45 protein-coding genes and 2 pseudogenes (1 of these 47 cut by a window edge) are annotated in these 57358 nt (G+C 71.9%); 23 read left to right on the top strand and 24 right to left on the bottom strand.

All coding sequences use genetic code 11. The features are described 5' to 3' along the window. Positions 1 to 373, top strand: the 3' portion of a protein-coding gene (locus ACFXKZ_RS14010; RefSeq protein WP_379999908.1) for a GNAT family N-acetyltransferase. It extends 119 nt beyond the left edge of the window; 373 of the gene's 492 nt are visible here — the last part of the coding sequence; its start codon lies beyond the left edge, outside the window; the stop codon is at positions 371 to 373. Positions 374 to 479: 106 nt separating this feature from the next. Continuing rightward, positions 480 to 947: a DUF6299 family protein gene (locus tag ACFXKZ_RS14005; RefSeq protein ID WP_379999906.1), complete on the top strand. Its 468-nt coding sequence runs from the start codon at positions 480 to 482 to the stop codon at positions 945 to 947. Between the two features lie 62 nt (positions 948 to 1009). Here the strand turns inward: ACFXKZ_RS14005 and ACFXKZ_RS14000 are convergent, their stop codons facing one another. The 4 genes from ACFXKZ_RS14000 to ACFXKZ_RS13985 all read right to left on the bottom strand — a co-directional run bounded on the left by ACFXKZ_RS14000 (position 1010) and on the right by ACFXKZ_RS13985 (position 8818). Further along, positions 1010 to 3838 carry a hypothetical protein gene (locus tag ACFXKZ_RS14000; RefSeq protein ID WP_379999904.1) on the bottom strand — a complete coding sequence of 943 codons (2829 nt, stop codon included), beginning with the start codon at positions 3836 to 3838 and terminating at the stop codon, positions 1010 to 1012. 10 nt (positions 3839 to 3848) lie between these two features. After that, entirely contained in the window at positions 3849 to 5681 is a 1833-nt protein-coding gene (locus tag ACFXKZ_RS13995; protein WP_379999902.1) for an HSP90 family protein, read from the bottom strand. Positions 5682 to 5833: 152 nt separating this feature from the next. Beyond that, positions 5834 to 7213, bottom strand: coding sequence for an LCP family protein (locus ACFXKZ_RS13990; protein ID WP_379999900.1), 1380 nt, complete (start codon positions 7211 to 7213; stop codon positions 5834 to 5836). Positions 7214 to 7291: 78 nt separating this feature from the next. Beyond that, entirely contained in the window at positions 7292 to 8818 is a 1527-nt protein-coding gene (locus ACFXKZ_RS13985) for an LCP family protein (RefSeq protein WP_379999898.1), read from the bottom strand. Positions 8819 to 9108: 290 nt separating this feature from the next. Here ACFXKZ_RS13985 and ACFXKZ_RS13980 point away from each other — a divergent pair, with 290 nt between their 5' ends. The 6 genes from ACFXKZ_RS13980 (at position 9109) to ACFXKZ_RS13955 (ending at position 16799) form a co-directional block, all read left to right on the top strand. Beyond that, entirely contained in the window at positions 9109 to 10182 is a 1074-nt protein-coding gene (locus ACFXKZ_RS13980) for a glycosyltransferase family 2 protein (protein ID WP_379999896.1), read from the top strand. Between the two features lie 222 nt (positions 10183 to 10404). After that, the gene (locus ACFXKZ_RS13975) at positions 10405 to 11937 is read left to right on the top strand and encodes a glycosyltransferase (protein ID WP_379999894.1); all 1533 of its coding nucleotides are present in this window, start codon (positions 10405 to 10407) and stop codon (positions 11935 to 11937) included. A gap of 46 nt (positions 11938 to 11983) precedes the next feature. Continuing rightward, a complete protein-coding gene (locus tag ACFXKZ_RS13970; protein WP_379999892.1) occupies positions 11984 to 12601 on the top strand; it encodes an acyltransferase in 618 nt (205 codons plus the stop codon). Positions 12602 to 12742: 141 nt separating this feature from the next. Next, positions 12743 to 15880, top strand: coding sequence for an ATP-binding protein (locus ACFXKZ_RS13965; RefSeq protein ID WP_379999890.1), 3138 nt, complete (start codon positions 12743 to 12745; stop codon positions 15878 to 15880). 125 nt (positions 15881 to 16005) lie between these two features. Continuing rightward, a complete protein-coding gene (locus ACFXKZ_RS13960; RefSeq protein WP_379999888.1) occupies positions 16006 to 16410 on the top strand; it encodes a hypothetical protein in 405 nt (134 codons plus the stop codon). Then, on the top strand, positions 16407 to 16799 hold the full coding sequence (locus ACFXKZ_RS13955) for a hypothetical protein (RefSeq protein WP_379999886.1): 393 nt from the start codon (positions 16407 to 16409) through the stop codon (positions 16797 to 16799). The genes ACFXKZ_RS13960 and ACFXKZ_RS13955 overlap by 4 nt, the downstream gene beginning before the upstream one ends. A gap of 105 nt (positions 16800 to 16904) precedes the next feature. Here ACFXKZ_RS13955 and ACFXKZ_RS13950 read toward each other — a convergent pair whose 3' ends face one another. Beyond that, positions 16905 to 17783, bottom strand: a complete 879-nt coding sequence (locus ACFXKZ_RS13950; protein WP_379999884.1) for an alpha/beta fold hydrolase — start codon at positions 17781 to 17783, stop codon at positions 16905 to 16907. A 177-nt stretch (positions 17784 to 17960) separates the two neighbouring features. On the opposite strand from ACFXKZ_RS13950, the gene ACFXKZ_RS13945 reads away from it, so the two are divergent. After that, positions 17961 to 19925: a BTAD domain-containing putative transcriptional regulator gene (locus tag ACFXKZ_RS13945; protein ID WP_379999882.1), complete on the top strand. Its 1965-nt coding sequence runs from the start codon at positions 17961 to 17963 to the stop codon at positions 19923 to 19925. Positions 19926 to 19948: 23 nt separating this feature from the next. Here the strand turns inward: ACFXKZ_RS13945 and ACFXKZ_RS13940 are convergent, their stop codons facing one another. Beyond that, entirely contained in the window at positions 19949 to 20521 is a 573-nt protein-coding gene (locus ACFXKZ_RS13940) for a hypothetical protein (protein WP_379999880.1), read from the bottom strand. Continuing rightward, positions 20518 to 20856 (bottom strand): PadR family transcriptional regulator, encoded by a 339-nt coding sequence (locus tag ACFXKZ_RS13935; protein ID WP_379999878.1) that lies wholly within the window; start codon positions 20854 to 20856, stop codon positions 20518 to 20520. The genes ACFXKZ_RS13940 and ACFXKZ_RS13935 overlap by 4 nt, the downstream gene beginning before the upstream one ends. 156 nt (positions 20857 to 21012) lie before the next feature. On the opposite strand from ACFXKZ_RS13935, the gene ACFXKZ_RS13930 reads away from it, so the two are divergent. Then, the gene (locus tag ACFXKZ_RS13930; protein ID WP_379999876.1) at positions 21013 to 22206 is read left to right on the top strand and encodes a serine hydrolase domain-containing protein; all 1194 of its coding nucleotides are present in this window, start codon (positions 21013 to 21015) and stop codon (positions 22204 to 22206) included. A gap of 81 nt (positions 22207 to 22287) precedes the next feature. Here the strand turns inward: ACFXKZ_RS13930 and ACFXKZ_RS13925 are convergent. Both ACFXKZ_RS13925 and ACFXKZ_RS13920 read right to left on the bottom strand, forming a co-directional pair. Then, positions 22288 to 22740, bottom strand: a pseudogene (locus ACFXKZ_RS13925) (SRPBCC family protein); the annotation flags it as partial. A 48-nt stretch (positions 22741 to 22788) separates the two neighbouring features. Next, positions 22789 to 23325: pseudogene (locus ACFXKZ_RS13920) on the bottom strand (YbhB/YbcL family Raf kinase inhibitor-like protein); the annotation flags it as partial. 98 nt (positions 23326 to 23423) lie between these two features. On the opposite strand from ACFXKZ_RS13920, the gene ACFXKZ_RS13915 reads away from it, so the two are divergent. Next, a complete protein-coding gene (locus ACFXKZ_RS13915) occupies positions 23424 to 24065 on the top strand; it encodes a GntR family transcriptional regulator (protein WP_380000040.1) in 642 nt (213 codons plus the stop codon). Between the two features lie 66 nt (positions 24066 to 24131). Here the strand turns inward: ACFXKZ_RS13915 and ACFXKZ_RS13910 are convergent, their stop codons facing one another. From ACFXKZ_RS13910 to ACFXKZ_RS13900, 3 genes are all read right to left on the bottom strand, one after another. Further along, complete coding sequence (locus ACFXKZ_RS13910) at positions 24132 to 24842, bottom strand: hypothetical protein (protein ID WP_379999873.1); 711 nt, start codon at positions 24840 to 24842, stop codon at positions 24132 to 24134. A gap of 96 nt (positions 24843 to 24938) precedes the next feature. Continuing rightward, complete coding sequence (locus ACFXKZ_RS13905) at positions 24939 to 25112, bottom strand: DUF397 domain-containing protein (protein ID WP_380000038.1); 174 nt, start codon at positions 25110 to 25112, stop codon at positions 24939 to 24941. Between the two features lie 5 nt (positions 25113 to 25117). Continuing rightward, positions 25118 to 25957, bottom strand: coding sequence for a helix-turn-helix domain-containing protein (locus ACFXKZ_RS13900; protein ID WP_379999871.1), 840 nt, complete (start codon positions 25955 to 25957; stop codon positions 25118 to 25120). Between the two features lie 478 nt (positions 25958 to 26435). On the opposite strand from ACFXKZ_RS13900, the gene ACFXKZ_RS13895 reads away from it, so the two are divergent. The 4 genes from ACFXKZ_RS13895 to ACFXKZ_RS13880 all read left to right on the top strand — a co-directional run bounded on the left by ACFXKZ_RS13895 (position 26436) and on the right by ACFXKZ_RS13880 (position 31467). Continuing rightward, a complete protein-coding gene (locus tag ACFXKZ_RS13895) occupies positions 26436 to 26636 on the top strand; it encodes a hypothetical protein (RefSeq protein ID WP_379999869.1) in 201 nt (66 codons plus the stop codon). 74 nt (positions 26637 to 26710) lie between these two features. Continuing rightward, positions 26711 to 26935, top strand: coding sequence for a hypothetical protein (locus ACFXKZ_RS13890; RefSeq protein ID WP_379999867.1), 225 nt, complete (start codon positions 26711 to 26713; stop codon positions 26933 to 26935). Positions 26936 to 29446: 2511 nt separating this feature from the next. Further along, entirely contained in the window at positions 29447 to 30955 is a 1509-nt protein-coding gene (locus ACFXKZ_RS13885) for an MFS transporter (protein WP_379999865.1), read from the top strand. A 185-nt stretch (positions 30956 to 31140) separates the two neighbouring features. Then, positions 31141 to 31467, top strand: a complete 327-nt coding sequence (locus ACFXKZ_RS13880; RefSeq protein WP_379999863.1) for a hypothetical protein — start codon at positions 31141 to 31143, stop codon at positions 31465 to 31467. A gap of 83 nt (positions 31468 to 31550) precedes the next feature. On the opposite strand, the gene ACFXKZ_RS13875 is transcribed toward ACFXKZ_RS13880, so the two are convergent. Continuing rightward, positions 31551 to 32711, bottom strand: coding sequence for an acyl-CoA dehydrogenase family protein (locus ACFXKZ_RS13875; protein ID WP_379999861.1), 1161 nt, complete (start codon positions 32709 to 32711; stop codon positions 31551 to 31553). 245 nt (positions 32712 to 32956) lie between these two features. Here ACFXKZ_RS13875 and ACFXKZ_RS13870 point away from each other — a divergent pair, with 245 nt between their 5' ends. Next, a complete protein-coding gene (locus ACFXKZ_RS13870; protein WP_379999859.1) occupies positions 32957 to 34276 on the top strand; it encodes a UDP-glucose dehydrogenase family protein in 1320 nt (439 codons plus the stop codon). A gap of 105 nt (positions 34277 to 34381) precedes the next feature. Continuing rightward, entirely contained in the window at positions 34382 to 34819 is a 438-nt protein-coding gene (locus ACFXKZ_RS13865) for a CoA-binding protein (RefSeq protein ID WP_379999857.1), read from the top strand. Between the two features lie 144 nt (positions 34820 to 34963). On the opposite strand, the gene purE is transcribed toward ACFXKZ_RS13865, so the two are convergent. Next, complete coding sequence (gene purE, locus ACFXKZ_RS13860) at positions 34964 to 35467, bottom strand: 5-(carboxyamino)imidazole ribonucleotide mutase (protein WP_379999855.1); 504 nt, start codon at positions 35465 to 35467, stop codon at positions 34964 to 34966. Then, the gene (locus tag ACFXKZ_RS13855) at positions 35464 to 36603 is read right to left on the bottom strand and encodes a 5-(carboxyamino)imidazole ribonucleotide synthase (protein ID WP_379999852.1); all 1140 of its coding nucleotides are present in this window, start codon (positions 36601 to 36603) and stop codon (positions 35464 to 35466) included. The genes purE and ACFXKZ_RS13855 overlap by 4 nt, the downstream gene beginning before the upstream one ends. A 273-nt stretch (positions 36604 to 36876) precedes the next feature. On the opposite strand from ACFXKZ_RS13855, the gene ACFXKZ_RS13850 reads away from it, so the two are divergent. Both ACFXKZ_RS13850 and ACFXKZ_RS13845 read left to right on the top strand, forming a co-directional pair. Then, on the top strand, positions 36877 to 37374 hold the full coding sequence (locus ACFXKZ_RS13850) for a GtrA family protein (RefSeq protein WP_379999849.1): 498 nt from the start codon (positions 36877 to 36879) through the stop codon (positions 37372 to 37374). Then, positions 37371 to 37949: a GtrA family protein gene (locus tag ACFXKZ_RS13845; RefSeq protein WP_379999847.1), complete on the top strand. Its 579-nt coding sequence runs from the start codon at positions 37371 to 37373 to the stop codon at positions 37947 to 37949. Before ACFXKZ_RS13850 ends, ACFXKZ_RS13845 begins: the two co-directional genes overlap by 4 nt. A 130-nt stretch (positions 37950 to 38079) precedes the next feature. Here the strand turns inward: ACFXKZ_RS13845 and ACFXKZ_RS13840 are convergent, their stop codons facing one another. From ACFXKZ_RS13840 to ACFXKZ_RS13800, 9 genes are all read right to left on the bottom strand, one after another. Further along, positions 38080 to 39345 (bottom strand): ATP-binding protein, encoded by a 1266-nt coding sequence (locus ACFXKZ_RS13840; RefSeq protein ID WP_379999845.1) that lies wholly within the window; start codon positions 39343 to 39345, stop codon positions 38080 to 38082. Between the two features lie 56 nt (positions 39346 to 39401). Continuing rightward, positions 39402 to 40073 (bottom strand): response regulator transcription factor, encoded by a 672-nt coding sequence (locus tag ACFXKZ_RS13835; RefSeq protein WP_020556678.1) that lies wholly within the window; start codon positions 40071 to 40073, stop codon positions 39402 to 39404. A gap of 133 nt (positions 40074 to 40206) precedes the next feature. Next, complete coding sequence (locus tag ACFXKZ_RS13830; protein WP_379999842.1) at positions 40207 to 41037, bottom strand: hypothetical protein; 831 nt, start codon at positions 41035 to 41037, stop codon at positions 40207 to 40209. Between the two features lie 172 nt (positions 41038 to 41209). Beyond that, positions 41210 to 42610: a hypothetical protein gene (locus ACFXKZ_RS13825; protein WP_379999840.1), complete on the bottom strand. Its 1401-nt coding sequence runs from the start codon at positions 42608 to 42610 to the stop codon at positions 41210 to 41212. Positions 42611 to 42657: 47 nt separating this feature from the next. Beyond that, on the bottom strand, positions 42658 to 43452 hold the full coding sequence (locus ACFXKZ_RS13820; protein ID WP_379999838.1) for a hypothetical protein: 795 nt from the start codon (positions 43450 to 43452) through the stop codon (positions 42658 to 42660). Next, on the bottom strand, positions 43449 to 44636 hold the full coding sequence (locus tag ACFXKZ_RS13815; protein WP_379999836.1) for a hypothetical protein: 1188 nt from the start codon (positions 44634 to 44636) through the stop codon (positions 43449 to 43451). Before ACFXKZ_RS13815 ends, ACFXKZ_RS13820 begins: the two co-directional genes overlap by 4 nt. Positions 44637 to 44659: 23 nt before the next feature. After that, a complete protein-coding gene (locus ACFXKZ_RS13810) occupies positions 44660 to 46387 on the bottom strand; it encodes a WxL protein peptidoglycan domain-containing protein (protein WP_379999833.1) in 1728 nt (575 codons plus the stop codon). Between the two features lie 281 nt (positions 46388 to 46668). Further along, entirely contained in the window at positions 46669 to 48270 is a 1602-nt protein-coding gene (locus tag ACFXKZ_RS13805; RefSeq protein WP_379999831.1) for a hypothetical protein, read from the bottom strand. A 346-nt stretch (positions 48271 to 48616) separates the two neighbouring features. Then, complete coding sequence (locus tag ACFXKZ_RS13800; protein ID WP_379999829.1) at positions 48617 to 49456, bottom strand: hypothetical protein; 840 nt, start codon at positions 49454 to 49456, stop codon at positions 48617 to 48619. A gap of 735 nt (positions 49457 to 50191) precedes the next feature. Here ACFXKZ_RS13800 and ACFXKZ_RS13795 point away from each other — a divergent pair. The 4 genes from ACFXKZ_RS13795 (at position 50192) to ACFXKZ_RS13780 (ending at position 57357) form a co-directional block, all read left to right on the top strand. Then, complete coding sequence (locus ACFXKZ_RS13795; protein WP_379999827.1) at positions 50192 to 51460, top strand: hypothetical protein; 1269 nt, start codon at positions 50192 to 50194, stop codon at positions 51458 to 51460. A gap of 309 nt (positions 51461 to 51769) precedes the next feature. Continuing rightward, entirely contained in the window at positions 51770 to 53092 is a 1323-nt protein-coding gene (locus ACFXKZ_RS13790; protein WP_379999825.1) for a WxL domain-containing protein, read from the top strand. Between the two features lie 435 nt (positions 53093 to 53527). After that, on the top strand, positions 53528 to 55888 hold the full coding sequence (locus ACFXKZ_RS13785; RefSeq protein WP_379999823.1) for a hypothetical protein: 2361 nt from the start codon (positions 53528 to 53530) through the stop codon (positions 55886 to 55888). 341 nt (positions 55889 to 56229) lie between these two features. Further along, positions 56230 to 57357: a hypothetical protein gene (locus tag ACFXKZ_RS13780; RefSeq protein WP_379999821.1), complete on the top strand. Its 1128-nt coding sequence runs from the start codon at positions 56230 to 56232 to the stop codon at positions 57355 to 57357. Position 57358 lies beyond the last annotated feature (1 nt).

Raw genomic sequence — 57358 nt, 5'->3', positions numbered from 1 at the left:
CGGGTGGACCGCCGATCGGCGGGCCGCGTTCTTGGCCTTTCATCACGAGTGGGCCGCCACGCCCACCACCTACGCGATCCTGGTCGACGACGTGGTGGTCGGCGCCGCCCGCCTCCAGCCGACCCCGGACGGGGACCTGGAGACCGGCCTGTGGATCGGCCGCGAACACCGCGGCCGAGGTGTGGGCTGCGCCGTCGTCGCCCTCCTCCGCGCCGAAGCCCGAGCCCAGGGCGCGCCCCGCGTCGTCGCCACCACGACCGACGCCAACACCGCCGCCCGACGCCTCCTCACCGGCGCCGGCGCCCACCTGCACACGCGCGCCACCCCCACCCCCCACGGCGACACCATCGAAGCCATCCTCGACATCGACTGACCCGACCCCCTCCCCGCGCTTCGGCGGCCGGCGGTACGCCTCGGCCTCGTTCCCCCGTTCGTACGCGTGCACGGAACCTTCGGGGGTGCGGATCGTTGGCGTCGGCATGATGATCAGTTCCGGCCGTAAGGCCATGGCCCTGTCCGTAGGATTCGCCGGGCTCGCACTCGCGTTCGTCCCCGTCGTCGCACAGGCACAGGCGCAACCGCACGCACGGCGGCTCCCGGTCGCGGGCGACCAGGTTTCGCTCGACCCCACCGTGTGGGTGGCGGCCGACGGCACCGTCACGGTCTCCGGCACCTACAGCTGCGCGGCCGAGCACACCGGGAGCGTGTTGGTCGGCGGCACCGTCAGCCAGGCCGGCCGGAACTTCTCGGTCGGTGGCAGCGCCGCCACGTGCGATGGCCTGACGCACGACTGGCACAGTTCCGCGCGGCCTCCGCTCGACTTCGTGCCCGGTCCCGCACGCGCCGACGCAACGCTGCTCGAACTCCTGCCCGGCGAAGGTGTGGTCCCCGTGGTGCCGAACATCCTCGCGCAGAGCGCGCGCGACGTGACGATCACCCCCGCCTGATCCCAAGCCCGGCCTGATCCCAAGCCCGGCCGGACACCCCGCCCGGCCGGGCTCCTCCGGGCTCAGGCCCGGTCCAACTCCTCGCGCAGCTCCGTCAGTTCCTCCACTGCCGTGACCCCGCTCGTCGCGCACACCTTCAGCGCCACGTCCAACCGGGTCACCGCCGCCGGCCGCTCGTCCAGACCGAACGCCTCGATGCGCGCCGCCAGTTGCACCGCGTCCAGGTAGCCGTCGGCCTCCTCCGGCAGCACCGCCACATACGCCGTCGCCGCCTTGTCCGCCGCCGCCCGTGCGGGGTGCAGCCGGTCGGCACGGGCCAGCAGGTGGGCGAGTTGGTGGTGCGTACCCGCCCGCTCGACCGCGAGCATCGTCGCCTCGTCATCCGCCGCCTGCGCACCGGTCTCGGCGCCCGCCAGCTCCCGCAGCGCCTCGGCGAACAGCGCCACCGCCCGGTCCACCCCCGACGGGTCCTCCCGGTCGGTGCTGCTCGCGATGTTCCACGCCTTCGCCCGCAGCGCCCGGACCGTCTCGCGCACATCCCCCTCGGCGCGCAGCAGTTCGATCGCCCGCCCGAACGCCGCCTGGGCCTGCGGCGCCATCCCCGCGTCGTCGAGCGCGTGTGCCGCGGCCACCGCCAGCTCCGCCTGGGTCGCCCGGTCGGCCACCTTCACCGCGGTCTCCGCCGCCATCGCCAGGTGCCGGGCCGCCTCCCGGGTGTCGCCGAGTCGGCGCAGGCACAACCCGAGCGCCCAGCGTTCCTGCATCGCGTGTTCGGGGCCGTGGTGCTCCTCGACCTCCGGAAGCAACTCCTCCAGGATCGCCGCGGCCTCCGCGTCCCGACCCAGGCCGAACAACATACCCACCGCGCCCCGTCGGCAGGCCGCGGCCATCTCCGGGTCGCCCTCGTCGTCGAAGACGTGCGCGGCCTCCAGCGCGAACGGCAGCGCGTCCTCGGGCCGGTTCTGCGCCCCGATCGCGTTGGCCAGCATGGTCAGCGCGTGTCCCACCGGGAACTGCGGCTCGGTGTAGAACGCGGCCGTCTCCAGCGCCGCCCGCATGTCCGCCTCGGCCGCCGCCGGGTCGGCGAGCCGCATCCGCACCTGGCTGCGCAGGAACAGCGGCCGGCAGGCCAGCCACGGCCGCTCGGCCTCCCGGCACAGCGTGATGGCCGCGCTCAGGTCGGCCTCGGCGTCCGCCGTCCGGTCGTCCTGCAACGCCCGCTCGGCCCGGATGTGCAGGGCGGCCGACTGGCGGTGCCGCAGCCCGTGGTCGCGGCCCAGGTCGTGCAGCTCGGTCAGGATCGCGTCCGCATCCGCGTCCTCGCTCGCCAACGCCACGATCGCGCGGTGGTGCAGGACCAGCGCGAGCGGCGCCGCGTCGTCCGGCAGGAATGCGGCGGCCTTGACCTGCGCCGCCTCGAACAACGCAAGCGCGTCCGGCTCGTCGGCGCGGAACCGGGCCATCGCGAGCCGCACCTCGGCGCCCACCGCCCGCCCCGCCGCGTCCGCCGCCCGATAGCCGGCAGCGGCCCGGTCGAGCGCCGCGGCGCCGGCCGCGAACTCGCCCTCCTCGACCAGCTCGATGCCGTCCGCCTCGGTGATCGCGGCAAGCGCGAACGGGTCCACGTCCTGCCCCTGCGCCCGCGCCGCCGCCGCGTAGTCCCGCCAGGCGGCCTCCGCCCGGGGATGCCCCAGCTCATCCAACTCGCGTGCATAGGAGAGCAGTTCCGCACCTCCCCGCCCGGACACCGCAGTTGTCGCCGGAGCAACGGCAGCCCGCGTCGCCACCCGGACCGAACGCAGGCCCAGCGGCAGCGAATCCGCCACCGGGGCCGCCGCCAACCGGCGCCGCACTCGCGAACTCACCGCGTCGTTCCCGTTGCGCGCGTCGAAGCGCGCGGCGATCTCGAACAGCTCCCGCTCGACCGTCTCGCCCAGCCCACCGGCGGTGGTGTCCTCGAACACCACCAGCTCCGGCCCGCCCACCGCGACCAGACGCCGCAGCAGCACCGCGACGCCGGCCAGGAAGTCGGAGTGGTCCGACGGGTCGCTCTGCGGACGCGCCAGCCAGGCCCGGTGCTCGGCCAGGATCTCGATCCCGCGCCCCTCGTTGCCGGTCAGCGCGCAGAACTCGATGTGCTCGGCGACCGCCGCGTACGTGCTCACCTTGCCCCGCACCGACCGGTAGCCGCGCAGGTGGTGCGCCCGGGCCCGGTCCGGGCTGCCCTCGCGCACCAGCGGCAACATCGACGTGGCCAGCGAGACCTGCGGCTCCTCCGCGCAGGTGAGCGCCCCGTCCAGGGTCGGCGCGAGCAGTTCCAGCGCGTCCGCGTCCCGGCCCTGCGCGATCAACCAGCGTGCCTGCTCGCGCCGTTCGCACGCGTCGCAGTCGGCCAGCCGGTCCCGGTCCGCCGCCAGCCACGCCTCGAACGCCTCGGTGGTCTCCGCGTCGGCGCCGATGTGCCGGGCCAGGTAGAACCGGCTCTGGTGCACCGGCCGCAGGCTGTGTCCGGCCGTGCGGTAGCGGCGTTCCATGTCGGCGAGGTAGCCGCGGATCGCGGTCAGCGGCACCTCGGGCACCGAGAGCAGCGAACTGGTGATCCACTTCAGATCCCAGAACAGGTGGTGCGTCAACTGCTCGTCGAAGCCCTCCGGGTGCTCGTCCCACAGCTTGAGCAGCCGGGACAGCGGCACCGGGGTGCGCGGCGACTCGCCGCCGTAGTTGTACGCGGTGATCAGCCGCAGCAGCGCCCAGGCGAGGTTCTCGTCGTTGCCCATACGCTCGGCGACGGTGACCAGTTCCTCCGCCCGGGCGGTGCGGGCCTTGCCGTAGGGCTGTTCCTCGTTCGCGTCCAGGGCAGCGAAGAACCCGGCGTCGTCACGGATTTCCATCACAGGGTTCCTATTCGGCGGGGTTCGGCTGGTGGACGGCGCGCTCGAGCAGGCCGAGGAAGGATCGGCCGAGCAGGCCGGTCTCGGCCGCGGTGAGCGGACGGTGGCTGAGCAACAGGGCCTGGCCGTAGAGCCCTTCGACCGCGGCCCGGGCCAGTTCCGGATCCGCCAGGCCGGCGATCCGGCGGACCAGCGGGTTGAGATGGTTGAGCACGAGCTGCGCGCGCGGGCCCTGGTTGCGCAGCGAGCCGAGGATCCCCGACCACAGGTCGTCACCGCGCCCGGCCGCGTCCTGCTCGGCCTCGGCCCGACCCCGCTCCCCGCGCGCATCGCGCCCGTCCAGCAACAGCGCGGGCACGGTCACCGGCTGGAACGTGCGCAGCGACAGGTCGCACGCGAGCGGGTCCAGCGCGGCCCGCGCGTGCGCGAGGAAGCTCGCCGCACCCAGTTCCACGGCCGGGTCGACCGCGTCCAGGTGCGCGGTGACGGTGTCCGGGTCGAGTTCGGCGACGGTGGTGCCCGGCCGGATCTCCGCGAGCCGGTACACCAGGTCCAGATCGTAGGTGTAGCCGCCGTTGACCACGCCGAGGCCGGCCGCCGCCGCGATCGGCGCGACCTGCCGATACTCCTCGACCGTCGAGGTCACGTGCACGACCGGGTGCCGGCGGGCGAACTCGTCCAGCGCGATCCGCCCATCGGTGGTCTCGAACGGCAACCACGGCAGCACCAGGCGCAGCAGTTCGTCGTCTTGCCGGGCCAGTGCCTTGACGCCGAGGTGATGCACACTCAAAAACCGGGCCAGGCGCGGCTGGTCGTGCGCGGCCAGGTCCGCGAGCCAGTCCCGGATGTGCCCGCCGAGCGCGTCGCGCACCCCGGCCAGCGACTCGTCGTCGTACAGGCTCTCCCGCGACGCGGTGGGCCGCAGCGTGTCGGTGTCCACCACGCAGCGCACGAAGAACGCCCAGTCGGGCAGCAGCCCGTCGGCGTTCTCGGTGAGCAACATGCCCTTGAGGTGCACGCGGTGCTTGCCGCGCATCGCCGGACTGACCGCCTCCGGCAGGACGAACGCGGCGCCGCGCACGCCCGCGAGCGGTACGTCGAGGTCGATCACGTCCAGCGGGGTGAAGCCGAGCCGGCTCTCGCAGTAGGCGGTCAGCGCGGCCCGCCGCAGACCCACCGTCGGGTACGGCCGGTCCCACACCGCGGGGGTGTCGGTGATCGGAGTGTGCTCGCCGCCGGCCACCACGGTGACCCGGTAGGGCAGCAACGCGCCGAAGTCGCGGGCCAGTTCGATCACCCGCTCGGGGGCGAACCACGCCTCGCTGCCCCGACGCGGAGTCAGGAACACGGTGGTGCCCGGCACTTCGTGTGCGCTCGGGTCCAGGGTGCGTACCGTGTAGCGGCCGTCCGAGCCCGCCTTCCACTCCACCGGCGCCGCGTCGGTCAGCGCCGAGCGGGTCACCACGGTGATCTCGTCGGCGACCACGAAGCAGGCGAGCAGGCCGATGCCGAACTGGCCGATGTAGTCGCGCCGCGCGCTCTCCAGCGCGTCGCGCTTGGAGCTGCGGCCGATGGTGGCCAGGAAGCGGTGCACGTCGGCCTCGGTCAGCCCGACCCCGGTGTCGGCGACGCGCAGCCCGCCGTCGGCGACCGTGATGGTGATCGCCGCCTCGGCCTGCGGATCGACGGCCCGCCGCGCGGTGACCGCGTCGACGCCGTTCTGCAGCAGCTCGCGCAGGTATACCCGAGGGCTGGAGTAGAGGTGGTGCGACAACAGGTCGACCAGACCCCGCAGATCGACCTGGAAGGTGTGGTCTGCGTCGGATATCGCGGCGTCGTTCATGCGGAGTCAGTCACCTCGGGGCAGGGTCGCCGGCCGACATCCCGGCCGAGTGCCGATGGTACGAAACGACGGGGACAGGCGGCGAGTCACTTGTCGACCATCAGTCACCACGGGCGGGACGGGGTGCCACGATCCGGCGCCCCGTCCCCGGGTCAGTTCTTGGCCGCGTCCACCGTGCGTCCGTCGCGCAACGCCTGGAACAGCGCCTTGGCGCCCTTGTCGTCCCACAACACGGTCGAGCCGATGTCCTTGACCATGTGGCCGGGGTTGGCGATCGGCACCGTGGTGGTGACGCCCTTGCCGCCGGACAGGCTGCCCATGTCCTTGAACAGGTCGTACAGGTCGAACAGGCCCGCGTCGTCGTCCACCGTCACCGCGCTCAGCGAGGCGTCGGCGACCGGGAAGGCGCTGAACGGGTTGAGCAGGATCCCCGCCGACTTGGCCTTCTTGGCCAGCGCGCTGAGGAACATCTGCTGGTTCTCCATCCGGGCCAGGTCCGAGCGCGCCGGGTCGTAGTAGCGCGAGCGCACGAAGGCCAGCGATTGCTCGCCGTTCAGCGTCTGGCAGCCGGCCTCCAGGTTCGCCCCGGACTTCGGGTCCTTGATCGGCCCCTTGAGGCAGATGTCCACACCGTCCATCGCGTTGACGATGTTGTTGAACCCGCCGAACCCGATCTCCGCGTAATGGTCGAGCCGAATGCCGGTGGCCATCTCCACGGTGCGGGCGAGCAGCGGCGCGCCGCCCTTCTCGAAGGCCGCGTTCAGCTTGTTCTTCTGCGCCTTGACCGTCTTGCCGTTCTTGCTGAACGCGGGGATGTCCACGTACGAGTCGCGCGGCAGGCTGATCAGCGCGGTGCCGCCCTTGCCCTTGTGCAGCAGCATCATCGAGTCGGTGCGCTTGCCCGGGGCCTTGCCGGTGTGCAGCTTCTTGCGGTCGGTCGCGTCCAGACCCTCGCGGCTGTCCGAGCCGACGATCAGCCACGTAGTGCCCTCGATGCCCTTGGGCCGGCCCGCGTAGTTGTCCAGCACGTCCTCGTGCCGGATCTTCGAGTCGGCCCAGAAGTAGGTCACCACGCCGAACGTGAGCACGAGCGCGACGAAGACGCCGACCCCGATGAGGATGCGCTTCTTGATGTTGACCGGACGCCGGGGGCGCGCGGGCGGGCCGGCCGGGCCGTCGGGACCACCGGGGCCGTCCGGACCCCCCGGTCCGCCCGGCTCGCCCGGAGCACGCTGCGGCGGCGGCCCGGGCGGCGCGGCGTTCGCGTCGGCGTACGACGGCTGGGGCGGGTAGCCGTCCGCGCCGGGCGGCCCCTGCACCGGCGGCACGCCGCCCGGCCCGGCCGTGCCCGATTGCGGGCGCGGGTAGCCGTCGGGGGTCCGGGGCGGCGGAGGGTATCCGCTCGGGCTTTGCGCCGGCGGCGGTGGATAGCCGTCCGCGGCGTTCCCGCCGGGGCGGCTCGGAATCGTTCCCGGGGGAGGCTGCTGCGGCTGCTGGTCGCCATCCGCCCACCCCGGCGGCCACGTGTTCATGACCCCGAAGCTGTCACTGGATCAGCCCCGAGGCAACCGAATGCCGAACTCGGCGACCATCTGTTCCACACTTGATGCTCACTTCTTACATGAGACCTCATCGCCGGATTTGGCGGAGTATGCCGGACCCGGCGATGCCGGGTCGGTCGGGGGTGCCTCGGTGTTGGTGCCGCCGACCCGAACCGGGGTCAGGCCCGGATACGACGAGCCCACGATCACCTCGATCGTCCGGCCCAGGCCGGTGACCTGCTCCGAGGTCGCGCCCGGCAGCGCGGCCTGCACCGTCTTGACCGAGCGGTTCCACTTGGGGTCGTAGCGGATGATCGTACGCGTCCCGTCCGAGGCGTTGGAACTGCGCGGCTGACCGGCCATGACGAAGCCCGCGCCCTTGAGGTCGTCGTACGCGCGCGTGCCCAGGCTCGTGGTCGGCGTGCCGTTGTACACCTGCACCGAGATGTCGCCCGGCGCCACCTCCACCGACACGGGCGAGGGCGCGGCGGCGGTGCTCGGGCTCGGCCCGTCGGCCTTCTTCTCCGGCGGCGCGATCAGGTCCTTGTCCTCGCGGATCGCCCGGAACAGGCCGGGGGCCTTGGCGTCGTCCCACAACACCGTCGAGCCCCACTCCGGGACCTGGTGGTCGATGCTCTTGAGCGGCACCTGGGCGTAGGTCACGCCCGAGTTGGACAGGTTGCGCATCTTGGTACCCAGTTCCAGGAAGGACTGCGAGCTCATCCCCTCGTCCACCTTGATCGATCCGAGCACCGCGTCCAGCACGTTCTTGAGCTTGAGCGGGTCGGTCAGCGTGCCGGAGGAGGTCGCCTTCGCGAGCACCTGGGTGATGAACTTCTGCTGGCGCTGGGTGCGGCCGATGTCGCCGGTCGGGTCGCTGGCGATGTAGCGGGCGCGGACGAACTGCAGCGCCTTGACGCCGTCCAGTTTGCTGGTGCCGGCGGGCAGGTCCAGGCCCGACTTGGGGTCGCGCAGCGCCTTGGGCGTACACATCTCGATGCCGCCGAGGGTGTCCACGACGCTGACGAAGGAGACGAAGTTGACCTCGATGTAGTGGTCGATCCGGATCCCGGTGGCCTTCTCCACGGTGGCCACGGTCAGCGACGGGCCGCCGAGCGTGTACGCGGCGTTGATCTTGCCCTTGGACGGGCCCCGCTGCTGCCCGGTGGTCTTGTCCTTGTGCGCGGGGAAGTCCACGTAGCTGTCGCGCGGCAGGCTGGTGATGGTGGCCCGGTCCCGCTTGCCGTTCAGGTGCACGATCATGATCGTGTCGGTGCAGTCGCACGACTCGCCGCCCGCGTGCAGCTTGTTCAGCGTCTCCCTGGGGATGCCCTCGCGGTTGTCGGAGCCGACGATCAGGAAGTTCAGGTCCTTGCCGGATCCGGTGTCCGGACGGTCCGTCAGACCCTTGAACGGGTCTATCCGTTGGATCTTCCCGTCGAAGTGCTTCACCCAGGCCCAGCCGATGCCGCTGGTGGCCAGGATCGCCGCGGCCAGCGCGCCGGTGAGCAGCACCAGCCAGTTGCGGCCGACGCGCGGCCCGTTCCGGTCGCCCTGGGGGCTTCTCGCCGAGGATCGGCCGCCGGTTGTCGCCATGGGGTGCGGTGTCCCTCCTCGCGGACCGATCTCGTCCCGCCGTTCCGTTGCGCGCCGTGGCGCGCGCCGTGCGGATGTGCATCCGTACCCGCTTACACCCGAAGGACGCCTCGTCGTCCGGCCACGGTTGCGGTGGGCGTCGAACCACCGTAAAGCGGGACGGGGGGCGAAACGCAGCGGCACGCCGACGGCCGCGCCCGCTCGCCCACCCGGCCGTCGTCCGCTCGATACCTGCTCGCCCACCCGGTCGATGCCCGGCGAGGGGGCCGTTCGCAGTACGCTCCGAGACGATGAATCACACCGCCGACGAGCCCGCCACGCCCGAGCCTCCTGCTCGCCGGGTGGAGCCGCTTCCCGAAAAACCGCCCGTCTCCGTGATCATGCCGGTGCTCAACGAGTCCCGACACCTCGAGGAGGCCGTCGGGCGGGTGCTCGCCCAGGACTACCTCGGCGACATCGAGGTGGTGATCGCGCTCGGTCCGTCCACGGACGACACCGACGCCATCGCCGCCCGACTGGTCGCGAACGACTCCCGCGTGCGCACCGTGCCCAACCCCACCGGCCGCACCCCCAGTGCGCTCAACGCGGCGATCCGTGCGTCGAGTCACCCCGTGATCGTGCGGGTGGACGGCCACGGGATCCTGCCGCCCGGCTACATCTCCACCGCCGTGCGACTGCTCGCCGAGACCGGCGCGGCCAACGTCGGCGGGCTGATGCACGCCGAGGGCACCACGCCGTACGAGGAGGCCGTCGCGCGGGCGATGACCTCCAAGCTCGGCGTCGGCAACGCGCGCTTCCACACCGGCGGCGGCGCGGGTCCCTCCGACACCGTCTACCTGGGCGTCTTCCGCCGCGAGGTGCTGGAGGAACTGGGCGGCTACAACGAGGAGTTCGAGCGGGCCCAGGACTGGGAGCTGAACTATCGGATCCGGCAGGCCGGCTATCTGATCTGGTTCTCCCCCGAGTTGGAGGTCTCGTATCGGCCCCGGCCGACCACCAAGGCGCTGGCGAAGCAGTACTTCCATTACGGCCGTTGGCGTCGGGTGGTCACCCGGCATCACGAGGGCTCGGTCAACCTGCGCTACCTGGCCCCGCCGGCCGCGCTCGCCGCGGTGGCCGCCGGGACCGTGGTGGGCCTGTCCGGGCGCAAGGTCGGCTGGCTGGTGCCGGGCGGGTACGCGATGGGCATCCTCGCCGGCGCCGCGTGGGAGGGCCGCGACCTGAGCCCGAACGCGCTGGTCCGGCTGCCCGGGGTGCTCGCGACGATGCACGGGTCGTGGGGCGCGGGCTTTTTGACCAGCCCGAAGAGCCTGGCCGAGCGGGTCGAGGCGGGTACGGAACGAGGCGCCGAGGAGTCCGACTGAGGACACCCCGCACGCGTCGCGTCGGCCCGGGTCGCCCCTGTGTGCGACCCGGGCCGACGCGTATCCGTGCGCGCGGGGCGCCCGCCTCCCGGCCCGACGCGCCGTGCCCCCCGGCGGAAACCGGGTCCTTTCGGTAAAGCCAAGTAACGTGGCGACGCTGGTCACCGCTCGTCCCCGGTGACAGTCTGTGAACAGTCGGCACGGCCTTGGGAGACGACGGCAATGAGCGACAGGGACTCGGCTGTGGCCGCGGGTGTGGCGATTCCGGATGCCCGGCAGGCCGCGGAGGACCGTGGATTCACCCCGCCCGAGCGGCTGCGACGGGTCGTCGTGACCCACACGGACGTGGGCGAGCAGGTGCCGCACGATCCGGTCGAGGGCATGTACACGCTGCACGTGGCGCCGGCCGAGACGGTCGCGGTGACCACCTCCGTCGAGGTCTCCGAGACCGGTGTGGTGCGGTCGCTACGGGTGCCGGTCGACCCGGCCCGCACCGCCGAACTGGCCGCGGCACGGGCCGCGGTCGAGGCGCTGGACGGCGGTGGGGTGATCCGCGGGCTACGCCGGATGATGGCCCAGCGCGACCTGGACGCGATCCGCAACCGACACCGCGCCGAGGTCGAGCGCGACGCAACGGCGTGGGCGGCGCGCTGCGCCCGGGCGTACGAGCCGTACGTGCGCGCGTTCGCGGCCGACGCGGTGCCGGCCCCGACGCCCTCCCCCGTGCTCGGGATCGGGCCGACCAACACCGCCGGGCAGGGCCACGCGTGGGCCCGCGCGGTGGAGCGGCACCTGCCCGGGGTGCGCGCCGAGTCGGCCGCGCTCGCCTCGGCGAACACCCTCGGTCACCCCACCGATCGGGCGATCGGCACCGACGACTGGTTGTCCACCCGCTGGCAGCTGGGCCGGCTCGCCGAGGTCCTGGACCGCTATACGCATGTGCTCGCCGAGTGCGGGATGCCCGCGTTCGGTCGACTCGGCGGCTCCTGGGTGGACACCGACCTGGCCGAGCTGCGCGCGGCCGGGATCGCACTCGGACTGGTCCTGTACGGCTCGGAGGTGCGCGATCCGGCGGCGCATCGGGCCCGCGTCGAGTTCTCCCCGTTCGACCCGCGCTACGAGCTGACCCACGCGCTCCAGGCCAAGGTGGACCGGCTGTTGCCGATCTTGCGCGGCCTGGAGGTGCCGACGTTCGTGGCCACGCCCGACCTGATCGCCGACGTGCCGGACGCGGTGTGGCTGCCCGCCGCGCTCGACCCGGCGGACTGGCGCACGGACACTCCGGTGCTCACCCGCGAACGGCCGGTCGTGGTGCACGTGATGGCCGGCCCCTTCCTGCGCGGCACCGCGCGGATCGAGCCGACGCTGCACCGACTGCACGACATCGGCCTGATCGAATACCGCCGAATCCTGAACCGACCCGCCGCCGAACTCCCGGCGCTGTTCGCCGACGCCGACATCGTGCTCGACCAATTCGCCTGCGGCTCCTACGGGATGACGTCGTGTCAGGGCATGGCCGCCGGCCGACTGACGATCTGCTACCTCCACGAGTCGGCGACCGCGCACCTGCCGGCCGACCTGCCGATCCGCGCCGCCGACCCGGACTCGCTCGCCGAGGTCCTGGAGGAGATCGCCGCCGAGCCCGACGCGGCGCGCGAGATGGCCGCGCGGGGACCGGCCTACGTGGCCGAACACCACGACGGCCGGCGCTCGGCCCGGATCCTCGCCGATTTCCTGGGCGTCGCGGCCGAGTGAGCCCTTTCCCGGGCGCGGAGCCCGGACGGGCACTAGCGTTCGGGAAATGGCAATCGACCCCAGCGCGGACGTGGACGATTCGGCGAGCATCGGCGAGGGCACCCGTGTGTGGCACCTCGCCCAGATCCGGGAGGACGCGGTCCTGGGCCCGAACTGCGTGATCGGGCGCGGCGCGTACATCGGCCCCGCCGTGCGCGTCGGGGCCAACGTCAAGGTGCAGAACCACGCGCTGGTGTACGAGCCGGCCGTCCTGGAGGACGGCGTCTTCATCGGGCCGGCGGTGGTGCTGACCAACGACCTCTATCCGCGCGCGGTCACCCCCGACGGCCGGATCAAGGGCGAACAGGACTGGCACGCACAGGGTGTGACGGTCCGTCGGGGCGCCGCCGTGGGCGCCAGGAGTGTGGTCGTCGCGGGCGTCACGATCGGCCGCTGGGCCCTGATCGCGGCGGGTGCCGTGGTCCACCGCGACGTCCCGGACTACGCCCTGATGGCCGGCGTACCGGCCCGCCGCATCAAGTGGGTGGGCCGCGCGGGTGTGCCGCTGACCCCGACCGGCGACGGTTCGTGGCGCTGCCCGGAAACGGGCGACCTGTTCACGGAGCGGGACGGCGAGCTGACGCCGGCGGCGACCACGACGGCGACGGAGCCCGCGCAAACCTGAGTCGAAGCGGGCGACACGCTGCGACCGGAGCAGGGTGATTGTCCGGTTCGGGCGGGTATCTCACGCTGGGGTGGTGAGACGAGCACGCGCGGCCTCGGTCTTTTGGGACCCGGCCCCCGGTGAGGGGTGGGAGGACTGGGCATGGCCGGCTTTCCCTTCGTCGGACGCACCGAGGTGTTGGCCGAGGTGGACTCGGCGCTGGCCGATGCCCGCGCGGGGCGCGGTGGTGTGGTCGCGCTGACCGGGGCGGCGGGGGCGGGCAAGACCAGGACGGCCGAGGAGGTCGCGCGGCGGGCGCGGGGATTCCGCGTCCTGTGGGTGAGCTGTCCGCCCGAGACGGCCGCCGCCCCGTTGCGCCCGTGGTCGGCGGTGGCTCGGGAGCTGGTCACGGGCGACGCGGCGGCTGCCCGCCTGGCCGAGACACTGCCGACCCTGCGCGCACTGGTGTCCGGCCGCACGGGAGGCCATACCCACGGCCCGCACGGGAGCGCACCCGAGGCGGCCCGGTTCCGGCTGGCCGGGGATGTCGCCCGGCTGATCCGAACGGGCGCCGCGAGCACCCCGCTCCTCCTGATCGTCGACGACGTCCACGAGGCCGACGCCTCCTCGGTCCGCCTCCTCCCGGACCTCGCGCCGAGCCTGCGTACGACGACGGCGCTCCTGCTGGTGACCCTCCGGGAGGACGAGGCCTCCTGGCGCGGACGGTCGGCGGCCCGCTCCGCGCTCCTGCGCACCGCACGCTGCCTGCCGCTGGGTCCGCTCACCGAGCCGGACGTGCGTGCACTGGTCGAGGCCGCCGACGGCGGACGGCCCGACCCGGCCGCGGTCCGGACGCTGCACACGCGCTCCGGCGGGGACGCCTTCTTCGTCACCGAGCTGCTGCGCCACCGCGCCCCCGGACCGCTACCCGCGTCGGTCCGAGACGCGGTCGGTGTCCGATTGGCCGAGCTGCCGCCGGAGTGTGCACGCGTCCTGGGCGCGGCGGCGGCACTCGGCGCGGACTTCCGGCTGGACGCGCTCGCCGAGGTCGCGCGGGTGCCGTTGGGCGAGGTGCGTACGGTCCTCGCCGAGGCGACGGCGGCCGGGCTGCTCGCCCTGGTCGAGGCCGGGTCCGGCGCGTTCCGGCACGAGCTGATGCGGGCGGCGACGTACGAGGCGTTGTCCCCGGCGGAGCGGGTCGCGTGGCACGAGCGGGCGGGGGACGTGCTGGCCGAATTCGCCGCCCGAGGTCGGGACGTCGGCCCCGCCCAGGTCGCCCACCACCTGCTGCGCGCCGGCCCGGAACACGCCGAGGCGGCGGCCGGGTACGCCCGCCGGGCCGGGGACGAGGCGGCGGGCGTCTTCGCGTACGAGGACGCTGCCCAGTGGTACGAACGATGCGTCGCGGCCCTGGGCACGGTCGGCGCGGCGGACACCACACTCGCCGAGGTGCTGATCGAACTGGGCACAGCCCACCTGGGCATGGGCGAACGCGCGGCGGCACGAGCCGACTTCCTGCGCGCCGCCGACCTGGCCCGCCGGCACGGGCGCGCCGACCTGCTCGCGCACGCCGCCCTCGGCCTCGGCAACGGCCCGGCCGGCATCGAGGTCGACCTGCTCGACCGCCCGCAGATCGACCTGCTCACCGAGGCGCGAACGAAGCTGTCGGACCGGCGAGCCGAACCGGCGGGCGGTGCCGGGGCCTTCGTCGCGCACCCCGAGCTGCTCGCCGCCGTCACCGCCCGCCTGTCCGTGGCGGTCACCCTGATCGAACCCGAGCCCGTCCGCCTGGCCCTCGCCGAGGAGGCCGTGCGCCTCGCGCGGGCCTGCGGTGACGCGGCCGGCCTGGGCTACGCGCTCGCCGCCGAGTGCGACGCGCTCGCCGGTCCGGCGTACTGCGCCGAGCGGCTGGCCCGGTCCGCCGAAATCATCGACGCGGCCCGCCGGTTGCCCGATCCGGCGCTCGAACTCCTGGGCCGCCGGCTGCGGATGGTGGCGCTGCTCGAACTCGGCAGGGTCGCCGAGGCGGATGCCGAGATGCCGGCCTTCGGCGCCGCCGAACGTGCGCTGAGACATCCGCTCTACGCCTGGTATGTCCCGCTGTGGCGCGGCATGCGAGCGCTCCTGGAGGGCCGGTTCGCCGACTGTGCGCGCTGCGTCGATCGGGTGGAGGAACTGGGCCGCCGGGCCGGCAGCGGCAACGCCGCGCTGCTCGCGGCCACCCAACGCTGGTGCCTGCTGGCCGAGTCGGCGGACCGAACTGCCATCGCGGAGCTGATCGCCGGGCAACCACGCCTCGACGAGATCCCGGACGCATGGGCCAAGGTGAGCCTCGCACTGGTCGCCGCGCAGCTGGGCGACACCGAACAGGCCGCACGCCGACTGGCGGCGGCCGGCCCGCTCCTCGCGGACGCGCCCCGGGACAGCGAGTGGCTGCCGATGCTCGCCCAGGCCGCCGAGACGATCACGCTCGTCGGCCCGACCCCGTTGGCCCGGCGGTTGTACGAGTGGCTGTCGCCGTACCGGGACCTGTTCGTGGTCGAGGGCATCGGCGCCGCCGTGCGCGGCCCGGTACACCGACACCTCGGCCTGTTGGCGAGCGCGCTCGGCGACCACGCGGCGGCCGAACGCCACTTCGCCGCCGCCCTCGCCGCCGCCCGGGGCATCGGCGCGGCCCCGCTGGTCGCCCGGATCGCCCAAGAGGCCGGTGTCGCGCCGGCCGCGGCGGACCGGCCGAACGTGTTTCGCCGCTCGGACCGCCTGTGGCGGCTGGGCTACGCCGATCGTGAGGTGATGCTGCCCGACAGCAAGGGCATGCACGATCTCGCCGTACTGCTGGCCCGTCCGGGCACGCCGGTGCCCGCACTCGACCTGGCCACCACCGCCGGCCCCGGCGCCGAGGCCGCTTTGCGGGCCGACGACGCGCTGCACCGCCCGGGCGACACCGGCGAGGTGATCGACGCCGCCGCGCGCTCCGCGTATCGACGGCGGCTCCGGGAGCTGGAGGGCGAGGCGGCCGAGGCGGACGCGGCCGGCGACGCGGAGCGTTCGGCCCGGATCGCCGTCGAACACGACGCGCTGGTCGGGCAGTTGTCCGCCGCGTACGGCCTCGGCGGCCGAGTCCGCCGCTCCGGCTCGCCCGCCGAACGGGCCCGAACCGCGGTCACCGCCCGCATCCGTGCCGCCATCGACCGCATCACCCGAGCCCACCCACCCCTCGGCCGACACCTGGCCAACACGATCCACACCGGCACGCTGTGCGTGTACAGCCCGGAACAGTCCGTCACATGGCGGCTGTGAGCGCGGCAAAACAACGGCGGAACAAGGGTTGTAAGGCGCGATCGCACATCGTGCCGCCCGATCGCACGCCTTCTCCGTACGGGGGTCCCCGGACGAGGGGATCGGAACCGATCGAGGAGGACATCGTGCCCGGCATCTCGAAAGCACAGGCCGCGTTCACCCTGGACGAGCCGGTGATCGAAGGCCGCTATGCCGAACTGGACGGCTACACCGTCGGGTTCGAGACCCACAAGGCCGACGTCGACCCGGCGGCGTTGTTCGCCGGACTGCCCGACGACCGCTGCCAGAGCCCGCACTGGGGTGTGGTGCTCACCGGAAAGGTGGTCTTCCGCTACCCGGACCACGACGAGGTCTACCGGGCCGGCGACGCCTACTACGGCGCTCCCGGCCACCTGCCGCTGATCTTCGCCGGCACCGAACTGGTGGAGTTCAGCCCCACCGAGGCACTGGCCCGGACGATGGCGGTCGTCGGCCGCAACCTGGCCGCGACGAAGACGGCGCAGGCCGAAAAGTCGGAGGCGCGGTCATGAACGACGTACTCGTGGCCAACCTGATCACCTTCCTGGAGACCGGCACCCCGCCGGAGGGCCTGTTCGGTCCGGACTCCTTCTGCGACCTGACCCTGCCGCAGTGGCGGCTCCAGGCCCGAGGCATCGAGGACCTGATCGCGCTGCGCAAGGGCGGACACCCGGCCCCGGGCACCGTCGCGCGCCACCGGGTCGACCCGACCCCGACGGGGTTCGTGATCGAGGTCGAGGAGCGCTGGGAGCAGGACGAACAGCACTGGTACTGCCGGGAGTTGATCCGCGCCGACGTCGAAGGCGACACGATCGCCCGGCTCTCGGTCTACTGCACCGGCGACTGGGACGAGGCGCAACAGCACCGGCACGCGGAGGAGGTGACGCTGCTGGAGCCGTGAGCGTGGAGCCGTGAGCGTGGAGCCGTGAGCGCGCAGGGTGATCCGTCGCGGGCTCCCGCGCGGGCCGGGCCGCCCCGCCGGTCTCGCCGACCGCCCCGCGTGCTCTCAGCGCCGCAGGAGGGCCCGCAGCGCGGCGGCGACCTCGGTGGGGGCCTCCTCCGCCATGAAGTGGCCGGTGGAGACGGTGGTGTGGGCCAGGTCGGGCGCCCAGGCCGACCACAGTGCGGCGGCGTCGAAGCCGAGGGCCGCGCCCCAGTCCTGCTGGAGCACGGCGACCGGCATCGTCAGCCGGTTGCCGGCCGCCAGGTCCGCCAGGTCGTGCTCGACGTCGATCCCGGCCGAGGCCCGGCAGTCGGCGACGATGGACGGCACCGCCTCGCGGCATGCCTTCAGGTACGCGGCGCGGACGTCGGCGGGGATCGCCCCCCGGTCGAGGGTCCAGGTGTCCAGGAAGTGGCCGAAGAAGGCGTCCGGGTCGGCCGCGATCATCCGCTCCGGCAGACCCGGCGGCTGGGCCATCAGGTACAGGTGGAAGCCCACGGCCGCGGTCACCCCGTGCATGACGTCCCACATGTCGAGGGTGGGCAGTACGTCCAGGGCGGCGAGGTGGGTGATTCGGTCCGGGTGGTCCAAGCCGGCGCGGAAGGCCACCAGCGCGCCGCGATCGTGCCCGGCCAGCGCGAACCGCTCGTGCCCCAGGGCCGCGGCGAGCGCGACCACGTCGGCGGCCATCGTGCGTTTGGCGTAGGTCGTACCGTCGGTGTCGACGGGCTTGTCGCTCGCGCCGTAACCGCGCAGGTCGGGGCGGATCACGGTATGGTCGGCGGCCAGATCCGCCGCGACGTGCCGCCACATCAGGTGGGTCTGCGGGAAGCCGTGCAGGAGCACGATCGCGGGGCCCGAGCCGGAGACGGCGGCGTGCAGGGCGACCCCGTCGGCGACGGTGATCCGGTGGTGGCGGTCGGGGGCGGTGTCGGGTGCCATGGGTGGCCTCTTTTCCTCGTGTCTTCTTCGTCGAGTCCTCGTCGAGGGGGTGCCTCCCACCCTCGCCGCAGCGGATGAGCATCGGATGAGCGCGCGCTAGCGTGGCCCGGAGCGGGCCTGGAACAGGGCTCGGAGCGCGCCCGGAGCAGGACTCCGGCAGGCACGAAAGGGCTGGTCATGGCGGCGGGCATCACGTTCGGGGTGCTCGGCCCCGTGGTCGCCTGGGACGCCGCCGGCGACCTCGTCGCCCTGAAGGGACCCCGGCACCGCGCGGTGCTGGCGCGGCTGCTCGTCGACCGGGGGCGCGTGGTGCCGGTGGCCCGGCTGGTCGAGGATCTGTGGGCGGAGCCGCCCGAGAACGCGGTCGGTGCGGTCCGCACGTTCGTGTCCGCGCTGCGCCGGGCCGTCGAACCGGATCGGCCGCCGCGTGCTCCGGGCCGGCTGCTGGTCACGGCGGGGCCGGGCTATGTGTTGCGGGCGGATCCGGACACGGTCGACGGCGGGCGCTTCGAACACATGCTGGGCGCCGCCGACGCGCTGCCCCCGGGTGAGGCGCTGCCCAGGCTGACGGCGGCGCTGGAGTACTGGCGCGGGCCCGCGTACGCCGATTTCGCCGGCGAGCGGTGGGCCCGGGCCGAGCGGGCCCGGCTCGGTGAGCTGCGGCGGCACGCCGTGGAGCGCCGGGGGGCGGCCCGGCTGGCGGTGGGGCAGGCCGCGCGGGCGGTGGCGGAGTTGGACGGGTACGTGGCCGAGCATCCGTGGCGCGAGGAGGGCTGGCGACTGCTGGCGCTCGGGCTGTATCGGGACGGGCGCCAGGGCGACGCGCTCGCGGTGTTGCGCCGGGCCCGACGGTTGTTGGTCGAGCGGCTCGGGGTGGACCCCGGGCCGGCGTTGCGGCGGCTGGAGGCGGACATCCTCGCCCAGGACGACCGGCTCGGCGCAATCGATCCGGCCGGGCGGGTGTGGGCGGAGGTCGCGGCCGAGTACGACCGTACGCTCGCCCCGGGATCCCGGGCCCGGTTGGCATCGTCGGTGGGCCTGGCGCGCGACCTCGCCGTGGGCGGCGGAGGCGGCCTGGCGGCGGCCCGCCGGCACCGCTCGGCGACCATCGAGGCGGCCGAGGAACTGGGCGATCCGGAGCTGACCGCCCGGGTGATCGGGGCGTACGACGTCCCGGCGATCTGGACCCGCGTCGACGACCCGGAACACGCGGCGCACGTGATCGCGGCGGCGGAGCGTACGCTCGCGGCGCTGCCGGCGGGCGAGCACGAGGCCGCGCGAGCCCGGCTGTCGGCCACGATCGCGGTGGAGTCCCGGGGTACCCGCTCACCGCGCGCCGCACGGGCCGCCCGCGAGGCGGCGGAACTCGCCCGGCGGCTGGACGACCCGGCGCTGTCGGCGTTCGCCCTGAACGGCGTCTACATGCAGTCGTTCGAGCGGGCGGGCCTGTCCCCGCGCCGCGAACGGATCGGCGCGGAACTGACCGAACTGGCCGAACGGCACGGCCTGATCACCTATTCGGTGCTCGGCCGGCTGATCCGGATGCAGGGCCGTGCCGCGCTCGCGGACTTCGCCGCGGCCGAGGAACACGCGCTGGTGGTGGACCGGTTGGCCGACCGCCACGAACTGCCCCTGGCCAAGGTCTTCACGCAATGGTTTCGCGCGCTGCGCCTGGCCGCGACCGGCTCGGCGGAGCGGACGGACGAGGCCGAGGCCGCCTACCGCGACGCGGCCGGCCGGCTGTCCGGGGTCGGCATGCCGGGCCTCGAACACGGGCTGCTGCCGCTGGCGTTGTTGTGCCTGCGGCTGCGGCACGGCCGGCCGGCGCACTGCGACGACGACACCGATTGGGGTCCCCACGAGCCGTGGGCCGGGCCGCTGGTGCTGCTGGCCCGAGGCGCCCGGGACGAGGCCGCGGAGCGCCTGCGGGACGTACCGGATCCGCCGCCGGGCCTGCTGTTCGAGGCGCTGTGGTGCCTGGCCGCGCGGGCGGCGATCGGGGTGGGCGATCGGGCGGTGATGGCGCGCGCCGTCACCGCCCTCACGCCGGCGGCGGCCGAGGAGGCCGGCGCCACGAGCGGCCTGCTGACCGTCGGCCCCGTGGCGGGTCACCTCCGCGACCTGGCCGATGCTCTCGGCTGAGCCCTACGGTGCGCCCTCGGGAGTCAGGACCCGCTCGGGACGCCGGGCAGGGGCGGTGGCGGCAGCAGGTCGGTTCCGTCCGCGGCGAACCAGTGCTTGTGCAGCGTGCGCGTGCGATAACGCCTGGAATACATGGGGTTGAAGGTCCCCAGTACGAGTACGGCGAGCAGGACCCACTGCCAGGTTCGGGGTGGAAGCAGGAGTTCGGGATCCGTGAGAACGGTCGAGCCGAGACCGCTCACGGCCATCATGAGCACGAACAGGACGATGCCCTCCAGCTGGCCACAGAAGTTTCTGCGGAGGAAGTGGAAACGGCCGAGCGCGTCGTCCCGGACCCACATGCGGTATCGGTCCGGCACCCGCTTGGCGAACAGGCGGTAGGCGAGCCAGTGATGCAGCGGAGGACGGTCCCGCAGCCGGGTCAGCAGCCCGCCGCGCACGATGTCCCACGCCTCGCCCGTCGACGGCCGGGTCGCGCCGGGCGGGGCGGCATCCAGCAGGGTGCCGAGGAGTTCGGCCTCCCGGGCGAGCCGGTAGCGGGGTGGGTAGGCGCGCAGCAGCAGGCGACAGTGTCTCTCGTACGTGTCGTTCATCATCCCGCCGGGTTGAAGACAAAGGGTGGGGTACCGAGCCGGCGTGCGGCTCGGTGGGCGAGTTCCGCCAGTCGTGCAGTTTCGGCGGTGAGGGCTTGGCGGCCCTCGCCGGTCAACGTGTAGTAGCGGCGGAACCGGCCGCCGACGACCTCTTCGCGGTCGAGTGCGACCAGGCCGTCGCCGGCGAGCCGGTCCAGCGCGCCGTACAGGGTTCCCGCGCCCAACTTGACTCTCTCGTCGGAGAGTTCGCGGACCGCGGTGATGATTCCGTAGCCGTACAGCGGCTCGGGGGCCAGTGCGAGCAGGATGAGGTAGCTCTGCTCTCTCAGTGGCTTCATGACCGTTATATATCGCGCGGCGATATATAACGGCAAGAGGCGTCCGGGGGGTGGTGGCACTACCCCGAGTCGGGAGGTGGCCGGTTCGTGCCGGGTGGGTGTGGGCGCGGATCCTGGATCAGGCAACCGACCCGCATCCCCCACAGGAGTTGACTCGTGCGTTCATCGGCACGGCACACCCGCCACCCTTCCCGACGACCCCGGCTCGGCCGGCGCGGCACGGTCTCGGCCGTGGCGGCGCTGGCCGCCGGCCTGATCGTGGCGGGGGTGGTGGCGCCGCCCGCAGCGTCGGCCGGCGGCCGGCCGGACGGCGTACAGCGGGGCCTGGACGCGCTGGTCGGGCCCGCCGGCTCGGTGGGTGCGCCGGGCGCGCTCGCGAGCGTCGAGGACCGGCACGGGCACACCCGTACGTACACCGCGGGCGTGGGCGACATCGCCACCGGCGCGAAGGTGCCCCGGGACGGCCGGGTCCGGGTCGGCAGCAACACCAAGGCGTTCACCGCCGTGGTGGTGCTGCAACTGGTCGGCGAGGGCAAAATCCGACTCGACGAGCCGATCGAGACCTACCTGCCGGGCGTGGTGCACGGGGACGGGATCGACGGGAACGTCATCACCGTCCGACACCTGCTCCAGCAGACCAGCGGACTGCCCAACTACACCGAGTACAACCTGCAATTGCGCTACTACGAGCCGCGCGAGCTGGTGGACATCGCGCTGCGACACCCGGCCGACTTCGCGCCCGGCGAGAGCTGGAAGTACAGCAACACGAACTACGTACTCGCGGGCATGCTCGTCGAGAAGGTGACCAAGCACCCCATCGCCCGAGAACTCGACCAACGCATCATCAAGCGCATCGGCCTGCACGACACCTACTTCCCCGCCCCGCACGACAGCACCATCCGGGGCCCGCACCCCAGGGGCTACGACCGGGAGTCGCCGGGCGCGCCGCTGAGCGACATCACCGAGATGGACCCGTCGTGGGCGTGGTCGGCGGGCCAGATGATCTCCACCGACTCCGACCTGAACCGCTTCTACGGCAAGCTCCTGAAGGGCGACCTCCTCAAGCCGGCCCAACTCGCCGAGATGCGCGCCGACACCCGCCCGGCCGAGAAGACCTTCGGCCCCGGCGCCCGCTACGGCCTGGGCCTGGTCAGCAAGCCGCTGTCCTGTGGCGGCGGCGGCAGTGAGCTGTACTGGGGCCACGGCGGCAGCTTCCCGGGCTACGAAACCCGGGGCGGCGCCACGGACACGGGCCGCGCGGCCAACGTGGCGGTCACCGTGCAACTCGGCGACGAGGCCGCCAGGCAGCGGGTCGACGACATCGTGACCGCGGCGCTCTGCCGCCGCTGAGACGGGCCTCCCGGGTGCGTCCGACGAGTCGGGTCGGCGGTGGACGGGCGACTCGTCGGACGCCACGAGGCGCCGGAGAGGTCAGGCCGCGGCTCGGCGGCGGACGGTGCGTTCGAGGATTCCGAGGGTGGCCTTGAGCGCCGACTCGGGGACCACCGGGAAGGTCAGGCGCCGCTTCCACTCCTCGGCGAGTTCCGACCAGTCGTAGTAGGACGTCACGAGGGTGCCCCCCTCGGTCGGCGCCAACCGGTAGCCGTAGACGTGGCGGACGTGCGGTCGGATGCGGCCCTCGACGGTCCAGGCGATCTCCTGGTTCGGGACGAGCTTGGTGATCACGACCTCGACGTCGTACTTGCCCAGGGGGAAGTCGCCGAGGGCCTCCCGGTCCATGTGGACCACGAAGCGGTCGCCGGGGCGTTCCACCCGGGCGCCCTCGGCGTCGAGGAGCATTCCCGACGCGTCGATGTCCACGTGGCCCCGCGGGTCGGTCAGGACCGCAAAGACGGCTTCGGCGGAGGCGGGGACGAGGCGGGAGACCTCGACGCGTTCGACGGCCTCGTCCGGGTCGAACTCTTCGCCCTCGGCCAGAGTTTGCGCCGTGGCGGTCAGCGTCGCGCGGCCGAGGGTGTGGGTGGACATGGTGAAGCCGAGCAGGGCGGGGGTGCCGTCGACGGGGACGTCGATGGACTCGACGTCGAGGGCGTGTACGACCACGAGGTAGCGGTGCCGCCCGTGCCCGGCCGGCGGGGCGGCGCCGACGAAGCGGGCCGCGCGGGCGTCGTTGGGCAGTTGGAAGGCGCCTTCGGGCAGGCCCGTGCCGGTGTCGTCGCCCGCGCCCTCGGGGAGTTCGGTGACGTGGGCGGGGATGCCGGCGACCGCCCAGTGCCAGAAACCGGATCCGGTGGGGGCATCGGGGTCGTGGATCGTGACGGCGAAGCTCTTGGTGCCTTCCGGCGCTCCGCTCCAGGAGAGGTGCGGGGAGAGGTCCTTGCCGCCTGGCACGCCGAACATGCCGGACAGCTGCGCGGGCGCCCAGGGAGCGCCGTCGGCGACGGAGGCGCTGGTCACGGTGAACGGGGCGGCCTCGGAGAGGTGCGTGAAGGGGTTGTCGATGGTCATGGATCGACGATAACACAGATAATCGATTATCTGGAGGATCGTCTATACTGAGCGGCGTGACCCAGACGTTCCCCGCCTCGCCCGCACCGGCGAAGCAGATGCTTTCCGAGCAGGTGCATGCCCACCTGCGGGACGCGATCATGCGCGGCGTACATGCGCCCGGCGACGCGCTCAAGCCGCAGGACCTCGCGCGGGCGCAGGGCGTGAGTCTGGCCGTCGTCCGCGAGGCGCTGGTGCGGTTGGTCGGCGAGGGATTGGCGGACCGGCTGCCCAATCGAGGGTTCGCCGTGCCGGCCTTCTCGGATCGGCGCTGGCAGGAGATCGCCGAGGCGCGCCGGGTCGTGGAGCCGGTCGTGCTGCGCATGTCCGTCGAGCGCGGCGACGTCGACTGGGAGGCACGCGTACGCGCGGCGCACCACCGGCTGGCCCGGACGGAGCCGTACGACACCGAGGAGGGCGAGTACTACAGCAGCGCCTGGGCCGAGGCGCATCGCCTCTTCCACCGCACGCTGCTGGAGGGTTGCGGCAATCCGGTCCTGCTGGAGACGTTCGACCGTATGTGGACCGCAAGCGAGTTGGCCCGCCGCTGGTCGGCCCACCGCAACCCCGACCGCGACGGCATCGACGAACACCGCCGCCTGGAGGAGGCGGCCCTGGCCCGCGACCCGGAGGCCGCAGCCGCGATCCTGACCACCCACCTCACCCGAACCGCGGCGGACCTGACGCTGCGGGAAAGCTGACCGGGCCCGGTCCGGCGCCGAGCCGCGCCTCGTCGAACGTCCGAAGGCGATCCATCGGGGGCGGTCTCAGCGGCGCCGCCCCCGGGTGAGCCGGTAGCGCCGCGGGTCCGCGATGCCGTGCAGATCCTCGGCGGTCAGGAACGGTCCGTCGCCACCGAGGAGTTGCAGCCGCCGCACCTCGCGCACCGGCCGCAGCCCGAAGGCCGACTCCAGATCCAGGTCGAGCCGACCCGCCGCATCGTCGAACCACCAAGACCCGACGACCCGGCCCGCCAGGCCCGCCCGCCGGTGCGTGCCGGTCAGCGCACCGGGGTCACGGGAGCCGTTTCCCATGGGGCCGAGTTCCAGCGCCAGGAACTCCCCGAGGCGGGCATCACTCTCGATCGTCCAAGGTCCGGGCTCGACCACCCCACCGGCCCCGGAACGGCCCCGGGATCGAACCCCCAACCGCCGCACGACCTCGGCAGCCACTTCCCGGACGTCACAACCGAGCGGCAACCGCTCCACGCCGCCGCCGTCCGGCGGGGCCGTCGCGTCGAGCGGCCAAACCAAACACGACTTGCCGAACGAGGCCGCGTATTCGCACTGCACCCGCTCGTGCGGATCCTCGGCCGCACCCCGAGACCAGACCAGCAGAACGAGGTCGCAGGCCCCCAACTCCTGAAGCACCGGCTCGGCGGGCAGCCCGTCGGAGAGATCCCGGATCTCATCCACGGCAGTCCGCACACCCGCGTCGCGCAACAGGACATCCAGGCCGACGGCCCGATCCGCGTTCACGGGCGAGTACGCGAGGAACACCCCGAGCCGGCGACCCGGTTCGAGGCCGCCGCCCCCAAGCCCCGGCGATCCAGGGCTAGTTCCGTCATCCACGACCTAGCCCCGAAGCCCCCGAAGCAACTCACGCCACGCAGCGGGGCTGACGGCCAAGTGGCCACGGCCGCGATCCTTGGTGTCACGGATGCCGGTCATCGCTTCGAGCGGCGCAACTTCAACGCAGGCTTCCTGATTCTGGCTACGGGCGGACTTGCGCCAAGCGTAGCTATCCATGCTGCTCAAGAGTCTTCCAATCTTTCCGAGATCATGCGGCGGGACTCCGCTTCCGAGCACGCAGCCTGGCCGAAGTACGCGAGATTGCGGCGATATCGCTTGATGGTGCGCGAGTCACTGAGAAGCTGCGATCCGCCTTCGTACTCGACATAGGCCACGGTCGCGCCTGCTTCCGGCTGGGGATCCAACAAGGTCACTGTGCCGGTGAAGGCGGCGCCGGGAGCATCGTAGGGGACGATACGTAGGGTTACGTTGGGCAGTTGGCCGAGGTCAAGCAGGTACTGCAACTGCCGTTGCAAGGCTACGCGACCACAGAAGGCGTTCAGTAGTACCGACTCCGACAACGTGGCCAGAAGACTCACCGCGCCCGCCGTTACAACCTGCTGACGCCGCCTACGGACGTCCAAGAGCATTTCTGCGTCTTCGGGATCCGGAACGAACGCGCTCTGAAGCAAAGTTGCCTGCGCGTATCCCGGCGCCTGCATAAGACCCGGGATCAACATCGCCGCCACTTCGATGCTCGCGGCTTGTGATTCCAACAGGATCAACTCTTCGTACTGCGGCGTGAGGACGTCCTGATACCTGCCCCACCAGATTCCCGACTCTCCCGTCTCAACGCCCAAGAGGCGATCCAACCTCAAGCGCATGGCCGAGGTCAGGCCAAGGGCCTCCGCAAGTGCATCGACGTGCTGCTTGCCGATCAAAGTCTTGTTCGTCTCCAAGCGCGACAACTTGCTCTTGTCCCACCCAACCCTGGTCGAGGCCGCATCCACCGTGAGACCCCGCTCAACTCGCAAGCGGCGTAGTTCCTCGCCGAGCTTCTTTTGGTTCGCTGCGGGTCTCATCCGGGGGTCACTCCCTCAAGTTCGGCAATCAGCGCTCGCCGGGCGATCAAAGCGGTCAAGTGTCCGATGGACACGCTGGGCCTCAGGCTGGTGATTGTTGTTGCAACAACACATGTTGCATGTCAGTGTCGATCGTAACGGACGTTTCACCGTCCGTGACCATCTATCCGTGGTTGCTGCCGAGTGCTGCCGGTGATCGGCAGACAGGAGTGGAGGCATGCCACAAGCCGAATCGACTCCCGGGTCCGCGACGCCAAGGCGCCGACCTACCCAGGGCACATGGATCCGCGACGGTCTCAGCGGCCTGTGCGGGGTCTGCGAATCGTCCACCACCCGAACCGTGTTCGCCCGCACGCTCGCCGGCACATCGTTCACGGCCCGCGCCGACGACGTCCGCGTCCTCTCACCCGACGCGGCGACGGACGCGGTCTACACCCCACCCGTCAAGCCAACAACCGATCTCACAAGAGGAGTTCGCATGAGCAGCCTGCCCCTGGTGCGCGAAGGCGACATCGTCGAGCACGCGCACGAAGAGCAGCGCAACGAGTTCCCGGCCGGCCGGGTCACCCTCACCGGCGTCGGCATGGTCACCGTCGAACCCCTCGACGGCACCCCGAAGTGGACCGTCGACCGCTACGACGTCCGGCACATCGAAGAGGCAGCCCGCCGATCCGACTGACCCGCAGGTGGGCGGGTGACCGATTCCAAGCAGCGCCCGCCCACCTGCGACACCCGCAACCCCGAAGGGCAGCAATGGCATACGCACAATACCGACCACAACCACCCAACCGGCGTCCCAACCGCCAACTCCGCTCACTCGTGGGATGGTTGCGCACCGCGATCACGCGCAGACCCGCCCTCGCAAACGCGATCCGCGTCCTGACCGGCGCCGCACCACCCCACCCCCTCCCCGTCGACTGGCGAGCCCACCTCCCCAACCCGGCCGACCGCATCGAATCCGGCCTCGCCCACGACTGACCACACCAGTAAGTCGGGGGGCTCCGGCGGGAGTTGCGTCTCGATCGGGTGCTGCCGGTTCGGAGCCGGTCAGAGTCGCCGGGCCGGCCGCCGCCAGCGTGCGGGGCTCCAAGACTGAGGCCCCCGGCGAGACGCGCACCTTGCTCGGCGGAAAACCGGCAGGCAGCAGCGGAGCGGGAAGGCGGTGCGGTTGGGTCCGCCGGAGAGCCTTCCCGAGTGGGTCGGGTGCTTCCCGCCGAGGGTCACGTCTCGGTCGGGTGGTGCCGGTGCGGTGCTGGTCGGAGTCGCCAGGCGGGCCGCCGCCAGCGTGCGGGGCTCCGAGACCGAGGCTCCCAACGACACGCGCGCTTTGCTCGGCGAAAAACCGGCAGGCAGCAGCGGAGCGGGAGGGCGGTGCAGTTGAGTCCGCCGGGGCCTTTCCGGGTGGGTCGGGCGGGTGCGGCGAGAGTTGCGCCTCCGCTGGGTGGAGCCGGTCCGGGGCCGGTCAAAGTCGCCGAGTCGGCCGCCGCCAGCGTGCGGGGCTCCAAAACTCGCGACTCCCGACGGCACGCGCCACTGCACTCGACGGAAGACCGGCTGGCAGCGGCGGGGAGGAAGGCGGCGCGGTTGAGTCCACCGGAGAGCCTTCCCGAGTGGGTTGGGTGTTTGCGGCGGGCGTTGCGCCTCGGTGGGGTGGTGCCGGTGCCGGGCGGGCCAGAGTCGCCGGGCCGTCCGCCGCCGGCGTGCGTGGCTCCGAGACCCGAAGCCCCTGGCGAGACAAGCGTGTTGCTCGGTGGAAAACCCGGCCAGCAGTGGCGGGCAGGGAGGCGGTGCAGTTGGGTCTGCCGGAGAGCCTTCCCGAGTAGGTCGGGCGGTCTCGGCGGGGCTTGCGCCTTGGTTGCCAGGGGTCGGGGCGGGCCAGAGTCGCCGGGCCGGCCGCCGCCAGCGTGCGGGGCTCCAAGGCGAAGGGCTCCCGGCGAGACGCGCGCTTTGCTCGGCGAAAAACCGGCTGGCAGCGGCGGGGAGGGGTCGGGTTGGCGGGGGCCTTTCCGCGTGGGTCGCGGCGTTTCGGTGTGCGGTGGGCATGTGAGTGACGAAGGCTCACGAAACCGGACGGCGTTGGGTGCCGCAACCCCGAAGGGAGAGAAAACCGCAGGTCGGAGCGGAAGGGGAGCCGTTTCGGGTGCCTCGGGATCCGGTTTCGGCCCCCACTCGGCAGTTTCGGTCGTCCTAGACGGCTGGCGTGAGGCCGAAGCGCGCGAAATCGACTCGACCGGGCAGTTTCGCTCTCTCCCACCGCCGCCGAGGAGCCCCAGGCGCACGAAACCGGCACCCGACACCCGATTCTCCGCCCCGACCACGCAAAACCGCAGGTCACCGAAACTCAAGGCTCCGAACCACCCATCGCGATCCGGTTTCGAACCCCAGCCCCTCCCGAAGCACTCCAAATCCACTCACGAAGGCGCCCTGACGCACTCAACCCGACCCCTCTCCGTCCCCGCCGCTACCAGCCGGGTTTCCGCCGAGCAAAGCGCAGCTCTCGTCGGGCGCCCTCAGTCTCGGAGCCCCGCACGCCGGCGGCCGACCCGACGACTCTGACCACCCCCGCACCTGCACCACCCGGGGGAAGCGCAACGCCCGCCGCAAACGCCCGAACCGCTCGGAAAGGCTCTCCGGTGAACTCAACCGCACCACCCTCCCTGCCCGCTGCTGCCAGCCGGTCTTCCGCCGAGTGCAGCGGCGCGTGCCGTCGGGAGCCGCGAGTTGTGGAGCCCCGCACGCTGGCGGCGGCCGACCTGGCGACTCTGACCAGCCCCGCACCGGCACCACCCGACCAAAACGCAACGCCCGCCGGAACCGCCCGAACCGCTCGGAAAGGCCCCCGGCAAACCCGACGCGACCCCTCTCCCGCTCCGCCGCTGCCAGCCGGTTTTCCACCGAGCACAGCGCGCCTCTCACCGCGAGCCCCAGTCTCGAAGCCCCGCACGCTGGCGGCGGCCCACCCGGCGACTCTGACCAGCCCCGCACCAGCCACCCGCAACCCAAGGCGCACGCCCGCCGGAAGCACCCGGCCCATTCGGGAACGCACGCTCGGCGAACCCGACCCGAGCACCCACCCCGCCCGCCGCTGCAGGCCGCTTTTCCGCCGACCAACACGCCCGTCTCGTCGGGGGCGTGAAGTCTCGGAGCCCCGCACGCCGGTGGCGGCCGACCCATCGCCCCTGACCCGCCCCGACCCCCGGTAGCCAAGACGCAAGCTGCGCCGGAAACGCCCCAGCCTGCGCGGAGTTCCGCTCATCGGAGCCTGGCACCAAGCCGGTGGCCGGCGCGCCCGCTGCCGACCCGACCCCATCACACCCCATCCCATCCCACCCCGCCCTGCCCGCCCATCATCCCGAACGAAATAAGTCCGATGCATATCGTCTATAACAAAACTATCTGCTAGCGTCTCTCTCGCCGCCGGACGAACACCCGGCGCAGAGCCGGGCCGAGCTGCCCCGGCCGCCGGACCATACGAGGAGAGACAGAGCCATGGCACTGCCGGCCACCGCCAAGACGCCGCCGCGCGAAGCGCGCACCTATCCGCGCGGCCTCGCCCTCACCCTCCTGTGCGCGGGCATGCTGATGGTGATCCTGGACGGCACGATCGTGACCGTCGCGCTCCCCTCGATCGGCGCGGACCTCGGGTTCTCGTCGGCCGATCTCGCCTGGGTCATGAACATCTACATGATCGCCTTCGGCGGCCTGCTGCTCCTCGCCGGACGGCTCGGCGACCTCTTCGGGCGCAAGCGCATGTTCCTCGCCGGGCTCGCCGTCTTCACCCTCGCCTCGCTGCTGTGCGGCGTGGCCACCAGTCCCGAGATGTTGCTCGCGGCGCGGTTCCTGCAGGGCGCCGGCGGCGCGATGGCGTCCGCCGTCAGCCTCGGGATGATCGTCACGCTCTACCCCGAACCCGCCGAACAGGGCAAGGCCATCGGCGCGTTCAGCTTCATCGGCGCGGCGGGCGCGTCCCTGGGCCTGGTGCTCGGCGGTGTGCTCACCGAGGCGGCGAACTGGCACTGGATCTTCCTGGTCAACCTCCCGATCGGCGTCGTCACGCTGCTCCTGGCGACGCGCGTCCTGGATGCCGACACCCCCGCCTCCGGCGCTCGCGGTAGGGCCGACATCGTCGGGGCCGTCCTGGTCACCGGCGGGCTGATGTTGCTGGTGTACGCCGTCGTGAAGGCCGAGGCGTACGGGTGGGGATCGGCCAAGACCTGGGCGTTGCTTGCCGGTTCGTTCGGGCTGCTGGCGCTGTTCACGCTCCGCCAGGCCCGGGTCGCGGCGCCGCTGCTGCCGCTGCGCACCTTCCGCTCCCGCAACGTGAGCGGTGCGAACGTCCTCCAAGTGCTCACGATCGCGGCCATGTTCGGCTTCCAGGTGCTGGTCGTCCTGTACATGCAGCACGTCCTCGGCTTCGGGGCGGCCAAGACCGGCTGGGCGATGTTCCCGACCGCGCTCGCCATCGGTGTCGTCTCCCTCGGCGTCTCCGCCCGCGTCATCGGCCGCTTCGGCGCCCGGAACGTGCTGGTCGCCGGACTGCTCATGCTCACCGCCGGCATGGCCTACCTGGCCCGCGTCCCGGTCGACGGCTCATACGTGATCGACCTGCTCCCGGTGTTCGTCCTGATCGGTGGCGGCGGCCTGGTCCTGCCCGCACTCGCCACGCTGGCGATGTCCGGCGCCCGGCCCGAAGAGGCGGGCGTCGTCTCCGGCCTGTTCAACACGACCCAGCAGATCGGCGGTGCCCTCGGCGTAGCCCTCCTGAACACCCTCTCCACCTCCCGCGCCGACACCCTCGCGGGGCAGGGCAAGTCCGCCGCCGAGGCCCTGACCGGCGGCTTCCACCTGGCGTTCACGGTGGGGACGGTCCTGCTCGCGGCCTCGGCGATCATCGCCATGCTGGTCATCCGCACCCCGCCCACGACCGTCGTCGCCGGCAACACCGCCGCCCCGGAGACCGACCGGGCCGCGACGACCTCGGCCACCCACGTCGGGTGACGAGAAGGCCACCCACCCCGAACGACACGGACACGGTCCCCCGCCGAGATGCCTTCGGCGGGGGACCGTGTCGTTCGCCCGTTCACTCATTCGGAGGATATGACCGCAATCCGCCTCTTCCGGAGAAACCATCCGGATGGGATTGACGTGGCCGATCCCCACGACAGGCCCACGAAGGAGAAGACATGACCAGCCCCGGACTCGCCCCCCGCCGACGCGCCATCCGCGTCGCCGGAGTGCTCGTCGCCCTCCTCGCCGCCGCCCCCATCACCACCGCCGCCGCCACCGCCCCCACTCGGGCCGGTGAGCTGTTCCGCTGTGCCTCGGTGACCCCCGACCTGCCCAACCTCTACGCCACCTCGTGCGACACCGACCACTGGGGCCCGGCCTCCGACTTCGTCGTGGCCGACCAGAGCGGTCGCAACGCCTGGATGTGCGAGCAGGGCTGGGTCGAGGGCTCGCTGTGGATCAGCGGCCGGAACTGCCGCCGCCTCGCGACGTCCGGGGGGTGAACCGCCGTGCCCCCGCCGAGACCTCTCGGCGGGGGCACGGCGGGGACCACGCCACCCCACGACCCGTCGACTCCGGCCGCCGCCTACTTCGGCAGGTTCCTCGCCATCACGATCCGCTGCACCTGATTCGTGCCCTCGTAGATCTGCGTGATCTTCGCGTCGCGCATCATGCGCTCCAGCGGGTAGTCACGTGTGTAGCCGTATCCGCCGAGCAGTTGCACCGCGTCGACCGTGATCTCCATCGCCGCGTCCGACGCGAAGCACTTGGCCGCGGCGCCGTGGAAGGTCAGGTCCGCGTCGCCGCGCTCCGACTTGGCCGCCGCCGCGTAGGTGAGCTGCCGGGCCGCCTCCAGCTTCATCGCCATGTCCGCGAGCATGAACTGGATGCCCTGGAAGTCGGCGATCGGCTTGCCGAACTGCTTCCGCTCCTGCACGTACCCCTTGGCGTAGTCCAGCGCGCCCTGCGCGATGCCCAGCGCCTGCGCCGCGATCGTCACGCGTGTGTGGTCGAGCGTCTTCATCGCGGTGGCGAAGCCCGTACCCTCCTCGCCGATGATCCGGTCGGCCGGGATGCGCACGTTGTCGAGGTAGACCTCGCGCGTCGGCGAGCCCTTGATCCCGAGCTTCTTCTCCGGCGCACCGAACGAGACACCCTCGTCCGACTTCTCCACCACGAACGCCGAGATGCCCTTGGAACGCTTGTCCGCGTCGGTCACGGCCATCACCGTGTAGAACTCGGACACGCCCGCGTTGGTGATCCAGCGCTTGACGCCGTTGAGCACCCACGAGTCGCCGTCGCGTACCGCGCGGGTCTTCATGGCCGCCGCGTCCGAACCGGCCTCCGGCTCGGACAGGCAGTAGGAGAACATGCCGTCGCCGCGCGCCACCGCGCCGAGGTAGCGCCGCTTCAGGTCCTCGGACCCGGACAACATCACCGGCATGCTGCCCAGCTTGTTCACCGCCGGGATCAGCGACGAGGACGCGCACACCCGGGCGACCTCCTCGATCACGATCACCGTGGCGAGCGCGTCGGCGCCCGCGCCGCCGTACTCCTCGGGGACGTGGACCGCATGGAGGTCGTTCGCGGTGAGCGCGTCGAGCGCTTCCTGGGGAAAGCGCGACTGCTCGTCGACCTCAGCGGCGAACGGGGCGATCTTCGCCTCGGCGAGCGCGCGGACCGACTCGCGGAGCATGTCGTGCTCCTCGGAGACGCGGAACAGGTCGAAGTCTTTACGTCCGGCCACGGGTGCCTACCTCTCGGGACTGAAGGGCTGCCCTCTCGGGACTGAAGGGCTACGGGCTGCGGGGAATACCTGTTTTATTACCGCTCAGTAAACAACATGGACGCCCACAATTATTCAGCCGCACCCCGCCGGCCCGCGCATCGGGACGGCCACGGTTCGGCGACGGTGCCCCGGGCCCGGCCGATACGATCCAGATTCGATCCGGATCCCACCCATTCCTCCGACGAAGAAGTCAGGTGACGTACGTGGCACCCCGCATCACGGTCATCGGTACCGGCTACCTGGGCGCCACGCACGCCGCGTGCATGGCCGAACTCGGCTTCGAGGTCCTGGGGATGGACGTGGACCCGGACAAGGTGGCCACCCTCGCGAGCGGCCGGATCCCCTTCTGGGAGCCGGACCTGGAGGAACTGCTGGCCCCGCACGTCGCCTCCGGCCGGCTGCGCTTCACCACCGACATCGCCGAGCTGGCCGCGTTCGGCGACGTGCACTTCGTCTGCGTGAACACGCCGCAACGCAAGGGCGAGTTCGCCGCCGACGTGTCCTACGTCGACGCCGCCGTGAACGCGCTCGCCCCGCTCCTGGAGCGGCCCTGCCTGGTGGTCGGCAAGTCCACCGTCCCGGTCGGCACCGCCGATCGGCTGGCGAGCCGGATCGCCGAGCTGGCCCCCGTGGGCGCCGCGGCCGAGCTGGCCTGGAACCCCGAGTTCCTGCGCGAGGGCTTCGCCGTCCGAGACACCCTGCACCCGGACCGGCTCGTGATCGGCGTGCGCTCGCAGGCGGCCGAGGACCGGCTGCGCGAGGTGTACGCGACCCTGCTCGCCGAGGGTGTGCCGCTCGTGGTGACCGACTTCGCCACCTCGGAGCTGGTCAAGACCGCCGCCAACTCGTTCCTGGCCACCAAGATCTCCTTCATCAACGCGATGGCCGAGGTCTGCGAGGCGGCCGGCGCCGACGTCGAGCAGCTGTCCCAGGCGCTCGCCTTCGACCCCCGGATCAACGGCCGTTTCCTCAAGGCCGGGCTCGGCTTCGGCGGCGGTTGCCTGCCCAAGGACATCCGCGCCTTCATGGCCCGGGCCGGCGAGCTGGGCGCCGACCAGGCGCTCACCTTCCTGCGCGAGGTGGACGCGATCAACATGCGCCGCCGCTTCCGGATGGTCGACCTCGCCCGCGAGCAGTGCGACGGCAGCTTCCTGGGCCGCCGGGTCGCGGTGTTCGGCGCGGCCTTCAAGCCCGACTCCGACGACATCCGCGACTCGCCGGCGCTCAACGTCGCCGCCCAGGTGCAGCTCCAGGGCGGCGAGGTGACCGTGTACGACCCCAAGGCGATGGACAACGCCCGCAAGATGTATCCGGGCCTGACCTTCGCGGAGACCGCCTTCGACGCGGCCCGCGGCGCGCACGTGGTGCTGCATCTGACCGAGTGGGCGGAGTTCCGCGAGATGGATCCGGCCGAGCTGGGCGAGATCGTCGCCGAACGCCGCGTACTCGACGGGCGCAATGCCCTCGACCCGGTGCGCTGGCGCGGCGCAGGATGGACGTACCGGGCTCTCGGTCGCCCCTGAGTAGCCGGCCCGCCCCGGGGGCACACTCACCGGGCCGACGGCGCCGCGCCGTCCGTCTGTCGGGGGGCACCGCGAGCAGCGAGACAAGACTGCGAGGTCATCAGCATGCCTTACGGCGACGAGGCCACGATCCGACGGATCCTCGACACGCACACCTGGGCGGTGGTGGGGCTCAGCACCAACTCCCACCGCGCCGCATACGGAGTAGCCGCGTTCCTCCGTCAGTGGGGAAAGCGCGTCGTGCCCGTGCACCCCAAGGCGGAGACCGTGCACGGCGAGCCGGGCTACGCCACGCTCGCCGAGATCCCGTTCCCGGTCGACGTGGTCGACGTGTTCGTGAACTCGGACCAGGCCGGCGAGATCGCCGACCAGGCCGTCAAGATCGGCGCGAAGGCCGTCTGGTTCCAGTTGGACGTAATCGACGAGCGCGCCTACCAGCGGGTCCGCGACGCGGGCCTGGACATGGTGATGGACCGCTGCTCGGCGGTGGAGCTCCAGCGCATCACCATGACGAGCACGAGCACGGGCCCGAGCCCGGCCTGAGCCCGACCCGAGCCGCACGACGCCGGGACCCGAGCACCCGCTCGGGCCCCGGTGGGCGACCACGACCGGCCACGACCCGGCCGGGACCGCCCGCCCAGGACCGCCTACACCCGACTACGACGGGCTACGACGGCCCACGACCCCCTACGACCCGACCCGCTCGCGCAGCTTGCGCCCCTTCTCGGTCGCCTGCGCCTTCAGCTCCGCCTGGAACTCGCCCATCCGGGCCAGCAGCGCCGGATCGTGCGCGGCCAGGATCCGCACCGCCAGCAACCCCGCGTTGCGCGCTCCGCCGATCGAGACGGTCGCCACCGGCACGCCGGCCGGCATCTGCACGATGGACAGCAGCGAGTCCATGCCGTCCAGGTATTTCAGCGGCACCGGTACGCCGATCACCGGCAGCGGGGTGACCGAGGCGAGCATCCCGGGCAGGTGCGCGGCGCCGCCCGCGCCGGCGATGATCACCTTCAGGCCGCGCCCGGCGGCCTCGGTGCCGTACGCGATCATCTCCTGCGGCATCCGGTGCGCGGAGACCACGTCGGCCTCGTAGCCGATCCCGAACTCGTCCATGACCTGCGCGGCGAGTTCCATCACCGGCCAGTCCGAGTCGGACCCCATGACGATGCCGACGACGGGCTGCGTGCTCATTCGGTGATGTCCCCTCGGAGGTAGTCGGCGGCATGCCGGGCGCGCTCGCGCACGTCGGCCAGGTCGTCGCCGCACACGGTGACGTGTCCGACCTTGCGGCCGGGCTTCACGTCCTTGCCGTACATGTGCACCTTGACCCCGGGATCGCGGGCCATCACGTGCAGGTACGGGCGGTACATGTCGGGGTAGTCGCCGCCGAGCACGTTGACCATCACCGTCCACGGGGCCCGGGCGCGCGGGTCGCCCAGCGGCAGGTCGAGCACCGCGCGCAGGTGGTTCTCGAACTGCGAGGTGACCGCGCCGTCGATGCTCCAGTGGCCGCTGTTGTGCGGACGCATGGCCAGCTCGTTGACCAGGATCCGGCCGTCGGCGGTCTCGAACAGCTCGACCGCCAGGTGCCCGGTGACGTCCAGCTCGCCCGCGATGGACAGCGCGATCCGCTGGGCCTCGACCGCCCGCTCCTCGCTCAGGTCGGGCGCGGGCGCGATCACCTCGCGGCAGACCCCGTCCACCTGGATCGACTCGACCACCGGGTAGGCCACCGCCTGGCCGTGCGGCGAGCGCACCACGCAGGCCGCCAGCTCGCGGGTGAAGTCCACCTTCTCCTCGGCCAGCACCGGCACCCCGGCCGCGAACGGCACGGCCGCCTCGTCCTCGTCCCGGACGATCCACACGCCCTTGCCGTCGTAGCCGCCGCGCGTGGTCTTGAGCACCACCGGCCAGCCGCCCACCTCGGCCGCGAACGCTGCGACCTCCGCCGGGTCGGCCACGATCCGGTTGCGCGGGCACGGTACGCCGATCTCGGCCAGCCTGGCCCGCATCACGCCCTTGTCCTGGGCGTGCACGAGCGCGCGCGAACTCGGCCGCACGGCGACCCCGTCGGCCTCCAGGGCCTCCAAAAGCGCGGTGGGTACCTGCTCGTGGTCGAAGGTGACCACGGCGCAGTCCTGCGCGAAGCGGCGCAGGTCGGCGAGATCGTCCTCGCTGCCGAGCACGACGTCGCCGACCACCTGGGCCGCGGATTCGGACGGGGATGCGGCGAGTACGCGAAAGCGGGCGCCGAGCGGGATTGCGGCCTGGTGCGTCATGCGGGCGAGCTGGCCGCCGCCGACCATGCCGACGACTGGGAACGTCACGGGGGAAGGGTACCGACCCACCGCCGACGCTCGCGGCGCCGGGCGGCGCGAAGCCGGTCGCGGCGGCACGAAGCCGCGCCACGCACGCTGCCCCGGTGTTCGTCGGTGCCCCGGACCGCTCCCGGGGGACCCGCGCCACACGTGACGCGGGATGTTCCGGTAAAGAGTGTGCAACGGGAGGGAGACCGGGCGCCGATGTCGAACGGCCGCGACGGCTACCCTCGTCGAGTGAGTCGTCAAGTCGGTAGCACCCGTGGTGCCAGAGGAGCGTCCGTGCCTTCGCCCGTCGACGCCCCGTCCGAGGGAGCCGCCGGGCCGCCGGCGAGCCGGATCGCCCGGGTGCGCTCCGAGGTCACCCAGTTCCTCGTGGCGGGCGGCCTGGCCTACGCGGTGGACGTCCTCGTGTTCAACCTGTGCCTGTCCCTGGGGATGGGCGGCGTCGGCGCGAAGATCACGTCCTCGATCCCGGCGACGATCGTCGCGTACGTCGGTAACCGATACTGGACCTATCGGCATCGGGACCGCACCGGCGTCGGACGCGAGTACACGCTCTTCTTCGTGTTCAGCGCGATCGCGGCGGGCATCCAGGCGTCGAGCGTTTTCGTGTCACACACCCTGATGGGCTACGAGAGCAAGCTCGCCGACAACATCTCGGCGAACATCGTCGGTATGGCTCTCGGCACGCTGTTTCGCTTCTGGGCATTCCGCACGTGGGTGTTCAAGCACAAACGGCCGGACCCCGTACCGGTCGCCGAAGGTGGCATGTCGTGAAGGCGCTCCGGAATTGGTACGACCGGGTCGGACACCTGCTGCACGAAACGCTGAAGTTCGGCGCCGTCGGCGGGTTCGGCGTGATCGTGAACGTGATCGTGTTCAACCTGTGTCGTGACCACCTGGGCCTGGCCTCGGTGCGCTCGTCGGTGATCTCGACGGCGGTCGCGATCGTGGTGAACTATCTCGGCAACCGCTACTGGGCCTTCCGGCACCGCACCTCCGACGACAGTCGGCGCGAGTTCGTGTTGTTCATGGTGTTCAGCGGGGTCGGCATGGCGATCGAGGCCGGCACCGTGGCGATCTCGCACTACTGGCTCGGCCACACCTCGCTGCTCGCGGACAACATCGCGAAGTACGCGGTCGGCCTGCCGCTCGGCACGCTGTTCCGGTTCTGGTCGTATCGCACGTGGGTGTTCACCGGCACCCACGAGGTCGACCGCAAGCCGGTCCGGGTGGTCGCGCCGCCGGGCGACGAGGACGCGGACGATCGGCCGGCGGGACCCGCCGGCACCCGACTGGACACCGAGGCCGCGCGGCTGGTCGAGGACGAGAGCAAGACCTCCCGGGCCTGAACCGGCCGGCACCTCCCCCGCACACCGCCTCGCGCAGTTCTCTCGCGCAATTCCCTCGCGCAGCTTCCTGGTGCACACCGCGCCCCGCGCCCCACCCCCGCGCCGCGCCCGACCACGACGCGACGAGCCGTCAGCCGTGCCCTTCCTCCGGGTGGGCCGCCAGGAACACCGCGAATACCGGCGGTCGCTGCTGGAGCAGCTCCAACCGCCCCCCGTCGGCCTCGGCCAGATCCCGGGCCACCGCGAGCCCCAGGCCGGTCGAGTTGTGGCCGCTGACCGCCCGCTCGAAGACCCGCGCCCCCAGCTCGTCGGGCACGCCCGTGCCCTCGTCCTCCACCTCGACCACCACGGACGTCCCGGTGATCCGGGTCCGGATGTTCACCGCGCCCGCGCCGTGCATCAGCGTGTTCTCCACCAGCGTGGCCAGCACCTGGGACAACGCGCCCGGCGTGGCCACCGCGGTCAGCCCGCGCTCGCCCTCGACCCGGATGCTGCGGCGGGCCTCGCGGAAGTTGGGCCGCCACTCGTCGATCTGCTGCTGGATCACGTCGTCCACCCGGACGGTGACCGCGGAGATGTTGCGCGGGTCGCGCCCGCCGCTGCCGCGCCGACTGCTGGTCAGCAGCCGCTGCACCACGTCGGTCAGCCGCTCGACCTGGGAGAGCGCGATCGCCGCCTCCTCCTTGACGATCTCCGGGTCCTCGGTGGCGATGATCTCCTCGAGGCGCATGGACAGCGCGGTCAGCGGAGTGCGCAGCTGGTGCGAGGCGTCGGCGGCCAGCCGGCGCTCGGCGGTGAGCATCCTGGCGATCCGCTCGGCGCTCTGGTCCAGCACCTCGGCGACCCGGTCCAGCTCGGGCACGCCGTAGCGGCGGTGCCGGGGCCTGGGGTCGCCCGAACCCAGGCGCTCGGCGGTCTCGGCCAGATCGGTCAGCGGGCGGGCCAGCCGGCGGGCCTGCCAGACCGCGAGGGCGGCGGCGGCCGCGACCGCGAGCAGCGCCACGCCCAGGATCAGCAGCAGCGATTCGCGGATCTTGGTGGTCACCCGCTCGCGCGGCTCGCCGACGGTGACCGAGTCGCCCATCTCGCCGGGCATGGTCTTCTCGAAGACCCGGCCGCTCGGCTTGTCGCCGATCACCAGCGGAGGGTCGCCCGGCAACCGCACGATCGCGTAGCGATGCGGCTCGACCTGGCGGCGCAGCAGCGCGGCGTCGGAGTGTTCGCCGGAGGCCATCCGCAGCTCGACGACCTCCAGGATGCGGGCGGCCTCGGCCTTGAGGCTGTCGCCGGCGGTGTTCTCGATCGCGTGCGTCTCGACGAACGCCAGCGGCACGCCGAGTACGGCCACGACGACCAGGACCACGCCGAGCGTGGTGTTGATGAGCCTGCGACGCAAGGTGGATCCCGTCAGCTTTTCGAGGTCGGCTCGCGCGAGGTCGGCTCGGCTCCGGCTCAGCTCTTCTCGAAGCGGAAGCCCACGCCGCGCACGGTGGTGATGTAGCGGGGGTTGCCCGCGTCGTCGCCGAGCTTCTTGCGCAACCAGGAGATGTGCATGTCGAGCGTCTTGGTGGAGCTCCACCAGGTGGTGTCCCAGACCTCGCGCATCAGCTGGTCGCGGGTGACCACCCGGCCCGCGTCGCGCACGAGCACGCGCAGCAGGTCGAACTCCTTGGCAGTGAGCTGCAGCTCTTCCTCGCCGATCCAGGCACGGTGCGAGTCGACGTCGATCCGCACGCCGTGCACACCCTGGCCGACGTCGGCCGCGCCGCGCCGCAGCAGCGCACGCACACGCGCGAGCAGTTCGGCGAGCCGAAAGGGCTTGGTGACGTAGTCGTCGGCGCCGGCGTCGAGGCCGACCACGGTGTCCACTTCGTCGGCGCGCGCGGTCAGGACGAGCACCGGGAAGCCGTGCCCCTCGGCGCGCAGCCGCCGGCACACCTCCAAGCCGTCCATGCCGGGCAGACCGAGGTCGAGGACGAGCAGGTCCACCCCACTCTGCGCGGCGCATTCGAGAGCGCTTGGGCCGTCCTCGCGCACCTCGACCTCGTAGCCCTCTCGGCGCAACGCACGCGCGAGTGGTTCGGAGATGGATGCGTCGTCCTCGGCGAGCAGTACGCGGGTCATGACCTTGATGTTACTGACGCGGGGGCGCCACGTTGACGAGCTCCGTACGAGCGGACCGCGGGAGCCCGGGATCGGCGGACATTTTTCGCCGACCGAAGGACGGCGGACGGGTGCCCGGAGGGTTGCGTTCACCTCACCATTCATCGTCTTTGTGGCGACGCCAGGAGAACACCATCGTGGACGCTGCCATCAGCAGGATCAGCCCGCCGGCGACGATCCAGACGATCGCTCCGCCGGAGATCTCGCCGTCGTCGCCGCCCCGGCTCTCGACCATCGCGTCGGGGCTGCGCGCCGCGCTCGCGGTCGGGTCCTGTGTACCCCCCGGCGGGGTCTGGGCCGGCGCCTGGGCCGATGCCGGGGGTGCTCCGGCCGTCGGGTCGCCGGGGGCGCCGGAGGGGCCGTCCGGGGCCGCGCCCTGGAGGTCGACCCGCAGCGTCATCGCGGGCGGCGCGGGCGCGGTCGGGAAGCACGTGGTGATCTGGTCGCCGAAGATCGCGGTGGTGGTGACCATCTTGCCGGGGGCGATCCGGATGTCGCCCTTGGCGTCGAGCGGCACGGTGATCTCGCCCTCGTACGGCGGCACCACGATCAGCGCGGGCGTACCGGGGATGTCCACGCGCATCTTCGGGCCCTGGAGGGTTGGTTCGCCGCTCGCGCCGCCGGAGAGGACGAGCTGGATCGACGGGGTCAGCGGGGTGCCGGGGAACGGCAGCGGGCTGGTGGCGGGGCTGCCGCCGAGGGTGACCTTGATCCGCGCCTTCTCGCCCGGGCGGATCGGATCGGTCGGGCCGTCGAGGGAGATCTGCTGCGGACCGTCCACGGCGGGCTGGTCCAGCGGGATGACGCAGTGCACCGGCACGGTCAGCGGTTCCGCTGCGGCGGGCGCGGCGAGCGCGAGCGCCGGGCCGACCGCGCAGGCCAGGGCGAGGGCGGCGCCGACCGGGCGTGAAGCCGAGAGAGCCATCGGGGGTCGCGTTCCTTCTCGTGGGCGACGAACGGGAGTCGGGGCGAGGTGGGAGTGGGGGCGGGATACGACCGAAGGGTCCCCCGGCCGGGTGAGGACCGGCAAGGGGACCCTTCGCATGTCGTTTCGGTTCGGGCCGGATTCGGTCGTGGTGCCCGGAACCGAGCGGACGTCAGACCTGGTTGCGGATCCGACGACGGTAGGGCACGAACAACATCAGCGCGATCGCCGCGAGCACGGCGGTGCCGGCCGCCATCGCGAACGCGGTCATGCCGCCGCCGGAGGCACCGGTGTGCGCGAGGTCGCCGGTGCTGCCGCCGGTGCTGCTGCCGCCGTTGGTGTCGACGTTGCCCGAGGGGGACTGGGTCAGCGTGGGCGGCGGGGTGCCGGCGTCGCCCTTGGCCTTGAGGGTGGCGGAGACGGGGGCGGTGGTGGTCGTGCAGGTGGTGATGGACGTGGCCTTGAGCGAGCCCAGGGTGGCCTTGGAGGTGATCACCAGGGTGCCGGGCGTGAAGGTGAAGTCGCCACCGCCCCACACGTCGAACTTGCCGGTGAGCGGACCGTCCAGGGTCAGGGGGTCACCCTTGTTGACCTTGATCGACTTCTCCGGACCGACCAGATCCAGCGGCACCTTGTGCGAACCCTCCGCCACGTCGATGGTGAAGGTCGGGGTGAACGCGAGATCGATGTTCGGACCCGGCAGACTCGCCGGCGCCTTGCCGACCAGGTTGTCCTTGAACTTGGCCGAGATGTCGAGCTTCGCGCCCTTCGAGGCGGTGCTCGGGACGAGGATGGTGACGCCGTAGGTCGCCGTCGTGTCCGGAATCACGACCGAGGGGAAGTCCTTGACCACCGTCTTGCACGCGTAGTCGACGTTGACCTCCTTGCCGTTCGGCGGCCCCGGCGGCTCGGCCGACGTGCTCGGCGAGGCCGAGGTGGACGGCGACGCCGAAGTGGACGGCGACGCGGAGGTGGAGGGCGATGCGGAGGTGGAGGGCGATGCCGAGGTGGACGGCGACGGTGAGGCGTTGCGGTCCACCGGGATGGTGCCGAGCTTGGGCGTGCCGTTGACCGTGCACGGCACGTCGACGACGGCGGTCAGGACCAACTTGGTCGGCGTGATGTCGATGTCGCCCGTGGCGTCGGCCGGCACCGCGATCTTCGCGTCGAAGTCGGGAAGCGTGATCGGCTGTCCCTTGACGACGTTGACCGTCTTGCCTTCCTGGCCGACGATCTTGAGGTCCTTGGTCGACCCTCCCGACGCCTTCGCGTCGAAGGAAGCGGTGAACGCTACTTCGCCGACGTCCTCCGGACCCAAGACCGGAGTGGCGCCCATGCTCACCTTGACGGTGGCCTCGCCGCCCGGGGCGGTCTTGGTGGTGGGCATCGTCAGCGTGATGTTGAAATCGTCGGTGACGTCCGGCGCCCCGTCCGGGAAGGGGATCTTGCAGGTCATGTTGACCTTGACCGGAGCGGCCTGTGCCGCGGGTGCCAACACGATCATGCCCGTGCCTCCCGCCACCAACATGCCGCCGACGGCGGCGGTGGCGAGTCTTGTCTTGGCCTTGCTCATCAGGTTGTGCTCCCTTCGTCGGGGCGGGACCCACCCCGTCGTTTCGGTCAGCTGAGCGTGAGCGTCAAAGTCGCCGAATAGCTCTCGGCCGACGTGTTGCGGTCGGGCAGACGCAGGGTCAGATCCGCGCCGACATCGAATTCACCCCCTGTGACACCCGGTGAGGACGAGGTGGAGCAGAGGGTCGCGGTACGGCTCGACGAGGTCCGGTCTCCGGGCTTCGCCGAGCTGGGATACGGGCCGCGCCCCGGGTGTGGCGTGCAGTACGGCTCCCAGACGAGGTTGTGCGCCTCGATCCGGGAACCGTCCTCCGCGCGGAAGTCGGACATCGCGCCGGTGAGGGTCCACCCGTTGCGCGAACCGCGGAAGTCCTGGACGAGCATCGGGTTCAGCGCGCCCTTGGCGGTGCCGGTGCCGCGGTCCACGACGAGCCGGCTCTGTCCGGCGTTCGGGGTGCTGACCGCCAGCGGACCCGGGTTGACGTTGCCGTCCACCCGGTCGGGGGTACGCGGTTGCTCGATCCTGGTGTCCCAGTCGAGGTCGCCGGTACCGGTGCCGCCGGTCGCGCCGCTCCCGCCGCCGCTCGTGCCGTCACCGGCGGGGCCGGAGCCGGACGGGGCCGTCCCGGTCGAACCGGTGCTCGGCGGGGCGGAGTTCGTGTCCGTGCCGGCGGTCGGCACGGGGCGGAACGTACCGCCGCCGCCCGGTCCGGCCTGGTCGCTGACATCGGTACGCGACGCCCCGAATTCGCCGCCGGGGCCGTAGTGGAACACCAGCACGGTGCCCGCCACGACCGTGATCGCGACGAGGGCGCCGACGCCCTTGCCGGGTCGCGGGGTCATCGATCCCCTCCCCCGGACGCGCCGGCACGGGGGTGATCGTCGCCGCCGGGCTCGGAATCCGCGTACAGCGGACCGCCGATGGCCACCGTCTCGACCATCGAGCGCATCGGGCGCTTGCTCAGGTCGACCGGCTCGACATCGGTCCCGGCCGGGCGCCGGTTCGCCGTACGGGAATCCGCCGCGCCGTCATCCGCCGCGTCCTCGGCCGACTTGCGGTTCTTGTCGGCCCTGGACGCGCGCAACGAGGACTCGGGCAGGCCCACTTCGCGCTCGCGCTCTCCGGTGCGGCGGGCCCGCTGCTCGCCGATCAGTTCGACGACACGCACGAACAGCCGCCAAGCCGCCACCGGGACCACGATCACCAGGAGTGCGCCGAAGATGTACACGCCCCACGGGCGGCCGACCTCCAGGGCCTGTTCGTCCACGATCTGGTTGTCGTAGGTCACCCGCCAGCTGAACGTGCCGTGTTGGCGGGGGTTCAGCTCCACCGGGAGCGAGATGGTGGTGCGCTGTCCGGGCGCGATGGTGACGTGCGACTCGTAGTTCTCCCAGGTCGGGGCGTACACGCCTTCGTAGAAGCCGATCCGGAAGGTCGGGTTGATGATCGCGGTCTGGCCCATGTTGCCGACCTCGATCCGGAACCGGCGCTGCACCGGTGAGCCGAACCAGGTGAAGATCGAGTCCTCGCCGACCATGGCGCTGTCGATGAAGACCAGCCGACCGGGCGTCTTGACCGTCACCGGCAGCGGGGCGTAGGGCGCGCCGTCGATCTCCAGCGGCACGCTCGCGTCCTTCGGCGGGCCGTTCATGATCACCGCGATCCGGACCACGCACGGACACGGGGACGGCGGGACGGCGGCGGTCAGCGTGATCGAGATGTTGCCGCCGGGGTCGGCGGTTCCGCTCGCGGCACTGGCGGCGGCGCAGTTGACGGTGCCGCGCAGGCCGTTCTCGCCGCAGATGCTCGCCTGGACCAGGGATCCGGGGGTCCAGTCGCCACCGACGACCGACACCTTGTCCCCGGCCGCGACCTTGCCCGGGTCGATCGACGCGCTCGGTCCCGCTCCCGGCGGCGGGGGGTCGGCGGCACGCGCGGGCGCCGTGCCGCCCAGGGCTATGCAGCCCAGGAGCAACACGGCGATCAGCGCGAGCGCGGCCCCGCGGGGGCGGACGACTCGAACCACGTGACGGACCCGGTTGGCCAGGATCAACGGCCGACCCCCGCGGAGTCGGCGGAGCCCTCGGCAACGGACGCGTCCGCGCGGTCGCCGACGGGCACGGACTCGGCGGCGGTCGCGGTCGGCTGCTTCGCGGCCTCGGCCCCGGTCTCGGGCGCCGCCTCGGAGCCGGCCGGTTCCGCGTCGACCGCAACCTCGGTCTCCCGGGCCGCTGTTGTGCCGGCCTCGGCGTCGGGTTCGGCCGCGTCGCCCGCGTCCTGGGCGGACTGCTTCGCGACGGGAGCCGCCGCCTCGGCCGCGACCGGCGCGTCATCAGGGGAATCGGCCGCAACCGCGTCGGCATCGGCCGGCGTGCCCTCGGCCGCCTTCACGTCCACCGCCAGGTCCGAACCCGCTTCGGCCGACGCCGACTCGACCGCAACGGCCTTGCCCTCGCCCGACCCGTCCTCGTCCCGCTTGTCCCCAGTCGGCGCAGCCGCCGCACCCTCCGCCTGCGCGGCCTCGACCGCACCCGCCCCGGTCGCGCCGGCGACAGCCTCGTTCGCCGCCTCCTCGCCCGCAGCGGCCTTCGCCGCATCCGAAGCCCCCGCCTTCGCGAGTTCGACCGGCTCCGCCGGCTCGGCCGACGCCCCCACCACACCCGGTGCGGCGGACGCCGTGGGCGCGGCCGGAACCGGCGGCAGCACCGTCGTATCGTCATTCGGCCCCGCCGGCCCGTTCGGCTCGGCCGGGTCCCCGCCCTTGCCCTTGCGTCCGTTGCGCCACAGGCCCCAGCCGAGACCGGCGAGGATCAGGATCGCGGCCAGCGTGAGCAGGCTCGGCCACGGCGCGGCGGTGTACGAAGTGCTCGCCGAGTCTTCGAGCTTCTGGTCCGGAGCCACCGCGTCGACCTTGACCGTGACGTGGTCCAGGCGCGGCGCGTCCTTCCACTCGACGACCTTCTCCACCGTCGAGCCGGGCAGGATCTCGATGCCCTCCTCGGTCTTGCCCATCAGCTTGCGGCCGAACAGCCCCTCGACCTTCAGGTCGAATTTGGGCCGCAGGATCACATTGCCCCGGTTGATGATCCGGTAGGTGATCGTCGCCTTGCTCGACCCGAAGAACTCGTGGAAGCCGGAGTCGCGCTTGACCTCGACCTTTTGCACGTCCATCGCGGGCAGCGCGTCGCCCTGTACGCGCAGGTACACCCGGGCGCCGATCTGGCGCTGGATGTTGACCTTGATCTGCCCCTGCTGCTGGGTGCCCTCGATCGCGGTGTTCAGCGCGACCACGGCGCCGGGGTGGTCACCGGGCGTGGCATTCGGCGGGATGACGATGTTGAACGGGACCTGGCGCTTCTCCCCCGGTTGCAGGGTCAGCGTCTGGTTCTCCGGCGCCACCTGGATCCAGGTGCCGACGTCCTTCTGCTTGTCGGTGACCGTGCGCAGCGCGAAGCCGCCGTCGCGCGCGGTGTTGTACGCGTCCGCGCCGAACAGCTTCAGCGTCAGCGGCGCCTGGCTCGTGTTGTGCAGGGTCACCACGTCGGGGACGGTGGTGCCGGCGGCGCCTTCGAGGAAGAAGTAGCGACGGGCGTTTTGGCTGGTGCCGTCCGGCACGTACGGGTCGACCGACCATTCGCCGTTGCCCGCCGCCGACGCGGGCGCCGAGGCGACCAGTGTCAGGGACGCGAACAGCGTGGCCAGCACCGCGAACAGGGTGGCCAGGGATCGGGTGCGTCCGCCTTGTCGGCGAATCGGTGGGGCCGGGGTGCCCGTCATCGGTGTCTCCAGCTGGTCTGTGTGCCGCGGATCGAAAGGGCCGGCTTCGGGAGCGGATCCGAAGGGCCCGCGCTGTGTGCCTGGGTGTCGCGTGCGCGGATCGTCCGAGTGCGGTGTGGGCGGGACGGGCCGGCTGCCCGCCCCACCCTCCGCTCTGCGTCGATCCGCAGCGGCCCGCCGCCGGCGACCCGTGGGTCACGGATGGTGTCCGTGCCCCGCGGGCCCCCGGTTTCCGGGCCGTTCTGGGTCTCCCGCCGATGGTGTCCGGCGGGAGATGTCGGTCAGGAGATGGAGAGGGTGAGCGTCGCGCTGTAGTTCCCGGGCGCCTGGTAGGCCGGAACCGCCAGGCTCAGACCCGCGTCGGCCGCGAAGGTGCCGCCGGTGACCGCCGCGTTGGGCGCGGAGGCCAGGGTGGCGCCGGTCGTGCCGATCGGACCCGCGCTGCCGGCCACGGCCTGGCTGGGCGAGCCCTCGCCCGGGGTGATCTTCGGTGTCCAGGAGAACTTGTCCGCCGCGATGGTGCCGCCGGAGCCGTTGGTGAAGTCGGTGACCGCGCCGGTCAGCGTCCAACCCGTGGCGCCGCCGCGGTAGTCCTTGACCGTCACCGTGTTCAGCGCGCCGGTCATGTTCTGCTGGGTGCCGTTGAGGGTCACGTCGGAAAGTTTGATCCCGCCGTTCTCCTGGGAGATCGTCAGGCCGCCGCCGGCGATCGAGCCGGTGAGGTCCTGCTTCAGCGTGCCGGCCGGGGGGTTGCCCCCGTCGACCGTGAACGGCGCGCCGGCGGACAGCGTGCCGGCGGCGTCCTCCGACCCCGCGATCAGCGTGGTGTCGGCCTTGGTGACCGTGACCTCGGCGGTGAACTTCCCGTCCGCGCCCGCCGTCGCCGTCACCATGCCGGGCACGTCCGGCTGGTGGGCGGCGTTGGTCGGGACCACGTACACGGCGGCGTTGGGCGTGTAGCCCTCACCGTTGACGGTGACCTTGGTGCCGACCGGCCCGTGGGTCGGGTTCAGGGTGAGCTTGCGCGGGTTGCTCGGGACGTCCGCCTTGACCGTGACGTTCGAGGTCTTGGACTTGTCGCCCACGGTGACCTTGAGCTGGTACGAGCCGTCCGCGACCGTCGCGCCGATGGTCGCGGTACCGGCCAGCGCGCCGTCCGTGACGGTGAGCGCGCCGGTGACCTTGGCCGGGTCACAGGCGTTGCCGCTCGCGTCGCACAGGGCGACCGTGGGCGTACCCGCGGGCCAGTTCGCGCCGGCGACGGTGAGGGAGCCGCCGGGCTTGACCTGTCCCGGGGTGGTGGTCAGGGTCGGGTCGAGCGGCGGGGCGTCGGAGACCTTGTAGGACGCGACCACCCCGTTGTCACCGGTCACCTGGCAGGTCGCCGTGGTGACCGGGTCCGGCATGCCCTCCAGGTAGACGTCGAGCGCGAACGTCTTGAGTGTCAGCTCGATCGTGGTTCCCGGAGCCGCCTGCGGAAGCGCGAGGTCGGCGGTGAACTCGGGCGGGTCGATGCCCTGCGTGGGACCGATGTCCGAGATGAACTTGGGTGCGGTCAGGGTGACTTCGCCACCGGTGCTGAGTGAGAAGGTGTACTTGCCGACGAAGCCGATGCCGGGGAAGGGGTCGTCCGGACGCAGCGGGTTCTCGCCTGCGTCGATTTTGGCCTGCACCGTGGCCGGCGCGTTGCCGGTGTTCGGCGTGAGCGCGACATCGAACGTCTGCTTGCCGACCTTGTTCCAGTGCAGGATCGGCTCGGTGCAGGTCAGTTCCGGATTCACCGAGGCGGCGGACGCCATCGGCGCACCCGCCACCAGTCCCGCGGTACCCGCGACCATCGCGACGCCGAGTGTCGCGACGGTCTTCCTGCTGGGTTTGAACATGCGGTGCTGCTCCCTTCAGAGGGTTCCCACCGGACGCCGGGGAGGGCGGGGTGGTCGAACACCACACCGGAGCGGGTGCCGGGGAGCGTCGCACCACCTTGGGCTCGGCGCTCCGGTGCCGTACCTGGGCGGTCGACTCGCTCGGGATTCGTCGCACCCGCCCGAGGCGGCTGTCTCGCGGTCCGCCGATTCCCTTGCGGGGTACGGACCCTGTGCAGTGAATTGAAACCTGTTTCAGATTCTGGCGTGCCATTCACCCGCGATCCGGTCACGGAGTCAATAGCGTCGGCAAGCGCCGCGGTCGGCCTCCCGATCCGGAAGGCCGACCGTGCCCGAGGCCCGGGGGTCAGGCGTTGCGCGAGGACCGCACCCGCCGGGTGGCGAGCAACACCCCGCCGATGCCGAGCAGTCCGACGGTCCCGCCGAGCAGGCCCATCGACAGCGCGTCATCCAGCGGGCCGGTCTTGGCCAGCGAGTCGTTGCCGGCCGTGGTCCCCGAGGTGGTTGTTCCCGTACTGCTCGTGGACGAGGAGGACGAGGAGGACGAGGAAGAGGAGCCCGAACTGCTCGAACCCGAATTCGTACTGCTTCCCCCGGTCGTGCTCGCGGCGGGAAGCGTCACCGAGTAGGCCGGCTTCGGGTCGGCGTCGGTGACCGTACACGGGACGTTCAACGTCAGCGGCGTCGGCTCGGGGACCTGAATCTTCAGGGCGAAGCCCTTGGGAAGCAGATCCACCTTCCCCGAGGCCCCCGCGGGCAGCTTGACGTTGGCTGCGAACGAAGGCACATCGATCCCGGCGTCGGCCACCAACGGCAGGTCCAGGGTCGCGCCCACCGCGGTCAACGTGGCCGATCCGCCCGTGTACTTCGCGGTGAAGGTGACCGTCGGGGTGACCTTGACCGTGGTGGCGAGCGGCGAAGCGGCCGGGCTCACCCCCGGGTCGATGTTCAGCCTGATCTGCTCACCCGCCGCGGCCGAGGCCGGACCGGTGACGGTGAAGGCCTGGTCGCCGGTGTCGGGCTTGGATCCCATGGTGGTCTTGACCGTGGGGTCACTCTGAAAGTCGCACTTGAGCTTCGTGTTCGATGTCCCGGCACCGGCCTGCGGCGCGAACGACATCATGGCGCCCGCCATGACGGCGAGCGCCGCCAAGCCACCCGCTGTGCGCTTAATGGGCCTGCCCATACGGTGGTTCTCCCTTCGGGGGGATCTCTTGCTCGTCGAGAAGTCCTGATCGAAACGGCCGGAGCGACGCGCGATCGGCAGGGCCGTTTTGGCGAGTCGGCCTGCACCGACCCGGCACGCGCCCCGACTCATCGGGTACACGCGGTCGCCACACCCGACTTCCCCCTTTCGAGGCGCGGACCGGGCGGGAAAACCGGACCGCGCAAGCACCGGTGGGGACACGCCTTGCGTTCCCTGAGCGGGGCTTTCTCGGCGCATCCGGGAGACATCGAGACTGTTCCAGTACTTGATGTCACGTCAGATCTTCGGGTGACGGTACGACAAGTGGCATGAGCGGACAACAGCGAAAAGCAGAAAATCTGCATCCGTCGGACACGGTTCCATATCGCGCGACCTGCGAAATCACTGTGTCGACAAGACGGTTGACAGGACCTCACATTTTCGACACGTGTCGAGTACACACGCCTCGCCAAACCCTTACGAACCCACCGACTTCCCGTCATGCGCCGGGCCGGCCCCGATCCCGCGCCCGGAGCCTCGGTCCACCGCCGCACCGGTCCGCGGGCCGGCACGTTCCGAACGCGCCACAGCCCGCCCGGATCCCTTGACACCACGTCAGGCATGCCGAATCAATGGGCGTTTGGCCCATATATGGAACACGTTTCAAGCCGGCCCGAGCATCGACGACCACGATCGATCGAGCCCGGGGTCGGCCCGGAAGGGAGCGTCCCGCACATGGTTCCACCCCGCAGGAGGCTGTTCGCGATACCGGCGGCGGTCGTCCTCGTCGCCGGCGCGGCGGGTCTCACGGCGGTCGCACCCGCGGCACAGGCGGCACCCGTGGAGCACGAGGTGAGCTGTCGACCGCCACTCGCCGGCGGACCCGTCTTCACCTGGAAGCCGAAGGTCGAGCTTTCCGTGTCGCCGCCGAAGCAGGACACCTACAAGGTGGGCGAGGAGGTCACCGTCACCTGGCACTGGGTCACACCACCACGCAACCCGTGGACGTGGACCGGGATCCTCCCCGACGTCGAGACGCCCAAGGCCACCATCAGGCTCTCCAACGCCCAGGTCGGCGACATCGAACTCACCGGCCCCGCCCGACACCCGGGCGCCGGCGCCGCGCAACCCCTGCCGGTCGCGGACCTGACCGGGAAGTTCACCCTCGCCACCGAGGGCCGGATCGACCTGGCTCCCGGGGCGTACGTACTCCAGCAATTCCTGATCCAGGACTCGCCCTGCACCCCCGTACATTCCGACCGACTGCCCGTCTCGACGAGCGTCCAGGTCGGCACGCCCCCGACCTCGGGCCCCGGCACCGGCGGCCCGGGCGGCGCCGGTGGATCCGGCAACCCGTCCGCCGGCGGATCGGCCGGCTCCGGCGGCACCCCGTCCGCCCCGCCCACGACCGGCGCGCCCACCGGCCCCACCGCCGGGCCGATCGGCGACCCGACCCTCGGCGGCACCGGCGCCACGCCGGGCGCCGGCATCCCCGGTGCGGGCACCACGCCCCCGCCCGGAGTCCCCCCGCTCCCGCCCGCCGGACAGGTGCCGCAGACGCCCGCCGACGCCGTGGCCGGGCCGCTGTTCATGCGGCAGAACTCGGCGGGTGTGACCATGCCGGAGTTCCGACCCGGCGACACGACACAGGAGTTGGAGGGTCGGCTCAACCCGGTCACCATCCAGGACCGGCGCGGCAGCACCCTCGGCTGGACGCTGACCGCGCAGAGCAGCGACTTCGTCGGCGAGGGCGGTGAGGTCGTACCGGCCCGACGACTCACCTGGATCCCGGCCTGCACCACCGTCGAGGGCCCACCCGCGGCCGTCGGCACCGGCGTGCCCGGCACGGTCGGCGGCGACGCCGAGGTGCTGTGTCGGCAGAACCCGAGCACCGGCGCCGTCACGGGCGGTGCGTTCGAGGCCAACGCGCTGCTGAGCCTGTCCCTTCCCGGCGGCACCCGCTCCGAGGCGTACACGGGAAATCTGACGCTCAGTCTGAGCTGAGTCACCGTCGGACACCGGGACGCCCTCCTCGCTCGAAGGAGGAGGGCGTCCTTCCGGTTTTCCGCGCGTATCCCTTGACTTTGCGATGCCCGTGGAGCGGAATGATCAAGCATCATTTCTGCAACACGTTCCACCGACCGGCGGGGCCGCACTTCGCGACGGCACCCGTCCGGACGCGCATGCGCCGTCGAGGCCCGCGCGGGCGTGTGCGCCCCGCGCCCCCCGCGCCCGGTCCTGCGACGTGGTGTTTCGGCTGCCCCGCCCACCCCGGCGCCGGCAGAGCGGTATCCGAGAAAAGGAACGCACCCTATGTTCAAGGCAAACAGGCAACTCGCCGCCTCGCTCGGCGTGGTGACGATCGCCGGCACCGTCGGCATGGTGGCCCTCGCACCCGGCGCGAACGCCGCCGACGTGGCCTACACCTCGCACTGCGTCAACCAGATCGTGCCGAACCTGGTGATCCCGGACGGCGACCTGAAGATCGACCTGTCGGTGGCGCCCGCCAAGGCGCGCTACGACGTCGGCGAGGAGGTCACCGTCACCTGGACCTGGAAGTCGTACCCGAAGGCGCCGCCGGAGATCCCCGTGGTCGGCAAGGTGGACAAGGACTCCACCCTGCCCAAGGGCAGCGTCACCCTGGGCGGCGCGGCGACCGGAGCGGTCGCGGTCGAGGGTCAGCGGATCAACCCGGAGACCCTGCCGGGCCAGGAACTGGTGCTCACCAACATGACCGGCAAGGTCAAGCTGACCCAGGCCGGCGACGTGACGCTGACCCCGGGCCTGTACTCGACCTTCACCAAGGCGTTCGGCCTGGACGCCGAGACCAAGTGCAACCCGGTGAACACGGTCGCCCCCTCGGCCACGCTCAAGGTCGGCGCGGCCGACAAGCCGGTACTGAACGCGCCCTCGACCGCGGTCGAGCCGGGTAGCGAAGTGGCCCTGAGCGGAAGCAAGTTCGCCCCCGGCGCGGTGACCGCAACGCTGGACGGCGCAGCCGCCGGGATCGCGTCCTCCACCCTCACGGTGGACGCGTCCGGCAATCTGACCGGCACGGTCAAGCTCGCCGACAACGTCGCCAACGGCGCGCACACCCTCGCGGTGGCCGACTCCGAGGGCAACAGCGGCCAGGCGCAGCTGCTGGTGCGCAAGAAGGTCGACCCGACTCAGCCGGGCGACCTGACCCAGAAGCTGGACGGCACGATCACCGCCGGCTCCCTGGCGATCTCCCAGCAGGCGGGCGGCATCCGGATGTCCGACGTCTCGGTGAGCGCCCAGGACCAGACCATGACCGGCAAGCTCAACACGGTCACCGTGTCCGACCTGCGCGGCGGCAACGCCGGTTGGACGCTGACCGGTTCGGTCACCGACTTCGAGAACGCGGCCGGCGAGAGCATCCCCGCCGACCACTTCTCCTGGAAGCCCAAGGCCGCCAAGGCCGACGAGAAGTCCAAGGGCACCCCGGTCGCGGGCAGCGCGGGCACCATCGGCTCGGGCGCGACGCTGGCCTCGGTCCCGCAGGGCGCGACCAACACCGGCGGCACCTTCTCCGCCGACGCCGACATCGACCTGAAGGTTCCGGCCTACCAGGGCGCCGGCGACTACAGCGCGACGCTGACCCTGTCGATTTCCTGATCACGGTCACGGTTGGCCGGTACGGCCGATCGGCACGGGGCGCCCACCGCAATCCCTCACTGCGCGGTGGGCGTCCCGTCGCCCATTTCCCGTACGCGCCAACGCTTTTCACCCATCGAGCCCGCGTGTGCGACACCGGCCGACGGCGCATACAAATCGTTGCCGCCGGAACGCGTTCCGCTGTTGACTTCGCAAACGCCCACGGGCTCAATGGGAGGCGCCGTTTTCTGGAACAGGTTTCATCGCAGGGAAAGACCGGGTGACAGCGGCGGGGTCGGGTGTCACCCCGCCGACGTCGAAAATCGGCGCACGGCACCGAATCGACCGTCCCGCGCCGCGCGGGTCACCGACGGCGACGGACCGGTCCCGGTGTGGTGTTCGACTGCTCGCTCCCCCGGCGGGCCAGGCAGGCATCCCGAGGAGGGACAGCACCACATGCTCAGACCAAGAACCAGGGAAAGCACTGGGTCCGGATCCCGCAACAAGCGCGTCGCCGGCGTACTGGGTACCGCCCTCGTGGCCGGCGCCCTGGGCGTGGGCGCGGGGGCGCAGTCCGCGAACGCGGCTCCGGTGACGTACAACGTGCACTGTGTACCGCCGAGCGTCGGCGGCGGTCCGTTCGACTTCGACGCCCAGGTCGACCTCACGGTCGTCCCGGTCAAGGCGAAGTACAACGTCGGCGACGAGGTCACCGTCACCTGGACGTGGAAGGACGCGGCGAAGAACCCGTCGTCGGTGACCGTGAACGCCGACGCGGTCAAGCCGCGCGGCAAGGTCCTCGTCTCCGGCGCGCAGGGCGGCGAGATCGCCATGGAGGGTCCGCAGAAGAACGCGCAGACTCCCGGCGGCGAGAAGTTGTGGCTGTCGAACATGACGGGCACGCTCAAGATCACCAAGCCGGGCGAGCTGAAGCTCTCCCCCGGCGGCTACACCAGTACCGCGAACATGTTCGGCAGCTGGGACACGCCGTGCACGCCCAACGGCACGCCGGGCGTGGGCGCGACGCTCGCGGTGGACGGCGCGGTCAAGGCGCCGACCGTGTCGTTGGGCTGGAACGTGGTCCGGCCGGGCGCGGGGATCGAGGTGACCGGAGAGAACTGGCCGGTCGGTCCGGTCGGCGTCGAGATGTGCGACGTGGACGGCAACGCCTGCACAGCGGAAGGGGCGTCGGGCTCCACCCTCACCGTCGACGCCTCCGGAAAGTTGTCGGGCCAGGTCCGGGTCGCCGCCAATCTGTCGGACGCCGTCCGTCAGGTCCGGATCACCTCGGGTAGCACCTCGATCCTGGTGGCGGTCTCGGTGGCCAAGGAGGCGCTGCGGCACTCCGAGCCGGTCAAGTACACCGTGCGCTACACCCCGGCGTGGGGCAACGGCCCGGCATTCGACTGGAGTCCCGAGGTCGCGCTCTCGGTGAGCCCGGCCAAGACGTGGTACGACATCGGCGACGAGGTCACGGTCGGCTGGAAGTGGATCGGTCAACCGCGCAACCCCTCCAGCTGGGTCGTGGCCCTGAAGGACACGGTGACGCCCAGCGGCACCGTACGGATCTCCGGCGCGCAAACCGGCGAGGTACAGGTCGCCGGCGACAAGGGCAACCCGGCCACTCCGGGCGGGGAGGTGCTCAAGGTCAACGACATGAAGGGCACCTTCAAGATCACCAAGGCGGGTCGGATCGACCTGGCGCCCGCCGGATACGGCCTCAAGGTGATCACCATCGCGTCGGGCGGCACACCCGTCGGCACGCCGGCGGTCTCCCAGTCGATCATGGTGGGCGCGCCGGCCCAGACGACCCTGGGTCCGGATCGGAGCCTGGTCAAGCCCGGCGACCCGGTGCTGCTGACGGGGGACAACTGGCCGACCGGCCAGGGCAATCCGCACGTACAGCTGTGCCAGGAGGACGGCTCGGGCTGCACCGGATCCGCGTTCACCGCGGGCACCGGTTCGGTGGCCCCGGGCGGTGCGCTCACCGCGCAGGTCACGTTGGGTACGAACGTGCCGCCGGGCACATACCTGGTGAAGGTCACCGTCGGGATCGTCTCGGTGTCCGCACCGATCACGGTGACCTCGACCGTCGTCCTGCCCCGGGCGATCACCGCCACACCCGATCGTGGCCCCTCGGGCACGAAGGCGCACGTGACGGGGCGGAACTTCACCCCCGGCGCGGCCGTCGTGCTGGAGACCCTGGACGCGAATCTGGGTCTCACCGGTGACACCACCGAGGTCACCGCCGGTCCCGACGGGACGTTCGCCGTCGATCTGACGGTGAGCAAACCCGGGACGACCCAGATCCGGGCGGCGGAAAAGAACGACCGCAACAAGATGGCGCTCGCCCCGTTCACCGTCGAGGGCGGCGGTCCCGGCGAGGAACCGGGCACGTTGTCGATGACCCAGGCCGGAACCGGCGTCCTGCTCGCGGACGTGCCGTTCGCGAACCGGGACCAGACCATGACGGGCTCGCTCAACGCGGTCACCGTCACCGACGCCCGCAAGGGCACGCTCGGTTGGCAACTCACCGGCTCCGTCTCGGACTTCAAGGCGGACGGCGGCTACTCGCTGCCCGCGTCGGCGTTGTCCTGGACACCCCGGTGCGTGGCCGAGCCGAACTCGGCGAGCCAGGTCGTGACCGGCTCGGCGGGTACGGTCAACGGCGGGCTGCTGTGCAGCTCGGCGGCGTCCACGGATCCGGCGCACAAGACCGGTGGCGTGTTCAGCGCGAACGCCGGCCTGTCGCTCGCGGTCCCGGCGTACCAGGCGGCCGGGACGTACACGGGAACCCTGACGCTGACCGTCTCCTGACGGCACGTCGGCCCCACGCGGGGCGCTCTCGCACCTTCGGTGCGGGGGCGCCCCGTTCGCGTATCCGGACCCGAGGCACCTCGCGACCGGGGAAAGTGGAACTTGTTCCACCGCTTCCGGACGACACGTGTCAGTGCAGGTCAGGGCCCTGCCGAAGACCTCCCGCAGGGCCGACGGGGGCTTTCGCGCCTCTTGACTTCGGCAGGCGAAGGCGCATCAATGTGACCCGCCCCACTTCTGGAACACGTTCCACTTAGCCACGCGCGTATCCGCCCCCATGCCGCCGACGCGACGCCAACGCCCGCCGCCGGCAAGGAACGCAGGACAGGGAGCCGCACCTCATGAAGCAGCGCACCAAGCGCCTGACCGCCGGACTCGGCGTCGGCACACTGGCGATCACCGGATTCCTCGCCGCCGCCCCCGCCGCCTTCGCCGGCACCGCGACGCCGACCGTCACGTGCTCGCTGCCGCTCGGCCAGGGCGACAAGACCGGACCGATGTCGGTGACCGTGGACGGTCCGACCACCGCCAAGCCCGGCGAGACGGTCGACCTGAAGATCACCCTCGGCCCGAGCCCGGCGACCAGCCCCGCCGCGCTCAATGGCATCAAAATGACGCCGTCGATCGACTTCGCCCTGTCCGGCGGCGCCACCGGCTCGGTCACCCTCGCCGGCGCCGAGACCACGATCGACATCCCGGCGAACACGCCGATCCAGAGCCCGCCGTTCTCGGTCAGGCTCCAGATCCCGGCCACCGCGACCGGCACCGTCGACCTGACGCCGACCAGGACCACCACCGCCACGGTGACGCCGTACGGCAACTTCACCACGCCGTGCGCGGTCACCGGCGGCTCCGGCGTGGTGCAGAGCATCACCGTGCAGAGCACGCCCGAGACGGCCACCCTGAGCGCGTCCCCGGGCACCGTGGAGGCCGGCAAGGAGACCACGCTCGCCGGTACCAACTGGACCAAGGGCGGCACCGCCACGCCGTCCCTGTGCGCCGCGGACGGCACCGCGTGCAACCCGGCGGGCATCTCCGCCAACAGCCTGCGGATCGGCGCCGACGGCGTGCTCTCCGGTGGCGTGACGGTCGCCCCCGGCACCGCGGACGGCTCGTACAGCGTCCAGGTCACCGACGGCAGTCGCACCGCCTCCACGCCGCTGACCGTGAAAAAGGTCGAGGTCCCGGTCCCGCAGCGCAAGGTGACGCTCAGCAAGAGCACCGTCCGCCCGTGGACGTTCGTGAAGGTGTCCGGCGAGAACTTCACCCCGAACACGCTGATCGCGCTGGCCGGCGTGGAGGGCGCGAACCCGACCTTCAACTTCGGCCTGGCCTGGACCGACCGCAACGGCAGGTTCAGCTCGTGGATCCTGGTCACGAGCAAGAAGACCACCGGCATCACGGCGGTCGAGATCGACACGAGCTTCAAGTTCGACAAGCTCGGCATGGCGGGCATCACGGTGAAGTAGC

The sequence above is a fragment of the Embleya sp. NPDC059237 genome, assembly GCF_042754105.1.
Classification (GTDB): Bacteria; Actinomycetota; Actinomycetes; order Streptomycetales; family Streptomycetaceae; genus Embleya.
This window is presented reverse-complemented; position numbering and strand designations above follow the sequence as displayed.

Excerpts from the sequence above, each read along its gene's own strand:
- ACFXKZ_RS14005 (WP_379999906.1), top strand. The coding sequence starts at position 480 with ATGATGATCAGTTCCGGCCGTAAGGCCATGGCCCTGTCCGTAGGATTC.
- ACFXKZ_RS14000 (WP_379999904.1), bottom strand. The coding sequence starts at position 3,838 with ATGGAAATCCGTGACGACGCCGGGTTCTTCGCTGCCCTGGACGCGAAC.
- ACFXKZ_RS13995 (WP_379999902.1), bottom strand. The coding sequence starts at position 5,681 with ATGAACGACGCCGCGATATCCGACGCAGACCACACCTTCCAGGTCGAT.
- ACFXKZ_RS13990 (WP_379999900.1), bottom strand. The coding sequence starts at position 7,213 with ATGAACACGTGGCCGCCGGGGTGGGCGGATGGCGACCAGCAGCCGCAG.
- ACFXKZ_RS13985 (WP_379999898.1), bottom strand. The coding sequence starts at position 8,818 with ATGGCGACAACCGGCGGCCGATCCTCGGCGAGAAGCCCCCAGGGCGAC.
- ACFXKZ_RS13980 (WP_379999896.1), top strand. The coding sequence starts at position 9,109 with ATGAATCACACCGCCGACGAGCCCGCCACGCCCGAGCCTCCTGCTCGC.
- ACFXKZ_RS13975 (WP_379999894.1), top strand. The coding sequence starts at position 10,405 with ATGAGCGACAGGGACTCGGCTGTGGCCGCGGGTGTGGCGATTCCGGAT.
- ACFXKZ_RS13970 (WP_379999892.1), top strand. The coding sequence starts at position 11,984 with ATGGCAATCGACCCCAGCGCGGACGTGGACGATTCGGCGAGCATCGGC.
- ACFXKZ_RS13965 (WP_379999890.1), top strand. The coding sequence starts at position 12,743 with ATGGCCGGCTTTCCCTTCGTCGGACGCACCGAGGTGTTGGCCGAGGTG.
- ACFXKZ_RS13955 (WP_379999886.1), top strand. The coding sequence starts at position 16,407 with ATGAACGACGTACTCGTGGCCAACCTGATCACCTTCCTGGAGACCGGC.
- ACFXKZ_RS13950 (WP_379999884.1), bottom strand. The coding sequence starts at position 17,783 with ATGGCACCCGACACCGCCCCCGACCGCCACCACCGGATCACCGTCGCC.
- ACFXKZ_RS13945 (WP_379999882.1), top strand. The coding sequence starts at position 17,961 with ATGGCGGCGGGCATCACGTTCGGGGTGCTCGGCCCCGTGGTCGCCTGG.
- ACFXKZ_RS13940 (WP_379999880.1), bottom strand. The coding sequence starts at position 20,521 with ATGATGAACGACACGTACGAGAGACACTGTCGCCTGCTGCTGCGCGCC.
- ACFXKZ_RS13935 (WP_379999878.1), bottom strand. The coding sequence starts at position 20,856 with ATGAAGCCACTGAGAGAGCAGAGCTACCTCATCCTGCTCGCACTGGCC.
- ACFXKZ_RS13915 (WP_380000040.1), top strand. The coding sequence starts at position 23,424 with ATGCTTTCCGAGCAGGTGCATGCCCACCTGCGGGACGCGATCATGCGC.
- ACFXKZ_RS13905 (WP_380000038.1), bottom strand. The coding sequence starts at position 25,112 with ATGGATAGCTACGCTTGGCGCAAGTCCGCCCGTAGCCAGAATCAGGAA.
- ACFXKZ_RS13900 (WP_379999871.1), bottom strand. The coding sequence starts at position 25,957 with ATGAGACCCGCAGCGAACCAAAAGAAGCTCGGCGAGGAACTACGCCGC.
- ACFXKZ_RS13895 (WP_379999869.1), top strand. The coding sequence starts at position 26,436 with ATGAGCAGCCTGCCCCTGGTGCGCGAAGGCGACATCGTCGAGCACGCG.
- ACFXKZ_RS13890 (WP_379999867.1), top strand. The coding sequence starts at position 26,711 with ATGGCATACGCACAATACCGACCACAACCACCCAACCGGCGTCCCAAC.
- ACFXKZ_RS13885 (WP_379999865.1), top strand. The coding sequence starts at position 29,447 with ATGGCACTGCCGGCCACCGCCAAGACGCCGCCGCGCGAAGCGCGCACC.
- ACFXKZ_RS13880 (WP_379999863.1), top strand. The coding sequence starts at position 31,141 with ATGACCAGCCCCGGACTCGCCCCCCGCCGACGCGCCATCCGCGTCGCC.
- ACFXKZ_RS13865 (WP_379999857.1), top strand. The coding sequence starts at position 34,382 with ATGCCTTACGGCGACGAGGCCACGATCCGACGGATCCTCGACACGCAC.
- purE (WP_379999855.1), bottom strand. The coding sequence starts at position 35,467 with ATGAGCACGCAGCCCGTCGTCGGCATCGTCATGGGGTCCGACTCGGAC.
- ACFXKZ_RS13835 (WP_020556678.1), bottom strand. The coding sequence starts at position 40,073 with ATGACCCGCGTACTGCTCGCCGAGGACGACGCATCCATCTCCGAACCA.
- ACFXKZ_RS13830 (WP_379999842.1), bottom strand. The coding sequence starts at position 41,037 with ATGGCTCTCTCGGCTTCACGCCCGGTCGGCGCCGCCCTCGCCCTGGCC.
- ACFXKZ_RS13825 (WP_379999840.1), bottom strand. The coding sequence starts at position 42,610 with ATGAGCAAGGCCAAGACAAGACTCGCCACCGCCGCCGTCGGCGGCATG.
- ACFXKZ_RS13820 (WP_379999838.1), bottom strand. The coding sequence starts at position 43,452 with ATGACCCCGCGACCCGGCAAGGGCGTCGGCGCCCTCGTCGCGATCACG.
- ACFXKZ_RS13810 (WP_379999833.1), bottom strand. The coding sequence starts at position 46,387 with ATGACGGGCACCCCGGCCCCACCGATTCGCCGACAAGGCGGACGCACC.
- ACFXKZ_RS13805 (WP_379999831.1), bottom strand. The coding sequence starts at position 48,270 with ATGTTCAAACCCAGCAGGAAGACCGTCGCGACACTCGGCGTCGCGATG.
- ACFXKZ_RS13800 (WP_379999829.1), bottom strand. The coding sequence starts at position 49,456 with ATGGGCAGGCCCATTAAGCGCACAGCGGGTGGCTTGGCGGCGCTCGCC.
- ACFXKZ_RS13795 (WP_379999827.1), top strand. The coding sequence starts at position 50,192 with ATGGTTCCACCCCGCAGGAGGCTGTTCGCGATACCGGCGGCGGTCGTC.
- ACFXKZ_RS13790 (WP_379999825.1), top strand. The coding sequence starts at position 51,770 with ATGTTCAAGGCAAACAGGCAACTCGCCGCCTCGCTCGGCGTGGTGACG.
- ACFXKZ_RS13785 (WP_379999823.1), top strand. The coding sequence starts at position 53,528 with ATGCTCAGACCAAGAACCAGGGAAAGCACTGGGTCCGGATCCCGCAAC.
- ACFXKZ_RS13780 (WP_379999821.1), top strand. The coding sequence starts at position 56,230 with ATGAAGCAGCGCACCAAGCGCCTGACCGCCGGACTCGGCGTCGGCACA.